Here is a 46,823-nt window from a genome sequence, read left to right as displayed (position 1 = left end):
CCGTTCGGGCATACTTCACCAATTGTCGATGTCGGCGCTGCCCCTCATCGCCCTGCCGGGCACTTCTCCCCGTATAGTGACGGGGAGAAGGACGCCGTCACCGAGGATTTCGCCAATCGGCAGCGGTGCAGGAAATCCCCTTCTCCCCGTCTCTATACGGGGAGAAGGTGCCGGCAGGCGGATGAGGGGCAGCGCAAACCTGAAACGATTGCGCTCGGAGCGCCTCCGCCTACTCGCCGTAGACGTCGAAGGCAAAGTACTTGTCGTTGATTTCCTTGTATTTGCCGTTGGCGCGCAGCGCGTCGATCGCCGCGTCGAGTTTTTCGGCCAGCTCCTTGTTGCCCTTCTGCAGCGCGATGCCGACGCCTGGGCCGTGGATGGCCGGGTCGGGGGCCAGGGTGCCGAGCAGCTTGCAGCAGGCGCCCTCGGGTTTTTTCAGCCATTCGGTCAGCAGGATGGAGCCGTCCATCACCGCGTCGAGGCGGCCGTTGACCATGTCGGTGCGGGCGTCGTCGCCGGTCGGATACGGTCTGATGGTCGAGCCTGCGTATTTCTGTTCGGCGAAATTCTGGTGGATCGTGGCGCTCTGCACGCCAAGCGCCTTGCCTTTCAGGTCCTCGGGCGAGGTGCCGGTGACGGTCGAATCCTTGGGCACCGCGATGGCCGGCGGCGTCTGATAGTATTTGTGGGTGAAGTCGACCTTCTCGGCGCGTTCCGGCGTGATGGTGATGTTGATGATGGCATCGAACTTGCCGGCCTGCAGCGCCGGGATCGAGCCGTCGAAATCCTGCACGACGAACTCGCACTCGGTCTTCATCTCGGCGCACAGCGCCTTGCCGAGGTCGATGTCGAAGCCGCCCAGCGTGCCGTCGGCATTGGCATAGTTGAACGGCGGATAGGCGCCCTCGGTGCCAAGCCTGAGTTTCTTGTCCTGGGCGGAGGCAGCGCCGGTGGCGAGCGCCAGGGCGACGGCAGCGGCAGCCAAGAAACGACCGAAAAGGCGCATGATCCAGATCTCCGTTGTGGAGCAAAGTCTACGGGGTTTTGTGTGCGCGGCGAAGACGGAAACGACATTCCCTACGGCGATCACGGCGCGGCAGGGCCGATTGCAGGTCAGCCGGCTGCTCGTCTCCGCCCGGTGGCGGCCAGGTCGATCGCCGACCCGTCCGCGGAAAGGGCGACGCCAAATTTCTCGCTGGCCTGTTCGGGCGTGTAATAGCCCAAGGCGACATCCCGCAGCACCAGTTGCGGATCGCGCTGCAGGGGATCGCCATAGCCGCCGCCGCCCGGCGTGCCGACGCGCACGCGGTCGCCGGCCTTCAGCGCGATGTCCTGCTCCTTGGAGAGATGCGGCGGCACATGTTCTCTGCCGTCGCGAAAAACGGTCACCGTGTTGACCGCGCCGTCCCTGCCGCTGAGCGCGCCTTGCGGGCCGAAGCGGCCGTGGTCCATGACGAAGGAGGCGCGGGCGTCGCCGCGCAGGATCTCGACCTCATAGGCGAGCCCAAAACCGCCGCGATGCCTGCCGGCGCCGCCCGAGCCCTCGCGCAGGGCATAATGGCGGTAGAGCACCGGAAACGCCTGCTCCATGATCTCGACCGGCGGCGATTTGGAAATGCCGATGGTCGAGCAGCCATTGCTCAGGCCGTCATGACCGGCATTGCCGCCATAACCGCCGCCGGAGATCTGGTACATGACGTAATCGCGGCCGCGCGCCGGATCGTTGCCGCCGAGCGCGAAATTGCCGCTGGAGCCGGCCGGAGCCGCCGTCACCTTGTCGGGCAGCGCCTGCACCATCGCCGCGAACACCGCTTCGGCGATGCGCTGCGAAACCTCGGCGGCGCAACCGGACACCGGGCGCGGATATTTGGCGTCGAGGAAAGTCCCTTCCGGCCGATTGACGACCAGCGGCTCGAAGGCGCCGGCGCTGATCGGCACGTCGGGGAAAATGTGGCGCATGGCGAGATAGACCGAGGACAAGGTCGTCGCCAGCACGCTGTTCATCGGCCCGGCGCACGGCTTTGACGAGCCGGAAAAATCGAAGCTGAGCGTGTCGCCTTGTTTCTCGACCGCCAGCGCAATGGTCAGTGGCTGGTTGACCACTCCGTCGGAATCGACAAAGGCTTTGGAGCGATAGATGCCATCGGGAATGGCCGCTATGTTGGCGCGCATCTGCTCGGCGGCGCGGCGACGCAGTTCGGCAATTGCCTCGACAACCGTTTCATCTCCGTAACGATCCAGGATTCCGTTGAGCCGGTCCTGGCCGATCAGCAGCGCAGCCGCCTGCGCGCGGATGTCGCCGATGCGCTGGTCGGCGACCCTGATATTCGAGCAGATGATGGCGTAGATCTCGCGGTCGAGCACGCCCCGCTTGAACAGCTTTACCGGCGGCAGCCGCAAGCCTTCCTGCTCGACCGCGGTTGCCGAGGCGGAAAAGCCGCCCGGCACCGAGCCGCCGATATCGGGCCAGTGGCCGGTGTTCGACAGCCAGCAGAAGATTTTTCCGTCGCGGTAGACCGGCATGGCGAAGCGCACATCCATCAGATGGGTGCCGCCGAGATAGGGGTCGTTGACGATGTAGATATCGCCAGGCTCGGGCGGCAGGCAGCGTCCGTCGGCGATCATTTCGATCACCGTCCTGGTCGAATACTGCATCACGCCGACGAACACCGGCAGGCCTTGGCTGCCCTGTGCGATCAGCGATCCGTCGACCGCCGAATAGATGCCGTCGGAGCGGTCGTTGGCCTCGGCAATGACCGGCGAGAAGGCGGCGCGCGAAAACGTCAGGTCCATCTCGTCGCAGACCTGCTGCAGCGCCGCCTGGATGACCGAAAGCGTGATGGCGTCGAGAGTGATCATCCGCGCGGACCCCCACCCCTAACCCCTCCCCACAAGGGGGAGGGGGATTCTCGTTGGCGCTCAAAGCAGCAAATCGCTGCTTGTCGATGCCAGGAACTGGTGGCTCGACCAAATCCTCCTCCCCCTTGTGGGGAGGGGTTAGGGGTCCTCTTCGATGAAAGCCTTATCATAACTGCCCCACCTCGATGATGATGTTGCCGTCGGCGTCCGAGCGCGCCCGGTCGCCGGGCTCGAGCACGGTGGTGGCGTCCATCTGTTCGAGGATCGCCGGCCCTTCGATGACGGCGTCGAGCGGCAGCTTTTCCCTGACATAGACAGGCGTGTCGTGCCAGCGCCCGCCATACCAGACCGTGCGGATTTCGCGGCGCGCCTCATCAAGCGTTCTGGCGCGGCCAGCCGGGTCGATCAGCCGCGACAGGTCGATCGCCGGCCGCACGCCGGTGACGGAAGTGTTGAGGTTGACCAGATTGGCGCGGATTTCCGGCAGCTCGACCTTGAAGCGGGCGAAATAGGCCTTTTCGAACAGCTGCTGCAGGACGGCGCGCGTCACCGAAGACGACGGCAGCGGCACGTTGATGATGTGGGTCTGGCCGACGAACTGCATGTCGGCGGAATGGGTGACGCGGATCGTCTCCGGCTTCACCGCTTCCTTGCCGATCAGCTCTTCGCCTTCGTTTCGGTGCCGTTCCAATATCTCGTGAAGCTGGATTTCATCAAGACCGGCCACCGGTTGGTTGACGGTGTTGACGAAATCGTGCCTGAGATCGGCGACGACGCAGCCAAGCGCATTGGTGATGCCCGGCCGCGCCGGCACCAAGACTTTTGGCAGGCCGAGTTCCCGCGCCAGCGCTGTCGCATGCAGCGGCCCGGCGCCACCAAAGGCGAACAGCGCGAAATCGCGCGGGTCGTGGCCGCGCGATACCGAGACCATGCGGATGGCGCCGGCCATCTTGATGTTGCCGAGCCGCAGCACCGCACCTGCCGCCTCGACGCCGGACAGGCCGGTGGGGCGGCCGATCCTGTCTTCGAAGATGCCGGCGACGTGTTCTGATGTGACCGGGTTCTCGACCGAGAGCAGCTTTTTCGGCGCCAGCCGGCCAAGCACCAGATTGGCGTCGGTGATGGTCGGTTCAACGCCGCCGCGGCCGTAGCAGATCGGGCCGGGATTGGCGCCGGCGCTTTCCGGGCCGATCTGGATCAGGCCGGCCGCATCGACGCGGGCGATCGAGCCGCCGCCGGCGCCGACGGTGTGCACCGCCACCATCGGCACATGGATCGGCATCGCATATTCCATCTCGATCTCGTTCGACACCGCCGGCTCGGCATTGCGGATCAGCGCCACGTCGGTCGAGGTGCCGCCCATGTCGTAGGTGACCAGGTTTTCGAAGCCGGCGCGTTTTCCGGTATAGGCGGCGGCGATGACGCCGGAGGCCGGGCCGGACATCACGGTCTTGGCCGATTCACGGGTGACAAAGCGGGCCGAGATCATGCCGCCATTGCCGTTCATGATCAGGAAGTCGCGGGCGTAGCCTTTTGACGCCAATTCCTTGCGCAGCCGCTCGACATAGCGCTCGAGGATCGGCTGCACCGAGGCGTTGACCGCAGCGGTGACGCCGCGCTCGAATTCGCGCGCTTCCGACAGCAGCGCATGGCCTGTCGTGATGTAGCTGTTCGGCCAAAGCGCGGCGGCGATCTCGGCGGCGCGCCGCTCATGCGCCGGATTGGCGTAGGAATGCAGGAAATGGATGACGAGGGATTCGCAGCCGGCCGCGAGCAATTGTGAAACCGCGTCGCGCATCTCGGCTTCGTCGAGCGGAATGCGCACCGCGCCCGAGGCTTCGACGCGCTCCGACACTTCAAGCCGCAGATTGCGCGGAATGATCGGGACGAAGCTGCCGGTCATGCCATAGGCCTGCGGCCGCGTCCGCCGGCCAAGCTCGATGACGTCGCGAAAACCGCGCGTGGTGATCATGCCGGTCCTGGCCAGCCGGCGTTCGAGCACTGCGTTGGTGGTGGTGGTCGTGCCGTGCACGATGAGGTCGATGCCGCGGATGGGGAAGCCGGTGGCGTCGAGGGCCGAAACGACCCCAAAAGCCTGGTTGTCGATGGTGGTCGGGGTCTTGGCGATATGCACCTTGCCACCGTGACGGCCGTCGATCAGCAGCAGGTCGGTAAAGGTTCCGCCGACATCGATGCCGGCGACGACGCTGCCCGAGGAATCCAGCGTCTGCGCCGAAAAATTCTCTTCCATTGTCGAAACCCGAAATGTCAGGACTACAGATATGTCTCAGTTTGGAAAGGTGTTTCAGCCTGGCGTCTTGACGCAAATATCATTTGTATACTAATAAATTCCGGACACAAGAGCTTACCGCTTGGCAGTGTGCAAACGGCACGCCTGAACCTGATCGGTTCGGGCGCGCAGGAGAAAGTTTGGCGTCAGCGCCCTCGGGTTGGGCCAGAAGGTTAGGCCAGAAGGTTAGGTTTGATGAACACCACATCCGCGCTCAACACCGCCGGCGCCCGGCCGCTGCAGTTTCCGATTCCGGCCAATGTCTATGCCGAGACCGTCGTCTCGGTGAAGCACTATACCGACCGGCTGTTTTCGTTCCGCATCACCCGGCCGCAATCGCTGCGCTTCCGCTCCGGCGAGTTCGTCATGATCGGCCTGCCCAATGCCGAAAAGCCGGTGTTCCGCGCCTATTCGATCGCCAGCCCCGCATGGGACGACGAGCTCGAATTCTTCTCGATCAAGGTGCCGGACGGCCCGCTGACGTCTGAGCTGCAAAAAATCGAGATCGGCGACACCGTCATCATGCGGCAAAAATCGACCGGCACGCTGGTGGTCGACGCGCTGACCCCGGCCAAGCGCCTGTTCATGATCTCGACCGGCACCGGCATCGCGCCCTTCGCCAGCCTGCTGCGCGACCCCGATACTTTTGAGAAATTCGAGCAGGTCGTGCTGACCCACACCTGCCGCGACAATGCCGAACTGACCTACGGCCAGGAGCTGGTTGCAGAGCTGGAGAACGACCCGCTGATCGGCGAGCTGACCGGCGGCCGCGTCACGCTCTACAATTCGACGACGCGCGAAACCTCCGAGCGCATGGGCCGCATCACCGCGCTGATCGGCTCGGGAAAATTTTTTACCGATCTCGGCATCGACAAGCTCGACCCGGAGACCGACCGCATCATGATCTGCGGCTCGATGCACATGCTCAGGGATGTCAAGGAACTGGCCGAAAGCCTCGGCTTCGAGGAAGGCTCGCTGCATCATCCGGCGAGCTTCGTCGTTGAACGGGCGTTTGTCGGCTGAGACGCTCCGCTTGCTTCTGTGACGTCGGGATTGGCGAAAGCCGGATCACGGCCGATCTCCCCCCTTGCGGGGGAGATGTCCGGCAGGACAGAGGGGGGTGCTGTCCCTCCGGCGTCAAAGACGCCTGCACTGCCGCGAGAAAGTCAGGGATCCCAAGGCCCATTCTCGGATGACGAAGCGTAGAATGAAAGCAGTAGCGATCCTTCCCACCCCCCTCTGTCCTGCCGGACATCTCCCCCGCAAGGGGGGAGATTGGCAGCTTCTACGCCGCAGCGCTGTTCGGCTGATGTCACAGCTGGCTTTTTCAACTATGACCGCCTGAAGGACTCGTGAAGCGCTGCTTCACGGTCTATCTTCGACCGCAAGTCGTCGAACAAAGGGGCAGGAGATGAGCAGCACCAGCCGCGAAGCAGAGCGCGGACCTTCGAAGATCACGCCGCTGCCGGCGCGCACCGCCGCCAATGCGCCGGCGCCGCAAGCGCACGGCATTGCCCGCAATCCCGGCATGAAGCTCGATCTCGGCTTCATGGAATCGATGCGCAGCGTCAACCGCTCGGCGCTGGAACGGCGTGTCGCCAGCCTGACCAAGCGGCGCTCGATCAAGGCGGACAACCAGGCCGCCTGGCTGCTGCGCGCCGTCGCCTGCATGGACCTGACGACGCTGAACTCGAACGACACCGACGAGCGCGTGCGCCGGCTGTGCGCCAAGGCGGTCAATCCGTTCCGCCGCGACATCGTCGAAGGCCTCGGCATTACTGACGAGGAGATCCGCCCGGCGGCGGTCTGCGTCTATCACCCCTTCGTCGCCACTGCCGTCGATGCGCTGCGCGGCAGCGGCATCCATGTCGCCGCCGTTTCCACCGCCTTCCCGCACGGCCTCACGCCACTTTCGACGCGCCTGCAGGAGATCGAAGCCTCGGTGAGCGACGGTGCCGACGAGATCGACGTCGTCATACCGCGCGGCCTGGTCTTCGCAGCGAAATGGCAGGAACTCTATAACGAGATCGTTGCGATGCGCGCCGCCTGCGGCGAGGCGCATCTGAAGGTGATTCTCGGCACCGGCGACCTTGCGACGCTGCGCAACGTCATGCTGGCGTCGATGGTGGCGATGATGGCGGGCGCCGATTTCATCAAGACGTCGACCGGCAAGGAAAGCGTCAACGCGACGCTGCCGGTCGGCCTTGCCATGGTGCGCGCCATCCGCGCCTATTTCGAGGAGACCGGCTACCTCATCGGCTTCAAGCCGGCCGGCGGCATTTCGACGGCAAAGGCGTCGCTCGACTGGCTGGTGCTGATGAAGGAAGAACTCGGCCGGCGGTGGCTGGAGCCAGACCTGTTCCGCTTCGGCGCGTCCAGCCTTCTGACCGACATCGAGCGCCAGCTCGAACACCATCTGACCGGTCACTATTCGGCCAATCATCGCCACGCGATGGCGTGACTATCGGGAGCGCCCCATGAACATTCTCGAACGCTATCACGCCATGGATTATGGTCCGGCGCCGGAGGCCCGCAATGAGGCCGATGCCTGGCTTGCCGCGCGTGATTTTTCCAAGGCGCTGTTCATCGGCGGCGACTGGAAAGCGGCCGCAGGCGGCAAGACCTTCGACACCAGCGATCCGTCTTCGGGAAAATTGCTGGCCAAGGTGTCGGATGCCGGAGCTGCCGATATCGACGCGGCGGTTTCGGCCGCGGCCAAGGCGCTGCCGAAATGGAGCGCCAGCTCCGGCTACAGCCGTGCAAAGGTGCTCTATGCCATCGGCCGCGCCATGCAGCGTAATCAGCGGCTGTTTGCGGTGCTGGAATCGATCGACAACGGCAAGCCGATCCGCGAAAGCCGCGACATCGACGTGCCGTTGGCCATCCGCCATTTCATCCATCATGCCGGCTGGGCGCAGGCGCTGGACAGGGATTTTCCGGATCAGAAGGGCGTCGGCGTCGTCGGCCAGATCATCCCGTGGAACTTTCCGCTGTTGATGCTGGCCTGGAAGATCGCGCCGGCACTGGCCGCCGGCTGCACGGTGGTGCTGAAGCCGGCCGAGTTCACGCCGCTCACCGCCATCCTGTTCGCCGAGATCTGTGAGCGCGCCGGCGTGCCGAAGGGCGTCGTCAACATCGTCCAGGGCGGGCCGGAGGCAGGCGCGGCAATCGTCAACCATCCCGGCGTCCAAAAAATTGCCTTCACCGGCTCGTCCGAGGTCGGCAAGATCATCCGCAAGGCCACTGCCGGGTCGGGCAAAAAAATATCGCTGGAGCTTGGCGGCAAGTCGGCCTTCGTCGTCTTCGAGGATGCCGACCTAGACAGCGCCGTCGAGGGACTGGTCGACGGCATCTGGTTCAACCAGGGCCAGGTCTGCTGCGCCGGCTCGCGCCTTTTGGTGCAGGAAGGCATCACCGAGGCCTTCATCGCCAAGGTCAAGACACGGATGAGCCGGCTGCGCGTCGGCAGCCCGCTCGACAAGAACACCGATATCGGCCCGCTGGTCGACCTGACCCAGCTCGATCGCGTCAAGGGGCTGGTCGCCGAAGGCGCCAGGCAGGGCGCCATCTGCTGGCAACCGGACGTGGCGCTGCCGTCTTCCGGTTATTATCACCTGCCGACACTCGCCACCGGTGTTTCTCCGGCCAACATCCTGGCCCAAGAAGAAGTATTCGGCCCGGTGCTGGCGACCATGACCTTCCGCAACACCGAGGAAGCGATCGAGCTCGCCAACAACACGCGTTACGGCCTGGCCGCCTCGGTGTGGAGCGAGAACGTCAACCTTGCGCTGCACGTCGCGCCGCAATTGAAGGCCGGCGTCGTCTGGGTCAACGGCACCAACATGTTCGATGCCGCCTGCGGCTTCGGCGGTTATCGCGAGAGCGGCTTTGGCCGCGAAGGCGGGCGCGAGGGCATGCTCGAATATCTCTCGGCAAAGCTGCCGCTCGGCCCGGCCATCAAGCCGGCACCGGCTACGACAAAACCTGTCGAGCGGGCGGAAGGCGACGCCATCGACCGCACGGCAAAGCTGTTCATCGGCGGCAAGCAGGTCAGGCCGGACGGCAATTATTCGCTTGCCGTCGCCACCGCCAAGGGCAGGCTTGCCGGCGAGGTCGGTCTCGGCAGCCGCAAGGATATCCGCGATGCCGTCGCGGCTGCACGCGCCTGCAGGGCCTGGCCGGAGGCGACCGCCTATAACCGCAGCCAGGTGCTGTATTATCTGGCCGAGAACCTGTCCGGCCGTGCCGATGAATTTGCCGCGCGTCTAATGCAGCTTACCGGCGCTACCGCCAAAGCCGCGCGCGACGAGGTCGAGCTGTCGATCGAGCGGCTGTTCCTCTATGCCGGCCTGGCCGACAAGTTCGAGGGCAGCATTCACCAGCCGCCGGCCCGCGCCGTCACTTTGGCGCTGCATGAGCCGGTCGGCGTCGTCGGCATCGTGGCGTCCGACAATGCGCCTTTGCTCGGCCTGATCTCGCTGGTGGCGCCGGCGCTGGCGATGGGCAACACGGTGGTCGCGGTGCCGTCGGAAAAATATCCGCTGCTTGCCACCGATCTCTACCAGGTCATTGAATATTCCGACGTTCCGGCCGGCGCCATCAACATCGTCACCGGCCGCACCGCCGAGCTCGCCGGCGTGCTGGCCAGGCATGACGATGTCGACGGGCTGTGGCTGTTCGCCGATGCCGAGACCTGCGCCAGGGCCGAAGCCGACTCGGTCGGCAATCTCAAGCGCGTCTGGACCGGCAACGGCCGCAGCCTCGACTGGGCGTCGAGCGAGGCCGCCGGCGATGCGTTGCTGCGCCGCGCCGTCGAGGTCAAGAACGTCTGGGTGCCCTACGGCGACTGAGCGTGCGTCGAAGTCGGCGCCGCCCCTCATTGCCCTGCCGGGCATTTCTCCCCGTATAGTGACGGGGAGAAGGACGCTGCCTCGGCGCCGGGCTTGACGGGCTAAAACATGTTCTTTACCGAGAAAAAACATTTGCCGCCCCTAGGCGAATAACACCCGGGCGGCGACAGAGGGAGGAAAAAGCATGGCGGATCTGGCAGGCAAGATCGTTGTCGTCACGGCGGCGGCGCAAGGCATCGGCCGGGCGAGTGCGCTGGCTTTTGCCAGGGCAGGCGCTGTCGTCCACGCCACCGACATCAACGAAGTGCTGCTCGCCGAACTCGGCAAGACGGCAGATATCAAGACCCGCAAGCTCGACGTGCTGAACGACGAGGCGGTCGAGAACGCCTTCGCCAAGATCGGCGCCGTCGATGTGCTGTTCAACTGCGCCGGCTTCGTCCACTCCGGCTCGATCCTCGAGATGAAGGACGCCGATCTCGATTTTGCCTATGATCTCAACGTCCGCTCGATGATCCGCACCATCCGCGCCGTGCTGCCCGGCATGCTGGAGCGCGGCGACGGCTCGATCATCAACATGGCGTCGCTGGCCGGCTCGACCAAGGGCGTGCCCAACCGCTTCGTCTATGGGCTGACCAAGGCGGCCGTCATCGGCCTGACCAAATCGGTCGCCGCCGACTATGTCGGCAAGGGCATACGCTGCAACGCCATTTGCCCGGGCACGGTCGAAAGCCCGTCGCTGGAGGACCGCATGCATGCGCAGGGCGACTACGAGGCGGCCCGCGCCGCCTTCATCGCCCGCCAGCCGATGGGCCGCCTCGGCACAGCAGAGGAAATCGCCGATCTCGCCGTCTATCTGGCCGGCGCTACCTATACGTCGGGACAAGCTTATAATATCGACGGTGGCTGGTCGATCTAAGAGGCCTCCGGCCGCAACCAGGAGAAAAAGAATGAAACTGCTGCGCTATGGCGAAGCGGGGAGCGAACGCCCCGGCCTGCTCGATGCGGATGGAACGATCCGCGACCTCTCCGCCCATGTCACCGACATTGCCGGCAAGGCGCTCGACCCGGCATCGCTCGAGACATTGTCGAAGCTCGATCCGAAATCGCTGCCGGCGGTCTCCGGCAATCCCCGCATCGGCGCCTGCGTCGCCGGCACCGGCAAATTCATCTGCATCGGCCTCAACTATTCCGACCACGCCGCCGAGACCGGCGCCACCGTGCCGCCGGAGCCGATCATCTTCATGAAGGCAAGCTCGGCCATCGTCGGGCCTGACGACGACGTGCTGATCCCGCGCGGCTCGGTCAAGACCGACTGGGAAGTCGAGCTTGGCGTGGTCATCGGCAGAAAAGCCAAATATGTCACCGAGGCCGAGGCGCTGGATTATGTCGCCGGCTACTGCGTCGCGCACGACGTGTCCGAGCGCGCCTTCCAGGCCGAGCGCCAGGGCCAGTGGACCAAGGGCAAGTCCTGCGACACGTTTGGGCCGATCGGCCCGTGGCTGGTGACCAAGGACGAGGTCCAGGACCCGCAGAACATCCCGATGTGGCTGAAGGTCAACGGCAAGACGATGCAGAACGGCTCGACCAAGACCATGGTCTATGGCGTCGCCTATCTGGTGTCCTATCTCAGCCAGTTCATGTCGCTGCATCCCGGCGACATCATCTCGACCGGCACGCCGCCGGGCGTCGGGCTGGGCATGAAGCCGCCGGTGTTCCTAAAACCCGGCGACGTCGTCGAGCTCGGCATCGAAGGGCTGGGCATGCAGAAGCAGACGTTCAAGGCGGACGAGTAGGATTCTTCCTTCTCCCCTTGTGGGAGAAGGTGGATCGGCGCGGAGCGCCGAGACGGAAGAGGGGTGTTGGACGGAGTGCTGTCGGAGCCAAGCTGGAGCACCCCTCATCCGACCGAGCTTCGCTCGGCCACCTTCTCCCACAGGGGGAGAAGGAAAAAGGGGCGCGCTATTTCAGCACCTTGCCATCGTTCCCGAACCGATAAGTCTTCGCCGGATCCGGCGTCGCGTAGAGCGTTGCGCCCGGCTCGGCGTTGTAGACGCCAAAAATGCGCACGGTGATCAGCCCGGCCTTTTCGCAGTCGAGATAGAGGTTGGTGTCGGCGCCGAGGTGCTCGGCATGGACGACCGTGCCTTTCCAGGCGCCGGATTTCGCATCGACGGTCAGGTGCTCTGGGCGGACGCCGATGGTCTTGGCCGTCTCGCCAAGCCTGGCGCCGTCGACGAAATTCATCTTCGGCGAGCCGATGAATCCGGCGACAAACTCATTTGCCGGCGCATTGTAGAGCTCCATCGGTCCGCCGATCTGCTCGATCTTGCCCGCATTGAGCACGACGATCTTATCGGCCAGCGTCATCGCCTCGACCTGGTCATGGGTGACGTAGATCATCGTCGCCTTCAGCCGGCGATGCAGTTGCGCGATCTCCAGCCTGGTGTTGACGCGCAGTGCGGCATCGAGGTTGGACAAAGGCTCGTCGAACAGGAAAAGCTTGGGCTCACGCACCACGGCGCGGCCGATGGCGACGCGCTGGCGCTGGCCGCCGGACAGCTCGGCCGGGCGCCTGGCGAGATAAGGCTCCAGCGACAGCATAGAGGAGGCGATGCCGATGCGGCGGTCGATCTCGGCCGCCGGCGTGCCTGCCTGCTTGAGGCCGAGGCCCATATTGTTCTTCACCGTCAGATGCGGGTAGAGCGCGTAGGTCTGGAACACCATGGCGATGCCGCGCTTGGCCGGCGGGGTCGCGGAGACGTCCGCGCCGTCGATGACAACACGGCCCGAGGTCGAATCCTCCAGCCCGGCGATGACCCTGAGCAGCGTCGACTTTCCGCAGCCGGAGGGGCCGACGAAGACGACGAATTCGCCATCGGTCACTTCGAGGTTGATGCCCTTCAGCACCTCGACCGGCCCAAACGCCTTTTTCACATTCTCGATGTTCAACGAGCCCACGGCGTTCCTCCGGATTGGAATGTGGGCGCCAAGGCACCCCCCTCTGGCCTGCCCTCTTTGCCAAAACTTGGCATCTCCCCCGCAAGGGGGGAGATCGGCAGCGTTTGCGTCGATGCCTGTTCTGCCGCGTCAAAAGTTGGCGAAACCGGTCGTGACATCCAGTCTCCCCCCTTGCGGGGGAGATGGCCGGCAGGCCAGAGGGGGGTAGCGCCAAGCGCGTTCCCTGACAGCGATCCGTATATCAAAGTCGCACCGCCTTCCCGCTGCGGACGCTCTCGTCGGCGGCAAGGCAGACGGCGAGCGACTTCACCGCGTCGTCCATGTGGCGGGTGAGATCAATATCCTCGCGGATCGCCTTGAGCAGAAAAGCCTGTTCGCGGTCGCAGAGACCCTGATGGCCGGGTTCGCCTTCCATCGACAGCATCTCATCCGGCTTGGCGAATTTTCCGTCCGCGCCGGTCGCCGCACTGTGCAGGCGGATGGTCGAGGTCCTGGTGTGGGTGTCGATGTCGTCGGATCTGACGCCCTCCTTCATGACGATCGACACGCAGCCATTGGGCGAGATCACGTCCTTCACGAAGAAGGCGGTTTCCGAGATCATCGGCCCCCAACCGGCCTCGTACCAGCCGACCGAACCATCGTCGAACAGCACCTGCAGGTGCCCGTAATTGTACATTTTTGGCGCAATCTCGTCGGTCAGCCTCAGCCCCATGCCGCGCACCTCGACCGGCCTGGCGTCGGTGATCTGCAGCATCACGTCGAGATAATGCACGCCGCAATCGACGATCGGCGACGTCGTCTGCATCAATTGCTTGTGCGTCTGCCAGCTATGGCCGGAGGATTGCTGGTTGAGGTTCATGCGGAACACGTAAGGGCCGCCGAGCTTGCGCGCCTCGGCGATCAGCCTGATCCAGGACGGGTGATGGCGCAGGATGTAGCCGATCACCAGTTTTCTGCCGTTGGCCTTGGCTGCGGCGACGACGCGTTTGGCATCCGCCACCGTCGTCGCCAGCGGCTTTTCGACAAAGACATGGCAGCCGGCCTCGAACGCCTTGACCGCATAGTCTGCGTGGCTGTCGGAATAGGTGGCGATGCAGGCGATTTCGGGCCTTTCGTCGCGCAGCGCCTCGTCGAAGGAGCGCCTGATGCCATAGAAGGAAAGCCCGGCCGGCAGCGGCACGTCCGAGCGGTTGACAAGTGCGGCGATCTGGAAGCCGGGGTTGGTATGATAGGCCAGCGCATGGCTGCGGCCCATGTTGCCGAGGCCGGCGACGACGACGCGAAGAGGTTTTTCCGAGCTCACTTGACCGCTCCCGAGGTGATGCCGCGGATCAGCTGCCGCGAGAAGATGACGTAGAGGATCAGCACCGGCATGATCGCCAGCGACAGTGCGGCCAGGATGGCGTTCCAGTTGGTGACGAACTGGCCGAGGAACAGCTGCGCGCCGAGCGTCACCGTCTTGGTCTCCTCCGACGGCGCCAGGATCAGCGGAAACCACAGATCGTTCCAGATCGGGATCATGGTGAAGACGGCGACAGTCGCCATCGACGGCCGCACCAGCGGCAGCACCAGCCGGAAGAAGATGGTGTATTCGGACAGGCCGTCGATGCGTCCGGCATTCTTCAGATCGTCGGAGACCTGCTTCATGAATTCCGACAGGATGAAGACGGCGAGCGGCAGGCCTTGCGCCGTATAAACCAGGATCAGCGCCGTCAGCGTGTTGACCAGCCCGCTCGCCACCATCAATTGCAGGATGGCGACGGTGCCGAGGCGGATCGGGATCATGATGCCGAGGGCGAGATAAAGCCCCATCAGCGAATTGCCGCGAAAACGGTATTCCGACAGCGCAAAGGCGGCCATCGCGCCGAACAGCAGCACGAAGAACAGCGAGGCGACGGTGACGACAAGGCTGTTCTGGAAATAGTGGATGAAATCGCCCTGGCCGATGACGGTGGTGTAGCCGATCAGGTCGAAGGTTTTCGGGGTCGGCGGCGTCAACGGCGCACCGAAGATGCCGGCGCGGGATTTAAACGAATTCATGATGACGATGATCACCGGAAACAACGCGATCACCGTGTAGGTCGACAGCACCGCATGGGCGCCGATGGTGCGGGGCAGGGAGTGGGTCGCCGTGCTCATCTTACGCCTCAGAACTGATAGCGACGCAGGCGCGTCTGGACGAGGAACAGGTAGACGCAGACGCCGCCAAGGATGATCAGGAACATCATCGTGGCGATCGCCGCGCCCATGTTGGGATCGCCGACCTGCAGCTGGAAACCGAAGAAGGCGCGGTAGAGGAAAGTGCCGAGAATATCGGTCGAATAGTTCGGCCCGGCCAGCGCGCCTTGCGCGGTGTAGATCAGGTCGAAGGCGTTGAAATTGCCGACGAAGGTGAGGATCGAGATGATGCCGATCGACGGCAGGATCAGCGGCAGCTTGATCTTCCAGAATTGCGCCATGCCGGTAATGCCGTCGCATTCGGCCGCTTCGATCACCTCCTCTGGGATCGACAGCAATGCCGCATAGATCAGCATCATCGGGATGCCGACGAACTGCCACACCGAGATCAGGCTGAGCGTGGTCAGCGCATATTGTTCTTTGCCGAGCCACGGCGTGAACAGGCTTTTGAGGCCGACAAGATCCATCAGGTTCGGCGCCACGCCCCACAGCGGCGACAGGATCAGCTTCCAGGCGAAGCCGACGATGACGAAGGACAGGATCGTCGGGACGAAGATCGCCGTGCGGTAGAAGGCGGAGAATCTCAGCCGCGGGCTGGACAGCAGTGCGGCCAAAAGCACCCCGATCGGATTTTGCACGATCATGTGGATGATGAAGAACCAGACGTTGTTGCGCAGCGCGTTCCAGAAATTGACCGACCAGTTGGGATCGCCGAACAGCCTGCGGAAGTTTTCCAACCCGACGAAGACCTGGGCCTGGTCGATGTTGCGGAACAGCGAGAGCTGCAGCGTGCCGGCCAGCGGCAGGATCATGATCGCCGTATAGACCAGCACCGCCGGCGCCAGGAAGACGACGATATGCCAGCGGAACGGTCGTTTCGGTGCTGCGGCCATGCGTTCGGTCCCCGCCGATCAGGTTCTTGCATTTGCCGCCAAAGGGTGCGGCGCCTCCCTCCCCCTCGAGGGGAGGGTGCCTCGCGAAGCGAGGCGGGTGGGGTCGGCCAAGGCAGTGCGCCATCGCGACTTCGACCGTGCCTTTCAGCAAAGATGAAGCCGCAGCCTGCCTCGACCGACCCCCTCTGTCGCCTTCGGCGACATCTCCCCCTCGAGGGGGAGATTAGCGCGCGCTCTTATTTCGCCGGCTTGTACCAGCTGTCGAGGCCGTCCTGCAGCTTCTTGGCGGCAGCTTCCGGCGTGACGGTGCCGTTGATGACGTTGGCCGATTCAACCCACGTCTCGTTCTCGAGGTTCGGCGTGCCGCGCGACAGGATCTGGTAGGTCGAGCGGATCGTCGACTTGCACTTGTCGCGCCAGGAGACGAATTCCTGGGCCAGCGGGTCTTCCATCTTCACCGGGGTGTTGTTCAGGCTGAAGAAGCCCGGCAACGCGTTGGCGTAGATGGTGGCGAAATCCGGCGACGCCACCCAGGTCAGGAAGGTTTTCGCCGCATCCGCATTCTTCGACGCCGCATTGAGGCCCATGCCGATGTCGGTGTGGTCGGAGATGTAGCAGGTGTCGCCGGCCTTCTGCACCGGCGGTGGGAACGCGCCCATCTTGAACTGCGCCTGGGTGTTGAACAGGCCGATCTCCCACGAGCCGGCCGGGTAGATGGCGGCGCGGCCGAGGGTGAACAGGTTCTGGCTGTCCGGATAAGTCTGCGCCTCGAAGCCGTCGCCGAGATACGGCTTCCACTTGGCCAATTCCTTGAAAGGCTCGACCCACTGCGGATCGGTCAGCTTCTGCTCACCCTTGATCAGCGCCAGACGGCCTTCTTCGCCCTTCCAGTAGTTGGGGCCGATGTTCTGGTAGCCCATGGTCGCGGCTTCCCAGAGATCCTTGGTGCCCATCGCCATCGGGATGTAGGTGCCGTCGGCCTTGATCTTGTCGAGAGCGGCATAAAACTCCTCATTGGTCGTCGGCACCTTGATGCCGAGCTGGTCGAAGGCGTCCTTGTTATAGATGAAGCCATGGATGACGGAAGCCATCGGCACGCAGAAGCTCGACTTGCCGTCGTCGGTCTGCCAGGCGGCCTTGGCGACGTCGGAAAAATTCTCCATGCCGGGCAGCGTCGAGATATCGGCGAGATTGCCCTTCTTGAACAGCTCCAGCGACTTGTCGAACGGGCGGCAGGTGATCAGGTCGCCCGCCGAGCCGGCGGCGAGCTTGGCGCCCATCGCGGCGTCATATTCGGTCGGCGCCGACGGCGCGAACACCACCTTGATGCCCGGGTTCTTGGCCTCAAAAGCCGGGATCAGCTTGTCCTTCCAGATGGCAAGGTCGTCGCCGCGCCAGCTTTCGATGTTGAGCGTTACGTCCTGGGCACAGGCCATTCCGGCCGAGCCGAGAATGCTGGTGCCGAGAAGCAGTGCCGTCAGTAGTTTGGTTGTCATGCTCAGTCTCCCTGTTGACCTTTTTCAGGTTCGGTTTTGAGAACAGAGGCTTTCTGCCTCATGCTCCCCTCGATCGCGGAAAGCGCCGGGCGCAGCTTCTGGCCGGTCCCTTCCAGCATCTTCTGCGCCGCATCGGCGCTGGCGGCGCCGGCGGCGAGCAGAATGGCGGTCTTGACGGCGCCGCCGCTGATCTCGAGCAGGCGCGCCGCATCGTCCCTGTCGCGTCCGCTGATGGCGGCGACGATGCGGGCAGCGCGGTCGCGCAGCTTGATGTTGTCGGCCATGAGATTGACCATATAGCCGTCATGGACATGGCCAAGATGGATGGCGGCCAGCGTCGACAGCATGTTGAGCGCGATCTTCTGGGCGGTGCCGGCGCCCATGCGGGTCGAGCCGGCGATCAGCTCCGGCGGCGTTTCGAGCAGGATGGCAATGTCGGCCAGCCGAAGCAGCGGCGCATCCTTGTTGTTGGCGATGGCGATGGTCGCCGCGCCGCGGCGCCTGGCGTCCTCGAGCGCCCTGACCGCATAGGGCGTCGAGCCGCTGGCCGAGACCGCGATCAGGCAGTCGCCCTCGCCGATGCCGGCAGCAGCAACCGCTGCCGAGGCTTCGTCGGTGTCGTCCTCCGGCCCGCCGGCCAGTGTCTTGAAGGCATCGTCGCCGCCGGCGATCAGGATGGCGATACGGTCGCGCTGAATGCCGAAGGTGCCCGGCAGCTCCAGCGCATCGGCCAGCGCCATCAGGCCCGAGCTGCCGGCTGCCGCGTAAGCGAGCTTGCCGCCGCTGTTCAGCCGGCTGGCGATGATCTCGGCGGCTTTGGCGATGGCCGGAATGGCGCCGCGCACCGCCTTGGCGGCCTCGATCTGCGCGTTGGCCAACGAGGAAAGGATGGCGTCCGGAGCCTGGATGTCCAGCCCCTCGGTATTCTGGTGAAGCGCTTCGGTGCGCGTTTCGGCCATCCGCTTTCCCTCCAATCCGCAAAACAATACCAAAAAAATACCACTTGTCCACACGCATTAGCGATTTCCCTGCCTCGGAACTGGCCTTTCGTCAAAATGCCTAGGTTTTTCAATACAATACGCCTTAATCTTTTTGAAACGGAAATTAATCCTTGGCTATTGGTATTTTATTGGTATTATCCGCGAAGAGGAGAAATCGTGTGAAATTCGTGCTTGGCATCGATGGCGGCGGCACCAGCTGCAGGGCGGCTCTTGCAACGGTGGACGGGACTGTCGTCGGCCGCGCCAAGAGCGGTGCGGCCAACATCCGCACCGATCTCACCGGCGCCAGGGCCAACATCGTCGAGGCGGCAAGGCAGGCCTTTGTCGCCGCCGGGCAGGACCCCGAACTGATCCCACAGACCCCGGCCATCCTCGGCCTCGCCGGCGCCAATGTCGGCACCTACAGGCAGCAGCTCGAAGCGATCCTGCCGTTCAGCCAAAACCGTGTCGAGACCGACGCCGAGATCGCGCTGGAAGGCGCGGTCGGCTCCGGTGACGGCGCCATGGCTATCCTCGGCACCGGCACCGCCTATATGGCGCGCAAAAACGGCAAGTCGCGCGCCATCGGCGGCTGGGGATTCCAGGTCGGCGACCAGGGCAGCGGCGCCCGCATCGGCCGCGACCTGCTCGAGCAGACGCTGCTCGCCTATGACGGCATCCGCCAGGGATCGCCGCTGACGCAGGCCATGCTCGCCGTCTTCCGCGACAATCCCGAGGATTTGGTCGAGTTCACCACCAACGCAAAACCCGGCGATTTCGGCGGCTTCGCGCCCAAAGTTTTCGAGCATGCCGAAAAGGGCGACATCGTCGCCAACTGGATCCTCGACAAGGCAATCGCCGATGTCGAGGCAGCACTTGGCGTGCTCGATCTCGGCGACGACGATCCGCTCTGCCTGCTTGGCGGGCTGGCGCCGCTCTATGCGCCGCGCCTGTCGGCGCGCTACCGGGCGCTGCTGAAGCCGCCGCTCGACGATGCGCTGGGCGGCGCCGTGCAGATGGCGGTGCGCGTTTTCTCGGGTGCGACGGAGGCGGCGCGATGAGCGAGGCCGCCGACCAGATATTCGCCACGCTGAAACAGTCGGCGCAAAGCGGCGCGCCGCTCTATCTGCAGCTCAGGAAGAGCATCGAGGACGCGGTCAATCGCGGCCTGATCGGGCCGGGCGACGCGCTGCCGTCCGAGCGCGACATCGCCAGCAAGGCCGACATTTCGCGGGTCACCGTGCGCAAGGCGGTGCAGGATCTGGTCAAGGGCGGCATCCTCGTCCAACGCCACGGCTCCGGCACCTTCGTCGCGCCGCGGATGGAGCGCGTCGAGCAGTCGCTGTCGCGGCTGACGTCCTTCACCGAGGACATGGCGCGGCGCGGCATGGCGGTGCGTTCGGCCTGGCTCGACCGCGGCCTCTATGCGCCCTCGCCGGACGAGATGATGGTGCTCGGCCTGTCATCGAACGAACTGGTGGCGCGGGTGGCGCGCCTGCGCATTGCCAACGATACGCCGCTGGCGATCGAGCGCGCGGCACTGTCTGCCAGCGTGCTGCCCGACCCGGCGGCGATCGGTTCGTCGCTCTACGCGGCGCTTGAAACGACCGGCCATCGGCCGGTGCGGGCGGTGCAGCGCATCTCCGCCGCCAATCTCGGCGACGACGACGCGCGCCTGCTCGAAGTGCCGCCTGGCATTGCCGGCCTGCACATCGAGCGTATTTCCTATCTGGCGAGCGGCAAGGTGATCGAATTCACCCGCTCGATCTACAGGGGCGACGCCTATGATTTCGTCGCCGAGCTCCGGCTGAGCGGGCCGGGCGAAGAGGGCCGGCCATGAGCACAGTAAACACCCAAATGGGGATTACCCATATGCGGCGCGAGATCGAGGAGATCCCGGAGGCCACCGCGCGCCTGCTCGACGGCTCGGCAGCGGTGCTGACCGAGGCCGGGCGCGGCATTCGCGAGCGCGATCCAAACTTCGTCGTCACCGTAGCGCGCGGCTCCTCCGATCATGCCGCCACGTTCATGAAGTATGCGGTGGAACTGACCGCCGGCCTTGCCGTCGCGTCGGTCGGCCCGTCGATCGCTTCGATCTATGGCGCCAGGCTCAAGCTGGCCGGCTCGGCCTGCCTGGCGATCTCGCAGTCGGGCAAGAGCCCGGACATCGTCGCCATGGCGCAAGCCGCGAGAGCCGGCGGTTCGCTGACCGTCGCCATCACCAACACCGCCGATTCGCCGCTGGCGCGGGCCTGCGACTACGCCATCGACATCCTGGCCGGCCCGGAGCGCAGCGTCGCGGCGACGAAGACCTTCGTCAATTCAGCCGTCGCCGGCCTCGCCTTGATGGCGCATAGCACCGGTGACGACAAGTTGCTGGCAGCACTTGCCCGTTTGCCGGAACATTTCCGCAAGGCGATCGCCTGCGACTGGATGGCGCTGGCCAGCGCCCTTGAGACGCAGAAGTCTCTGTTCATCCTCGGTCGTGGTCCGTCCGCGGCGATCGCCAACGAGGCGGCGCTGAAATTCAAGGAAACCTGCGCCATGCACGCCGAGGCCTATAGTGCAGCCGAAGTCATGCATGGCCCGCTGGCGCTGGTCGGGCCTGACTTTCCGGTGCTGGCGCTCGCCGCCCGCGATGCTTCCGAGCCGTCGGTCGCAGAGGCCGCCGACAGCCTGGCGGGCAAGGGCGCGGCCGTTTTCGTGACTTCGGACAAGGCGACAAGCGCTCAGCACCTGCCGCATGTCGCCACCGGCCATCCGTTGACCGACCCGCTGGCGCTGATCGTGTCGTTCTATGGCTTCGTCGAGGCCTTTGCCCGCCATCGCGGTCTCGATCCGGACACGCCGCCCAATCTTCGCAAGGTGACGGAAACCATATGAGCGACCGTTTTGCCCTGACTGGCGCCCGGATTTTTGACGGCGACGACTGGCACGACAACGCTGCCCTTGTCGTGCGAGACGGCCTCGTTGAGGCCATCGTTGCCACCGGAGCCGTTCCGTCCGGCGTCGAGCGTATCGAAACCGGCGGCGGCATGCTTGCACCGGGCTTTGTCGACCTGCAGGTCAATGGCGGCGGCGGCATCATGCTCAACGACCATCCCGATGTTGCTTCGATCGAAACCATCTGCCGGGCGCACGCGCCGTTCGGCACGACGGCGCTGCTGCCGACGCTGATCACCGACACGCCTGAGATCACCGCGTCGGCGGTTGCCGCCGGGGCCGAGGCCGCACGGCAAAAGGTGCCGGGCTTTTTGGGCCTGCATCTCGAAGGCCCGCATCTGTCGATCGCCCGCAAGGGCGCGCATGACCCGGCGCTGATCCGGCCGATGCTGGATGCCGACCAGGCGATGCTGATTGCGGCGCGGAAAAACCTGCCGGTGCTGCTGACGACTGTAGCGCCGGAATCGGTCGACACCGTTCGCGTTTCGGCGCTGGTCGAGGCCGGCATCGTCGTCAGCCTCGGCCATTCCGACACCTTCTATGCCAAGGCGCGCGCGTTCGCCGATGCCGGCGCAACAATGGTCACCCATCTGTTCAACGCCATGAGCCAGATCGGCAACCGCGAGCCGGGGTTGGCGGGTGCCGCCATCGATACAGGCACATTGTTTGCCGGGATCATCGCCGACGGCATCCATGTCGATCCCGCCACCATGGCCATCGCGTTGCGCGCCAAGCAGGGCCCGGCAAAAATTTTCCTGGTCACCGACGCGATGGCGACGATCGGCACCGACATGACCTCATTCACGCTGAACGGCCGCGCCGTCTACCGCAGGGACGGCAGCCTGCGGCTTGCCGACGGGACGCTGGCCGGCGCCGACCTCGACATGATCTCCGCCGTGCGCTTCGTCCACCGTGTCGTCGGACTGGACCTGTCGGAAGCGCTGCGTATGGCTTCGCTCTATCCGGCGCAGGCGATCGGCCAATCACACCGGCTCGGGCGGTTCGCCAACGGCACCGCCGCCGACATCGTTGCGCTGTCGGACGAATTGGACGTCAAGGGCGTCTGGATAGAAGGCAAGAGGGTTTTCGAGGTCGGTGTAGCAAAGGGCGCCTAAGGTATCAGCCGTTCGGCCCGCAGCCTGAAGCGGGTGGTTGTTCAAGTGTCCCTCTTGTCCCCAATCACCTGGGCTGGCGCCGGAAGCCGCGACGCGGCCGGTCTCGCCGGTTTCGGCAGCAGGCGGCGCACGGCCGGCGCGGCCGCCACATCGTTCCTGGCGGCGAACAGCTCGTGGTTCTTCTCGATGTCGTCGAGCTTGTAGCGATAATTGACCATCAGGCCATGCGCCTGACGCAAGGCGCGGGGCGACAGATCGCCGAAAAGGTCGATGCGCTCCAGCCGCGCGCCATTGCCGAGATGGAACCGGGCGACCGGGTCGATCACCTTGCCGGAGGCGGTGCGGGATTCGAGGAAATACTGTGCCGCAAGAGGAAGCAGCGCCGGGCCGACGCGGTCGCGAGCGGCAGCGTCCGCATGCCAACCCTCGTCGGCGACGAGGTCCAACACTTCGGCGGCCGAGGGGATGGTTTCGGCCTGCTCGGCCAGCCAGCGGGCAAAGCCCGGCACTGGCGACAGCGTGACGAAATCGGTCAGGCCGGGAAGGTCGCGGCGCAGATCCTCGACCACCTGCTTGATCAGAAAATTGCCGAAGGAGATGCCGCGCAAGCCCTCCTGGCAGTTGGAGATGGAATAGAACACCGCTGTCGTAGCCTGCCGTGGCGGCACCGGCGGCCGCTCGTCGGCGAGCAGCTCGGCGATCGTCGTCGGCATCGCCCGGGTCAACGCGACCTCGACGAAGATCAGCGGCTCGTCGCCGAGCTGCGGATGAAAAAACGCATAGCAGAGCCGGTCGTCGGGTTCGATCCGGCGGCGCAGATCGTCCCAGGTGTGGATGGCGTGCACCGCCTCGTAGCGGATGATTTTTTCCAGGATGTTGGCCGGCGTCGACCAGTCGATCCGACGCAGCACCAGGAAGCCGCGGTTGAACCAAGACGACAGCAGGTGGGTGAAGTCGGCATCGACGATGGCGAGATCGGGCGATGTAGGCAGCCGGGCAAGCAGATCCTGGCGCATGCGCACGAGCGTCTCGATGCCGCCGGGCGCCAGGTTCAAACGGCGCAGGAGCTCCTGCCTGGCCGGCTCGGCGGCGTCGTGCAGGGCAAGTGCCGAGCGATCGTCGGGCTCGGCGCGATAGGCATCCACCGCGGCGGCAAGCCTGGCGTGATCGGTGCCGAAACGATCGCGCAGCACATGCAGGAAAGCCAGCCTGCCGTCGGCGCCGAGGGTGCGCCAGCGATCGAGTATTTCTCTTGCATAGGCGACGCCCGATGCCTCGCCCTGGCTGGAAAGCAGACGGACGCACAGACGTGCCAGGCTGTCGGCCGAAACCGGCTCGTCACCGCGCACGAGGTTCAGCATCATCCGGCCGCGGTCGGCGATGGTGTTCAGCAGGTCAGCGAAGAAAGGGCTGCGGTTCATCGATCCGACCGTCGAAGAGGAGCCTGCGGGAGGGTCCGGAGAGACATGAGGGTGAGACAGAGAATATGGTTGGTAGTTTTGGATATGCCAATAAGATCGCCAAAAATGGACAAGGCCATTTTGGCTGGGGATCGCATGTCACGAGCACAAGCGCACCGGCGTCGGCCAACGAATTCCTGACTGGCTGGGAGAACAGCGCGTGCCGGTGACGGCGCGCCGGCAGCGGCAGCGTCAGCCGGCCACCTGGTCGGCCGCTGTCCTGATCGCCTCGATGTTCGCCCGATAGGCTTCGACGCTGCCGCCCTTGAAGATGGCTGCACCAGCGACCAGCACGCTGGCGCCGGCGGCGGTGACCAAAGGTGCTGTTTGCGGCGAGATACCGCCGTCGATCTCGATCCGGATCGGCCGATTGCCGATCAGCGCCTTCACCCGCTTCACCTTGTCGACGACCTCCGGAATGAAAGCCTGGCCGCCAAAACCCGGATTGACGGTCATGATCAGGATCAGATCGAGCCGGTCGAGCACATATTCGATCGCCGTTTCCGGCGTCGCCGGGTTGAGCGACACGCCGGCCTGCTTGCCGAGATCCCTGATCGTCTGCAGCGAACGGTCGAGATGCGGCCCGGCCTCGGCATGCACCGTCATGCCGTCGCAGCCGGCTTCGGCAAACGCCTGCAGATAGGGATCGGCCGGCGCGATCATCAGATGGCAGTCGAAGAAGGTTTTGGTGCGGTTGCGGATCGCCTTGATCACCGGCGGGCCGAAGCTGATGTTGGGCACGAAATGCCCGTCCATGACGTCGAGATGGATCCAGTCGGCGCCGGCCGCCACCACCGCCTCGACCTCGTCGCCCAGCTTCGAAAAATCCGACGCCAGCACAGATGGCGCGATCAGGGTCTTGTGAGCCATGTTCGCTTCCCGTTCTTGAGTCCGCCTTCGCCGTAATCGTCTCAGCGCTGCTTGTCGACAGGAATCCGGTGCCTGCGCAAAGGAGCGAGGCAGCGTCGGCCTCTCTCCCTGTTCAAGCGTCGCGATTTCAGTTCACCGGATGCAGCGGCCTGGCCGGTCGTGGCAGTAAGACCTTGCCGCTGCCTTGCCTCACTTTTTGCAGATTGGGCTTTTTCACAGGTTGCTTGGGCACGCAGTGTCCACGCACCAGTTTTTCGGTTGCCCGGCAGGCGGTGATGATCAGCGGGTTCTTGACGCATGCCTTGCCGACCAGATGATAGCCGCGCTTGCAGTCGATAACGATCGAGGGCTTGCGCACGCATCTCCCGTCGATGTGCTGTTCGTCGCGCTTGCACCTGTCGGCGATCACCGCATTGCGCACGCATTTCAGCCCCACCCGATGGTAACCGGGCAGGCAGTGGATGCTGACCCCGATGCACTTGCCGTTGACACGCTTTTCGGTGCTGCGGCAGGCAGCCACGAGCGGCTTGTCGACGCATTTGCCGCGGATCGGCCTCTGGCTCGGCAGGCATGTGCGGCCGGCATCGATGACGACCGGCGGAAGTTGCGGTTTGCCGGGATTGGGTGGCGTATCGACCGCCAGACCATCGGCATTCGGATCAAAATTGCGCTTGATGCAGGTAAAATCCTCGCTGCTGTTGTCGACGGTGGCGATCGAACCGTTCTGCTTGATCTCCTGCAGGGTGCACTGGATCGAGCGGGTTCTGACGATGCTGAACTCGTGTGCGGCGCTCGCCTTGAACACACCGCCATCATTGAAGGCGGCCGTCGTGTCGGTGAAGAATGCGCCGTTCGAGCAGCTGATGCGGTAGTGAAACGCACCCGGCGCCTCCCGCTCGACGTCGAACGCCACCTGGCCCTTGCGCGGGCAGAGTTTTTTGAAGCCAGCGCTGTCCGAGACAGTGACCTCGCCCTGCCAGTCCGAATGCGCCGGCGGGTTGTCGGGGTTGTCCTGAGGTGCGTCGGTGAAGCCGCCCCCACCCGCGCCGGTGCAATGGACGGTGATGTCCTTCCAGCCGTCGAATGGCTCGAACGGTCCGTTGCCGATGATCTCGGTCTTGTACTGGAAATAGGCGGTGGCGCCGACATCCTCCCATTTCTCATAGGTGGCGAAATAGCCATTCTTGGTCGCGTCGTATGACGCCCACGCCTGCTGCACCTCGGAGGTGATCGGCCCGTCGTTCTTCTGGCGCCAGATGCGCATCGACACGGGCCCGGCCTGGTTGGCCTGCGCCCGGCTCGTGACCTTCAACGACGGGCAGACCGTACCGGGCGTCGAGCCGGTCTGGTTCGACTGGTAGGTGGTCAGGAACAGCTTGACGTTGTCCACGTCGAATTCGCCGAAATCATTGGCGACGTCCTGAACCGGCGGCTTGATGACGGGGTCGCAGACAATTTGGACGTCGAACGTTCCATGCTCGGCATAGTGCGAGTCGTACAGCGGATGAGGCCAGCTGCCGCCCTGGGCCTCGCTGACCGCATTGTCCATGTCGAGCGCCGTGTCGGTCAGTGCCGAGAAGCTTGCATGGAAGCTGTGCGTGAACGAGTAAGACTTTGTCGGCCCATCGGGCTGGAGGTGCTGATTGCACCGGGCAATGATCTGGTCGCCGTAAGGCACGACGGCGATACCGGTGTCCGACGACAGCGGTATTATGGAGGGATCGAAGGAGAAATTTTCCTGATGATCGTAGTCGCGGCCGACAGGTGACGCGCTCCAGATCGGCGGAAACGCGCCGCACTGGCCCGGTCCACAAACGCCGAGCGCGACGCCGACATCCTGCACATAACCTGGCCACCGTGTGTTGAGCTTCATGTGGCCCCAGAACTGGACGTTGCCGCTTTTCAGCGTGTCCCACTTTTGCTTGTCGCTCGAGCCGACATGGATCGTCGTGTTGGCGCTTTCGGTGTTGAACGACATTGACTTGATGTTCGCCTGCTTGGCGAAGGCCGGTGTGGTGGCGAGCGCGGCTGCGATCAGGGCAGCGGTCGCCGCCGTGTTGCGGAAAGCATGCTTGGCTGAAGACATTTTCTCTCTCCCTGAAATGTTGCTTCACGGAGTTTGTCGCCGACTGCAGCGATTAGGTTCACGCGGCGGCTGAAACGCGTCCGACCAACACCAGAACCCCGCCGGATTGCTCAGGCGAGGTCTTGGTGTTGCGGTCCAAGGTGACGGACTGTTGCGCGCCGGGTCCCCTACTGGAGAGTCCGCGGCCTGCGCCTCGGCTGCTGCAGGATGTTCGGGTTCAGCAGCAGATTCGGATTGATCTGCAGCGTCGGCGCCCTGCGGATCGGAGTGCAGTCCGGATACTGTCCGACTGTCCCGACCGGGCAGCGCCGCCTGATGATCGGCTGGCATCGGCCGTTGATCAGCCGTGAACCAGGCGCGCACTCCAGCTGCGCCCGGCGGCATGCGCCTCTGATCACCTCGGTCCCGCGCGGGCAGAGACAGGCGCCGCGTTTGTTGTGAACCTGGCCGCGGATGGTGCACAGTTCAACCGTCGGTTGCTTGACGATCGGCAAGCAGGCCCTGCCCCTCAGTTCCGTCCGTCTCGGACAGACGCAATCGCCGCTCTTGGTGCGGATCTGGCCAGGCAACAGCTTGCACATGCGTGCCGGCGGCTCGTCGGTCGACACGCACCTGCGGTTCTCCATCTCGGTTCCGCGCGGGCAGACGCAACGCCCGTCGGAGGTACGGATCTGGCCCTTGAGCAGCACGCAGCGCTCCTTCGGTTTCGGTATGATGACCGTGCCGCCAGCCGACGAGCACTGGCCGTTGCGGAAAGTGGTGCCTTGCGGGCAGACGCAGCGGCCGGCGTCGTTCATGACGAGGCCCTGCGAGCACGCCTTCTTCCCCTCATTATTCTTGATGGTGAAGGGATGGCAGGCATAGGCCTTGCCGCGATCGCCCTGCACGCTGGTCAGGTCGCCGGAGAGCATTTTGCCCGCACCTCGCACCGGCGTGTCGGGCGACAGCACGCCGACGCAGTTCTGGCCGCTGACGGCGCCCTGCAGATCGGCCAGGCCGCCGTCGTCGGGAATGATCGCGGTCACACGGTGAACGTGGCTTTCCCCGGTGCCGAGCGTCAGATTGGCGATGCAGGACGCAGGCAAGGTCGCCGGTTCCGGCGCACAGCCGAAGGGCGGGTCGATCGAGGTGATCGCCACGCCTTCCAGCCGGCCGAGGCCTTCGACACCGATCGCATCACCAATGCGAACCGGACCGGAGAAGGCGTTTTTCCCATCATTCGCGATGGTGATCTCGAACGAGCAGGGCTGGCCGACCCGGCACTCGGCATCGCCGGTTTTCTCGACACGGATGCTCGAGGCGCCGCCGCCCTTGGCGCAGGCCCTGCCGATCGGATGGACGACGTCGTCTCCTGGCGCCGGGCCGTAGGAGCCGCGTGCGCAGTTCTCGAATACGCCATTCGCTGCAAGCGCCACGTCGAAGTGACGGCTGGTTCCGGGCGTCATGACGGCGCCGGGAATCTGGCACGACAACGCATTGGCCGGAACCGGTCCGCACGTCCATTCCGCGCCGTCGGGAGTGACGGTCTGGATCTGAACGGGCCTGCCGCCGGGCACCAGCGTCGCGGCATCGTTGACCCGAACCGGACCGGTGGGGGCACTGGTGCCGGTGCTGATGATGGTGATGCGGCAGGTGACGACCGCAGCACCGGCCAGCGCTCCCCTGCACATCTTGGTGATGCGCATGGCCGGCTTGCCGCTGTCGGGATGACGGATGCGTTGCCTGGCGCAGGCCCTGTTGTTGGTGAGGTTGTTCTCGCCGGGGATGGCTTTCACCTCGGCGCAGTTCTCGACCGTGTTTGGCCGGTAACCGGCCGGCATCATCGCCTTGACGAAGATCGGCGTCGAGGCGCCCGGCGAGAGCACGATGCCGGCATTGTCGCAACGGAACTGGCCGGGGCCGTTCGGTCCGCATGTCCATGGCGGGATCGGGCCGAAGCTCGACGATGCCGGCACGCCACCCGGATAGGTGTCGGTAACCGTCAGCGGCCCGTCGTAGCGGACGTTGCCGTTGTTGATGATATCGATCACGAAGGTGCAGACACCATCTGCCGTGCAGACCGGGGTGCGGGCACGCTTCTTCAGGATCAAATCGACCTTCTTTTCCACCGGCGGCCGGCAGTCGCGGCCCCGGTCGCCACGCCGGCAGATCGGGATCGAGGCGCAGTCGCGGTCGTTGTCGAGGCAAGGAGGCACGCCGCCGGGCCGCGGAAAATCAGGCGGATAGAAAGGCGGCAGGTAACCGCCGCCCGGTATCTGCTCATTGTAGCCGGCACGGCCTTCGCAGGGATGCCAGACTTCGACGTCGCCGACATGCCCTTCTGCCTCAGGGCCTTCTACCTCGGGGTCTTCGAAATAGCCGTCAAAGTCGACGAACCACGCGCCGAAAGGCGGCACGTTGGCCGGCTTGACCAGCGCCGTCGGCGTGATCTGCACACCGTGCACGGCGAGCGGCCCGCCGCCGGCAAGCCGTTCGGCAAGCGCGGGGTTGTCGCGCAACTTGTCTGCGGTCTTGACCAGCGTCTCGGTGCAGATGCTCGCGTCGAGATTGCCGTCGGCGTCATAGCCATATTGCAGGTCGAGGCCGCCAGCCGACTGCCGGTTGTCTTGCGGGAAGCCGACCGCATAGTCCTGCGGCATTTCCACCCAGATTGATTCCGTCGCCGGATCGTCCGGGTTTTCGCGCCCGTAGCGGAAGACCTCACCCGTGCCGGTATCGGCGAACCGGCTGTAGTCGTAGCGGTTATCCACCGGGCCGCGCTGGGCCAAGTACATGAAGCCGCTGATGTCGAAAGCGATGTCGGTGACGGCGTGGCCGTTGTCGGCCTTGACCGTCAATTCCCAGCGCGGGTCGCCAGCAAAGCTGCCGTCGCGGGCAACGCCCACCGACCAGAGCTCGGCCTTTTCAGCGACGGAATAATAGAGGCGGCCGCCGTGATAGGCGACGGACCAGACGCGACGCTCATCCTGCGTATAACCCCAGCTGTCGGGGTCCTCGCTGTCGAAGGCAGCATCCTCGATGTCCATCACCAAGCCATCGTCGGCAAGCGGGGCCAGCCCGTGCGCCGGGCGTCCGGCAACGCCATGGTCGAACCTGTCGACCGGCGTGCCGTTGGCGTCGATGCGGTGGATGAGACCGGTGTCGAGGTCGCTGGCGAAGAACTGGCGGCGGATAGTGTCGAAGGTGACGTCGCCGATGCCAGGGCCGCTGTTGGTTTCGAGGTCGGCGAATTTGCTGGCCTGGCCGGTGATGCCGTCGATCTTCCAGATCGTGCCCGGTCCGCCACCGTTCTCGGTGCCGAACTGGCCGTCCATGAAGGTGGCGCCGGCAGCACCGCGACGCTGCCGCTCGGGACGACCGTCCGCATCTTCGTCTGACGTGACGATGCGGACGCCATGCAGCGAGGTGGCGCCGGCATAGAGGTTCGCAATGCCCGAGGGAGCACCGTCGCGTACCCCGTCGTCATAGGTGATGCCGAACACCTGGCCGATCTGCCCGGCCGTCACTTCGAAGGGCGGCGGCGTGAAGACGAGTTGGCCGGAGGCCCGCCCGCCCAGCCTTGAAACGTCAAAGACGCGCAAGGTTGCGCGCGTCGTGTCGATAAAGGTCTCGTCGACCGGGTCGACGCTGGGCGGCAGGCCCTCCTCAGGATCACGAATGACGGTACCGGAAAATCCGGTCACCGCCATCGAGCCTGGATAGATGATCTGCGTTTCCTGCGCCTGCACGGCACCGCCAAGCCACAGGATGGTGGCGAGCGCCAACGCCGGAAAGCCGCTGGCTGTTTGCATCGCACGGCGCAAACCGCCAGCACGAGAGCGTACGAACGCGCCGTGGTCGCAAGACATGGAATTCCCCCCGCGGGCGACGGGAGAAACATCCGGTGTTTCCGCGCAAACCAGGGCAAGGCGCGACGTTCCGGCACGTTTTCCCTGATCGAATTTGTCTGCTTTCCTCGAAATCACGATATGCCGGCTCTTACGCATGGTCAACGGAACCAGCGGAACGCCTGGCATAGCGACCCCACCCCGAAAGCGGTGGTCGCGCTGAGACTGGATTTCCAGTCATGGCCTTTCCTTTCCAGGGCCGCACCACGCAGCGCATCTGGGTGTCAGTCGCGAACCGACGCGGAAAGGTTCATGGGCCGGAGAACCCTGGCCGGGCCGAGAAAAGGATGTGTTGGATGCCTTGCGCAGAATGCTTGCGCGCCGCGCAGCCTGTTCTTATATACGCGCCAAGCCGTTCGGCGCCGGAATGCCGGTTGCCGAAGCGGAATTTCTTGTGAACAGGGGCTTTCGTCGGAACGCCTGTACGGGTCCTGAGAGCCTGCTTAGCGGAGAGATTAGAAAAATGGCAAAAGTAATCGGTATCGATCTGGGGACCACCAACTCCTGCGTCGCCATCATGGACGGCAAGGAATCGAAGGTCATCGAGAATGCGGAAGGCGCGCGCACGACCCCATCCATCGTCGCCATCAACAGCGACGGCGAGCGCCTCGTCGGCCAGCCGGCCAAGCGCCAGGCGGTCACCAATCCTGAAAACACCATCTTCGCGGTCAAGCGCCTGATCGGCCGCCGCTATGACGATCCGGTTACGGAAAAGGACAAGAAGCTTGTCCCCTACCAGATCGTCAAGGGCGACAATGGCGACGCCTGGGTCGAGGCCGGCGGCAAGAAGCAGTCGCCCAGCCAGATCTCGGCAATGATCCTGCAGAAGATGAAGGAAACGGCGGAAGCCTATCTCGGCGAGAAGGTCGAGAAGGCGGTCATCACCGTTCCGGCCTATTTCAACGACGCCCAGCGCCAGGCAACCAAGGATGCCGGCAAGATCGCCGGCCTTGAAGTGCTGCGCATCATCAACGAGCCGACCGCGGCCGCACTTGCCTACGGCCTCGACAAGAAGGAAGGCAAGACCATTGCCGTCTATGACCTTGGCGGCGGCACGTTCGACATTTCGGTGCTCGAAATCGGCGACGGCGTGTTCGAGGTGAAGTCGACCAATGGCGACACCTTCCTCGGCGGCGAGGATTTCGACATGCGTCTGGTCGAATATCTGGCGGCCGAGTTCAAGAAGGAACAGGGCATCGACCTGCGCAGCGACAAGCTCGCGCTTCAGCGCCTCAAGGAAGCGGCCGAAAAGGCCAAGATCGAGCTGTCGTCGACGACGCAGACCGAGATCAACCTGCCCTTCATCACCGCCGATGCCACCGGCCCCAAGCACCTGACGCTGAAGCTGACGCGGGCGAAGTTCGAGAGCCTGGTCGAGGATCTCGTCCAGCGCACGATCGAACCCTGCAAGGCGGCGCTCAAGGATGCCGGCCTGAAGGCCGGCGAAATCGACGAGGTCGTCCTGGTCGGCGGCATGACCCGCATGCCCAAGATCCAGGAGATCGTGAAGCAGTTCTTCGGCAAGGAGCCGCACAAGGGCGTCAATCCGGATGAGGTCGTCGCATTGGGCGCCGCCATCCAGGCCGGCGTGCTGCAGGGCGACGTCAAGGACGTGCTGTTGCTTGACGTGACGCCGCTGTCGCTCGGCATCGAGACGCTGGGTGGTGTGTTCACGCGGCTGATCGAGCGCAACACGACGATCCCGACCAAGAAGAGCCAGGTGTTCTCGACTGCCGAGGATTCACAATCGGCCGTGACCATCCGCGTCTTCCAGGGCGAGCGTGAAATGGCCGCCGACAACAAGGCGCTCGGCCAGTTCGACCTGGTCGGCATTCCGCCGGCGCCGCGTGGCGTGCCGCAGATCGAGGTCACTTTCGACATCGACGCCAACGGCATCGTCAACGTCTCGGCCAAGGACAAGGGCACCGGCAAGGAGCACCAGATCCGCATCCAGGCGTCTGGCGGCCTTTCGGACGCCGACATCGAGAAGATGGTGAAGGACGCCGAAGCCAATGCCGAGGCCGACAAGAAGCGGCGCGCGTTGGTCGAGGCCCGCAACCAGGCCGAGGCGCTGGTGCATTCCTCGGAAAAGTCGCTGAAGGAGTATGGCGAGAAGGTTTCCGAGGCCGACCGCACGGCGATCGCCGATGCGATCGCGGCGCTTAAGACCGCTGCCGAAGGCGACGACGCGGCCGAGATCGAAGCCAAGACGCAGGCGCTCGCCGAAACCTCGATGAAGCTCGGCCAGGCCATGTACGAGGCTTCGCAGAAGGAAGCCGCGGAAGCTGACGCCAAGGCGGACGCGGCCAAGGACAGCGACGTGGTCGATGCCGACTTCGAGGAAATCAACGAGGACGACGACAAGAAGAAGTCGGCCTAAGCGGCCTGCCGGCAGGTTTAGGCGCATGACCCCGAAATCGGAATCGATTTCCGGAAAGGATCATGCGAAAAAATCAAAGTGCTATAGCGTCGTTGCGTGTCCAACAGGACGCGCAGCGACGTAGTAATGCCCGGCGCAAAGCCGGGCTTTTTTGCCACTCTGGCCGAAAAAGTGCGCGCCTGATCGAAAAAATGCGGGCAAGCCCGTGTCAACACTGGCATCTCGGCTCCATCGCACCTAAATCGGAACAGCGTGCCGGCGAACGACGCAAAGTGCTTCAAGACGTTGAATATCCGGACTGCGGGAAAAGATGAAAGCTGATTTCTACGAAACGCTGGGCGTGCAAAAGGGGGCCGACGAGAAGGAGCTCAAGAGCGCTTTTCGCAAGCTGGCCATGCAGTTCCACCCCGATCGCAATCCCGGCGATCATGCCTGCGAGCACAAATTCAAGGAAATCAACGAAGCCTACGAGACGTTGAAGGATCCGCAGAAGCGGGCGGCCTACGACCGTTTCGGCCACGCCGCCTTCGAACAGGGCGGCATGAACGGCGGCGCACACGGCTTCGGCGCCGGCGGTTTCGCCGACATCTTCGAGGATATTTTCGGCGACATGATGGGCGGGCGCCAGCGCCGCTCGTCAGGCGGACGCGAGCGCGGTGCAGACCTGCGCTACAATATGGAAATCACGCTGGAGGAGGCGTTTGCCGGCAAGACGGCGCAGATCCACGTGCCGGCCTCGATCTCCTGCATGGAATGCTCCGGCAGCGGCGCCAAGCCCGGCACCCAGCCCGTCACCTGCTCGATGTGCAACGGCCACGGCAAGGTGCGCGCCACGCAAGGCTTCTTCTCGATCGAGCGCACCTGCCCGCAATGCCAGGGACGTGGCCAGACCATCAAGGAGCCATGCGCGAAATGCGCCGGCCAGGGCCGCGTCACCGAGGAGCGCTCGCTGTCGGTCAACATCCCGGCCGGCATTGAGGACGGCACCCGCATCCGCCTCGCCAATGAGGGCGAGGCCGGCCTGCGCGGCGGCCCGTCGGGCGATCTCTATATTTTCCTGGCGGTCAAGCCGCACGAATTCTTCCAGCGCGACGGCGCCGATCTCTACTGCAAGGTGCCGATCTCAATGACGACGGCTGCCCTTGGCGGTTCCTTCGAGGTGACGACGCTGGACGGCACCCAGACGAAGGTCAAGGTGCCGGAAGGCACCCAGAACGGCCGCCAGTTCCGCCTCAAGGGCAAGGGCATGCCGGTGCTGCGCCAGCACAATGTCGGCGATCTCTACATCCAGACCGCGGTCGAGACGCCGCAGAACCTGTCCCGCCGCCAGCGCGAGCTGCTGGAGGAGTTCGAGCAGCTTTCCTCGAAGGATAATTCGCCGCAGTCGAGCGGCTTTTTCGCCCGCATGAAGGACTTTTTCGAAACCTTCGGCGAGCGCTGATGGCGACTCTCGCCGATCGGGTGTAGAATTCACCCGAGCGGAAGCTCCCCTAGCGTCATCAACACCTTATACCGGCGTCCGCCTTGCCTTGAGGCCCGTAGCTGCTAAGTAGCCACTCGGGGGACCGTTAGGAGAACTTGCATGGCACATGGTCCCGGACTGCGAAAGACGCTGGCAGAGAAGTTCGACGACGAACTGAAGTTCTTCAAGGGCTGGATCGACAAGCCGAAGGCGGTCGGTTCGATCGTGCCGACCAGTTCCATCACGGCCCGCAAGATGGCCTCCGTCATCAACCCGATGTCGGGCCTGCCGGTGCTCGAAGTCGGGCCCGGCACCGGCGTCATCACCCGAGCCATCCTCGCCCACGGCGTAAAGCCTGAAAATCTCTACGCAGTCGAATACTCCCCCGATTTCGTGCGTCATCTGCGCCAGCTCTATCCCGGCGTCAACGTCATCGAGGGCGATGCCTTCAATCTCGATGCGACGCTCGGCGACAAGAGCGGCCTGACCTTCGATTCGGTCATCTCCGGCGTGCCATTGCTCAATTTCCCGGTCGAACAGCGCGTCGCCTACGTCGAAAGCCTTCTCGACCGCATCCCGACAGGCCGCCCGGTCGTGCAGCTGACCTACGGCCCGCTGTCGCCGATCCCGCCCGGCCGCGGCGACTACACGGTCGAGCATTTCCATTTCGTCATCCGCAACATCCCGCCAACGCAGCTTTGGATCTACCGGCGCGGGGCGCATTAGCTTCTCCGCGCAAAGCCGTTCGGCGACTAGTGGAAACGCGCGTCACTTCGTCATCCACGGGAGCGTAGCGACGCAGCCCAGACCCGAGAATCCATGCCGGGACATCTGAGCACCGCAGCGGTACAGAAGTCTGCTCCGCGGCACTCCGCGGCCAAGGTCGCGGAATGGATCCCAGGGTCTCCGCGACGGAGCTTCGCTCCTGCTCCGCCCAGGGATGACGAAGTTGGCGTTGATTTGACAGATCCCTGGCTGTACCTGTCCGGGAACAAGGGGGCCGATGGCAGTGATCGCGAAAATTCTCGTCTTCGCCGGTTCGATTCGCTCTGGCGCCTACAGCGGCAGGACCGCCGATGTGGCGCAGAAGGAACTCGCCCTGCAGGGCGCCGAGGTGACCCGCATCTCGCTTGCCGACTATCCGCTGCCGATCCTCGACGAGGATCTGGAAAAGGAGAAAGGCATTCCCGAGAACGCCATCAGGCTTGCCCGGCAAATCGTCGCCCATGACGGGTTGCTGATCGCGACGCCCGAATATAACGGCTCGATCCCGCCGCTGCTCAAGAATACCATCGACTGGGTGAGCCGGGTGCGCACGGATGGCGGGCGGTCGTTCAGGCCGTTCACCGGCAAGCCCGCCGGCCTTTGTTCGTCTTCCAAAGGACATTTCGCCGGGGTACGCTGCATCAACCATCTGCGCGCCGTGCTGGTGCGCTGCCAGATGGAGGTGGTGACGCCGGAGTGCTCTGTCCCGGAGGGCGGCAACGCCTTCGACGAGGACGGGAATTTCAGGGACGAGCGACTGCACAGATCGATGGAGCACCTATGCCGCACGCTGATCGAAACCTCGCGCCTGCTGTCGACGCGGATCGAGGCGTGATCCGGGAGCGCGCCAGCACCATGCAAGACAGGCTGATCGTCGGCCTCGACGTGCCGACGCTGAAGGACGCCGAGACGGTGGTGCGCGAGCTCGACGGGGTCGTCTCCTTCTACAAGATCGGCTATCAGCTCGCCTTCGCCGGCGGCCTCGACTTCGCCCGCGAGCTCGCCAGCGGCGGCACCAGGATCTTCCTCGACATGAAGCTGCTCGACATCGACAACACGGTAGCCAAGGGCGTCGAGGCCATTGCCAGGATGGGCATGACCATGCTGACGCTGCACGCCTATCCGAAGACGATGAAGGCAGCGGTCGCGGCCGCCAGGGGCAGCGATCTCTGCCTGCTTGGCGTCACCGTGCTGACCTCGATGGACGAGCAGGACGTGATCGACGCCGGTTATGAGCATGACCCGCATACGCTGGTGCTGAGGCGCTCCGAGCAGGCGCTGCATGCCGGCATGGGCGGCATCGTCTGCTCGGCCGAGGAAGCGGAAGCGGTGCGCCGGATCGTCGGCCCCAACATGGCCGTCGTCACGCCGGGGATACGGCCCAAGGGCAGCGACCATGGCGACCAGAAACGCGTCGTCACGCCGGCGCAGGCGATCCGCAACGGCTCCAGCCATCTCGTCGTCGGCCGGCCGATCGTCAGCGCCGCCGACAGGCGAGCGGTCGCGGAAGCAATTCTTGACGAAATGCGCTCGGCCTAACAATTCGGAGAACAAGCATGCCGAAGGGATACTGGATCGCCCGCGTCGATGTGCGCGATGCGGAAGGCTACAAGGACTATGTCACTGCCGCCAAACCGGCTTTCGATCGTTTCGGCGCGGTTTTCCTGGCACGAGGCGGTGCGCATGAAAAAGCAGAAGGGCCGGGCCGCGACCGCAACGTGATCATCGAGTTTCCGTCATTGGCTGCGGCGCACGATTGCTATCACTCGCCGGAGTATCAACGCGCCGTGGCGATCCGGCAGAAAGTAGCCGACGGCGAGATCGTGCTGGTCGAAGGGGTCTAGTTCAGCGGCCACCGCCGTGGCGTGCGTGGTCTTATCCCAAGCATGAGCCCGCTCAGCACATGTGATTGCGACATTACATTCTCCCATTTGGCTGCTGAGCGCTGCCAGTAACCGGCCCAGACATTTGAAATCGGCGATTAAAGCGTGGCGGCCGGGTGAACGCTTCTGGCGACATGCGCGACCGATTGGGCTTCGGAGTTGAACACGTTGGTTGACGTGCGTTCGGCCCGCTCACGCATCGCCACAACAACCCGCCTTTTGCCAGTCTGGTGCATGGCAAGACGGCGGTCGATGCGGTCGTCCTTATGATTGGCGGGGCGAATATGCCCGCCAAAATAGGCACCATCCACTTCCACGTGGCCCGAAAGTTGGTCGCCGCGGTTCTGTTCCATGGCGATGGCTTCACGAAGCTTGTGGCTTAAAACGAAGGCCGTCTTATATTGAACGTCAAGGTCACGGCTCAATTGCAGCGCGGCATAGCCCCTTCGCGCCGTTGACGAAAATGGCGATGAGGTAATCGCGGATGGGGAGCTTGCGATTGGCGAAGATAGTGCCGGAGGTGACAGAAAACTGGGTCTGGCAAGCTTTGCACTTGAAGATGCGGCGAGCCTTGAACGTGTAGCAAATGTGGCTACCGCAGTAGGGGCAGATCGGCTTGCCGGCAGGCTCAGCCCGACGGACGCATTGAAAGGCGTTGTGTGCTTCCTCGTCGCTGGCGGCGTTTGGCTCTCGACAATGCGAGATTTTGAAAAGGGACGGCGCGTGCCTATTGGCAACAATATGAATGTCTTGCGGGGCAGCGCTGGAATCTCGCGGCGTCACTTTCACGGAAAACGGGATAACCGGGCCAGCCAAGTAGGCTAGCCCGGTTTGACGGATTCCGCAGGATTTGCTACAAACTGCGAAGCACCTTCGGTGGAGGCGGGGGGAGTCGAACCCCAGAGAGGACCCATGCAAACGAGCCTCTGGCCCGGCCTTTAGCCGCCCCCATTGAAGGCCGACCCGCGCTAATGCGGGTCGGGTTAATAGGAGCCTAGGCTGCTATTATCATGTACCACCTCCCGGACCGGCTTCACGGCCTTGCGCTTCGGGTTGATCGGACAAACCCGCTGACGGCTCCTGACCGGAACTATCGTCAGCGGGTTTTTCGTTCTCCGGCGGTACCTCGTCTCCGGAAGGTTTCAGCGTCCAGCCCATGCGCCCATGGGAGACAAAGTCGGGATGATGATACAGAAGGGCAGAAAGATTGTTCGCCGGCAAATTGCCGCCGAGCGTGACGCCTCGCCTCTCCAGCCTCTTGTAAATTTCACCTGTCTTCATGGGACCCAGCGCCGAAGACAGGATTTCACGAGCTTCATCGATTGCGGCCTGCCTCATCGGGTCGGGCGAACGCCCGCGCCGGGCAGGCCTGTCTTCGTCTTCCTTGGAGGGGCGAGATGCCGACGGGGATGCCGTGGCAGGTGCCTCGCCGTTATAAATGGCAAGGACACGGCGAAGCTCGTGCAGCTTCACAAGCCTGGGATCTGGCTGCGCCTTCAGCGAAGCCTCAAGGCCGGAAATCTCGTCTTGGAGAGCCTTCTTAAAGTCCATGGCATGGGCGCCTTTGGTTTTGATGACGCTCATATGCCAAAGTTTTGCTGAGTCCACAAGCTCCCCATCCATTAAAAAGACCCACACATGGGGAATTTTTGTGGAGGGAAGCCCCAGATTTTGCTTGACTCGCGAATCATGGGTAACGGAACGGAGCCGGAACCGAATCGAGCCCCTTCCCATCCATCAGCCAATTTTTAGGTGTAACTGCTACCTAAGACCGCATCAAACCGCATGCAGGATGTAAAGCTTGCGCGTTTTCTCATGGATGGTCCATTCGCCCTCCCAGCCAAGCGGCAGGACGAGCAATTCGCCGGGTCCGACATCTTTAGCTGCGCCACCAGGACCGTGCAGCGTCACGCGGCCGGACACGATGTGGCAAATCTCGGAATTCGTGTCACGGCGCGCGGTGAACCGGCCTTGCGAACATTCCCAGACACCGACTTCGATCTTGCCATCCTCCGAAGTCCAAAGCGTGTTGGCTGCTTCCATCTGATCGCCTTCCAGCGAGGTGGGCTTCGGCTGGGGCTCACCGAGGTCGATATGCGCCAGGTGGGCGAAGGTCTTGAAGTCGATCATTGCTAAATCCCTGAAGTGATGCGGTTCAGTGCCCGGTGATGCGATCGGCCAGGGCGGCCAGCCGCGACGTGCGCGGCAGCCCCTTTGCTTCCCGCTCGTCGGCAATTCGATAGAGCTGATACATCGAATGGACGCCAAGCCAGCGCAGCGGCTCTGGCTCCCACTTGCGCACGGTTCGATTGACCCAGGGAAGCCGCGTCAACTCGGTGTCGTTGCCCAGCAGCAGATCGCGCAGAGTGCGCCCCGAGAGGTTCGAGGTGGAAACGCCGAGGCCGACATAACCGCCGGCCCAGCCTATTCCGGTGTGCCTGTCAAAGCCCACCGTCGTGCACCAGTCGCGCGGCACGCCCAGCGTTCCACACCACGCGTGGTCGAGCTTGAGCCCCTTGGTCTGCGGCAGAAGCGTCGTCAGGATTTTATGCAGCTTGTCGATCGTCGCCTGCTGGGTGACGCCTCGAACGTCGGTCTTCGAGCCGAACCGATAGGGCACCCCGCGCCCGCCCATGGCAATGCGTCCTTCCCGGGTGCGCTGGGCGTAGCAGTAAGTGTGCGCGGCGTCGCCGAGCACCTCGTAGCCATCCCAGCCGATTTCGCTCCACAGCTTGTCGGAAAGCGGCTCGGTGACCACGATGGCGCTGTTGAGCGCCAACCACAGTCTTTCGTGGCCGGCGATTCCCGCGGTAAAACCCTCGGTCGCCCGCACGATCTTTTCGGCCCGCACCACGCCCCGGTTGGTTGCGACCTTGCCGCTCTCGATCGACAGCACGGTCGTCTGTTCGTAGATCGGGACGCCGAGCCGCTCCACTGCCCTGGCGAGCCCCTGCACCAGCTTTGCCGGCTGAATCCGCGCAACCTTCTTGATGACGAAGGCGCCGCGGGCGTTGTGTACCGCTATGCGCCGACGCATCTCGGCTGCATCGATATACCCGACGCGCTCGTCGGTCAGCGCCCAGGATCTGGCATGGGCATACATCGCCTTGGCGCGCTGCTCCTGCGCCTCGTTGGTTGCGACCAGCAGTTCGTCGGTGCGACGAATGTCGGCGTCGATGCCTTCAGCTTCCGCAACCGATATGACCTCGTTCACCGTGCCCGTCATTGCCGCCTGCATGGCGATGACTGCAGCGCGCGAGGTTGCCTCCTCATATTTTTCGCGCGACCATGAGAAGCCGCCGGACAGCCAGCCGCCATTGCGCCCCGAAGCACCGAAGCCGGCGAACTCCTTCTCGATGACGACAATATTGAGATGCGGGGCTGCCTGCTTCAGATAATAGGCGGTCCAAAGGCCGGTGTAGCCGGCCCCGACGATACAGACGTCGGCCACGATATCGCCCTGCAGCGGCGGCCGATAGCCGGGCACGCCGCCGATGTCGGCATACCAGAATGAAACGTCGCCGTTCTTCTTCACGTCCATTGTCGCGATTTTTCCCAGACAGGATTTTAGGTCAGCGTGAAATCGGCATTCTCGTCGTCGGCCAGCAGCTTCACGTCGTTGCCCGCGAATACGAGGTCGACCTCGTCGCCGATGGCGAAGGTCTCGGCCTCCAGCGTCGAGCGCACGATCGCCTTCGAGGTGTCGGCCAGCACGACCTCGTATTTGGAGCCAGATCCGAGATAGATGGCCTCGCCGATGCGCCCGGGCAGGGTGTTTCGATCTTGTCCGCCCTTTCCCCGCCTGGCGAGGCTCAGCTTCTCCGGCCGCAGCAGCATCACCGGCTTGGCGCCGTCGGCAAGGCGTTTGGCGGCGGCCACTTTCCGTCCGGCTACGTCGATGGCGGTCTCGTTGCCGGAGGTGGAGGCTGCACCACGCAGTATCGTCGAGTCGCCGACGAACTTTCCGACGAACAACGTCTCGGGCTCGTCGTAGAGTTGGCGACCGGTGCCGATCTGCTCGATGCGTCCCTGGTTGAACACGGCGATGCGGTCCGAGAGGACCAGGGCCTCCTCCTGATCGTGCGTGACGTAGACGAAGGTGGTGCCCAGTTCGCGGTGGATCCGTTTGATCTCGAGCTGCAGCCATTCACGCAGCTTCTTGTCGAGTGCGCCGAGCGGCTCGTCCATCAAGAGCAGCGGCGGGTCGAATACGATGGCACGCGCCAGCGCGACGCGCTGCTGCTGTCCGCCGGAGAGCTCGCTGGGGAAGCGGTGGCCGAAATCGGCCATCCTCACCATGTCCAGCGCCTTGCGCACCCGGGCCGCGCGATCGGGATTGGCGATGCCGCGCAGGGTCAGCGGATATGCGACGTTCCTGCTCACCGTCATATGCGGGAACAGCGCGTAGTGCTGGAAGACGACGCCGATATTGCGTTTGTGCGCCGGTACGCCGATGACGCTTTTGCCGCCGACATCAAGTGAACCCGAGCTGACCTCGGTGAAGCCGGCGATGACGTTGAGCGTGGTCGTCTTGCCCGAACCGCTGGGTCCGAGCAGCGTCATGAACTCCCCCGGCTCGATGCGCAGCGAAACCTTGTCGAGGGCGATGAAGCTGCCATAGTGCTTGCTGACGGATTTGAGGTCTATGGCTGCGCCGCGGGTCGATGGTGAGGCCATGTCAATTTTTTCCCTGTCTCGAGCCGATCAGCAGCCCGGCCCCGATCACCAGCGACGTCACGATGAAGAGCAGCGTGCCCACTGCCGCAACGGTGGGGTCGGCGTCCCGGGTGATGCTCGAGAATATCTGCACCGGCAGTGTCTTCAGATACGGGCTGGTGATGAACAGCGCGACAATGATCTCGTCGAATGAGGTCACGAACGCAAACAGCAGCCCCGACAGGATGCCCGGCGCGATCAGCGGCAAGGTCACCGTCCTGAACGCCGTCAGCCGGGTCGCGCCGAGGCTGGCCGCAGCAGTCTCCAGCCGTTTGTCGAAGACTTCCAGGCTGGCGGAGACGGCGATGATGACGAAAGGAACGGCGAGCATCGTGTGGGCCAGCACGAAGCCGGTCATGGTGCCGACCAACCGCGTATCGAGATAGACCGCGTAGATTCCGACGGCGAGCACCACCCCCGGCACGACCATTGGCGTGATCAGCAGCGCGCGCAGCACGCCGCTGACCCGACTTTTCATGCGATCGAGGCCGAATGCCGCCAGCGTGCCGATGACGGTGGCGAACAGCGCCGTGACGACGGCAACCTTGAGCGAGCCGACCAGGCTCGCCGACCATTCGGGGTTGGTGAAAAAGTTCTGGTACCACTGCCAGGAAAAGCCGGATGGCGGAAAGGCCAGCGACTTCTTGTCGTTGAACGACATCGGCACGACAACGATTGTCGGTGCGACCAGCCAGACCGCTACCAGCAGGCAGTACAGACCGAGCAGGATTCGCCCGGGCTGTTTCATCAGCGCCTCGAGCCCGTCTTGTGCGGTTGACGCGACAGCGGCGCTGCGAGCGCGAGCAGGACGAAGGTGGCGATCAACAGCACCACACCCATCGCACCGCCGCGACCCCAGTTGAGCAGGCTGAGCACCTGGTTCTGGATCAGGGTCGAGAGCATGGTCGATCGCGGACCACCGAGCAGCGCCGGGGTGATGTAGAAGCAGAGTGCAAGAATGAAGACGATGATGGCGCCCGCGTAGACGCCCGGAAGCGAGAGCGGCAGATAGACCTGGGCAAAGGCGCGCGCCGGGCTCGCGCCGAGGCTCCGTGCCGCCTGCATGAGCCGCAGGTCGATCGTCTTCATCACCGAATAGAGCGGCAGGATCATGAACGGCAACAGCACCTGCGCCATGCCGATCACCACGCCTGTCTGCGTGCGGATCAGCTTGACCGGGCTAGGGCCGACAGCCCTGATGACGGAGTTGATCACGCCGGAATCCTGCAGCAGGATGACCCATGCCAGAGTGCGCACCACGCCGCTCACCCAGAATGGCACCAGCACGCACAGAATGAGGACGAGCCGCATCCTGGGTCCGACCGCGGTCATCACATAGGCATAGGGATAGCCGGCGATGAGACATACCAATGTCACCCAGGCGGAGATCGCGAAGGTCCGCTGAAGCACCGTCAGATTGACCGGTGTGCCGAAGAACCAGGCATAGTTCTGCCATCCCCATTGCGGCTCGGAAAAGCTGCGCAAGGTCACGATGGCGAGCGGCAGGCCCAGGCAGATGACGAGCAGCAGCAGCGCCGGCGCGACGAGCCAGAAAGCCTGTCCACGAAACCTGCGCCGCCGGCCGTCTGCCGTGACAGCCGGAACAGTGTCCCGGCTGTCGATTGCTCTCGTTGCCACGGCGGCGGACCTAGTTGCCGGCCATCAACCCGTTCCACTTTTCGTTCGCCACCTCGAAGTTCTCCACCCAGAACTTGATGTTCTGCTGATAGCCAAGCTTCAGCTTGTCCGGCGTGTTGGTCATGAACGCCGCGGTGATCTCGTCCACTTCGGGCTTCGCGTCCTTGTGGATCGGGGTATACGACGTGGTTTTTGCAAGCGTCTCCTGCGCGCTCTTGCCGAGATAGGCGTTGATCAGCGCATGCGCCGCGTCGGGGTCCTTGACGCCCATCGGAATGGTCATCTGGTCCATCACCACCAGCCAGTCCTGCCACGCCGGCGTGTACTTCGCGCCGTTCTTCACCGCGGTCATGGCACGTCCGGTCCACATCGCGATCATGTCGGCTTCGCCGGATTCGGCGAGCTGCTGGGAATCGGCGCCGGTCTTCCAGAAGATCGTGTCCGGGCCGAGCGATTTCACCTTCTCGATAGCCTTGTCGATATCGGCAACCGTCATGTTTTCGACCGACCCGCCGGCGGCGAGCAGCGCCTGCTCGATCATGCCGCCGGACAGATCGCCGCTGCCGTCCAGGGCGCGCGAGCCCGGGAATTTCTCGATGTCGAAGAAATCCTTCCAGCTCTTGGGCGGGTCATCCTTGTACTTTTCGGTGTTGTACATCAGCACCACGCCATAGTTCATGGCCGGCACGCTGCATTCGCTGATCTGGCCCTCCGGAATGTTGGACGTATCGATCTTTGAGAAGTCCAGCTTCTGGAACAGCTTGCCGCAATAGACGTAGGGCGGGAAATCGCCGGTATCGACAACGTCCCAGGTGACATTGCCGGACTCGACCTGCGCCTGCAATTTCGAGATCTCGGTTGGCCCGTCGCTGAGCAGCGTCACGCCTGACTTGTCGACGAACTCTTTCAGCGCGGCGATCTGACCATCCTGATAAATGCCCCCATACGAGACGAAGGTGAGCGTCTTGCCCTTCAGCGAGCCCTCTGCCACCTCGCCCGCCACCGGCTTGCTCTGCGCAAGCGCTGCTGTGGTGATCATCAGCAGCCCGAGCGCGGCCGCCTGTCCGATCCTGGTCTTCATGTCTAATCTCCCATTTATGTGCGCCCGCATTAGTTCGGTCCGTCCGGCTGCGAGCCTTGTCCGGGCGTGTATCGATTGAGTTCCGCCGCGCCACTGGTCGGGGGCGCGATGATCCAGAGCACCTGCGCCGGCTTCTTGCCGACATTCTCTGTACGATGCGGCGTCGAGGTGGCGTATTCGATGCTGTCGCCTTCGTTCATGACGAAGCGCTCGTCTGCCAGCGTCAGCTCGACAGTGCCCTTCAGGACGACGAACATCTCGTGCTTGCCGCCATGCGTGTAAGCTTCGTCGCCGGTCGAGCCGCCGACGTCGAAGTCCCCCGAATAAACCTCGAATTCATGGATCGGCCGACGCGACAGCAGCGTCTTTCGGCAACCGTGGCTGATCGGCAGCAGGGGGCGGTGGGCTCTGGTAAGCACCTTGTGGAACCCACCTTCAGTCTGCTCGAACAGCTCGTTGATGCCGAGATCCAGGGCTGCCGCGATCCGCATCAGGGTGCTGGCACTGGCGCCGCTCAGATTGCGCTCGAGCTGGCTGATGAAGCTCGCCGTCGTGCCGACCATGTCAGCCAGCTGGCGAAGCGAAATGCGTCGGGCCATGCGAATGGCCTTGATCCGGCCGCCGACATGCTTGGCCTTGCCGGCTTCCGTCGTCGCCAACGCGGCTACCTCCGGGAATGTCGCAGGGTCGACTTTCACCGAGTGCCTCCTTCACTTAACACCCTATTAAGTGAAATGTCGGAACGCAAGCCGTTTGTCGAGGCACGGTCCTGGCCCGTCGGCGCGGCTGCGTACGCGGGCGCTGCTCATTTCGTGGGCGAGGCGAAAAAACGGCTCGCGGCGGTCGCGGCCATCGCATCGGCGAGGCCCATCTGCCATTGCGTGCGGCAATAGGCGCGGAAATCGAAGCAAGGCAGGCCCGGGCAGACCTCGAACTCGATGAGGTGGATGCTATCGTCGGTTTCGATCCGGAAATCGACGGAAAACACATCCCGCAGGCCAAGCCCGGCGATCAGGCTTTGCGCGATCCGTCGGATCCTTGCATCGGCTCGCGGCTGGCTGGCGGCAACCGGCAGCAGCACCGGCTCGGCATATGTTCCCGCCGCCCTGGCAGCCTCGCCGGTGTCGCCGTAGAGCGCCAGGCTGTCTTCCATTGTCTGGAAATCACTTCCCGACTCGACAAAGACGATGCCGAGCGCTTCGACGCCGGTGTCCGGCTTCAGACCGAGAAAACTGGCGCGCGCATTGCGCCCGGTGACGTAGGGCTGCACGACGACATCGTCGCGATAGGCAGCGAAGACGCGCCGGCTAAGCTCAAGCGCGTGGCCGAGATCTCTGCTGCGCGAATCCGGCCAGATGCCAATCTTGGCGCCGAGCCGGCTCGGCTTGACGAACCAGCCGGCTGACGAAGCCGGTGGCTCGACAAGCCAGCGTCCGTCGCGTGCCAAACCGGATTGCGGCACCGGCAGGCCGAGTGCACCGAGCACGGCGCCGGAGCGGAACTTGTCCTGGCAGAGCGCAAACAGCGCATCATCGGCGCCGAGCAGCTTCAGGCCGTTCAGCCTTGCCAGCGCCGGCGCCGCACCGCCACGGAAATAGGCGATGCCGTCGGTCAGCGTCCACACCAGCGTCGTCTTCGGATCCTCACCGGCAAGCAGATTTGCGGCATCGTCGAGCGCCACCGGCGCGAAGGACAGGCCGCGCGTCTGGCAGGCTGCGGCCAGCGCGTCGAACTCAGGGGCGATGTCGGTCGATTGCGCCAGATAGGAGGCGATTTCGGCGGCGCGCCCCGGCACGTGGCCATCAGCAACCAGCCGCTCGAAGCAGGCGTTTTCCGGCTCGTAGACTAGGATCAGCTTCGGCCTGCGGCTTGACATGGCATCAACGATTCCTGGCGATGAACGGGGCCTGGCAGCGCGACTGTCTACCATCGCATGGCGGATGTATCAGGCTTTCGCGAAATCGACGTCAGCCTAGGCAATCAGCACGCGCGGCTCGAAGCGGCCGTTGACCGGAATGTCGAGCAGAAACGTC

The 46,823-nt window shown here is 64.0% G+C and carries 38 protein-coding genes and 1 pseudogene (1 of these 39 cut by a window edge); 15 read left to right on the top strand and 24 right to left on the bottom strand.

Annotated features, from left to right (window positions below; genetic code table 11):
• Positions 1 to 229: 229 nt before the first annotated feature.
• The 3 genes from AC0L2A_RS19770 to AC0L2A_RS19760 all read right to left on the bottom strand — a co-directional run bounded on the left by AC0L2A_RS19770 (position 230) and on the right by AC0L2A_RS19760 (position 5,110).
• Positions 230 to 1,006, bottom strand: a complete 777-nt coding sequence (locus AC0L2A_RS19770; RefSeq protein ID WP_473610207.1) for an ABC transporter substrate-binding protein — start codon at positions 1,004 to 1,006, stop codon at positions 230 to 232.
• A gap of 107 nt (positions 1,007 to 1,113) precedes the next feature.
• Positions 1,114 to 2,859 (bottom strand): hydantoinase B/oxoprolinase family protein, encoded by a 1,746-nt coding sequence (locus AC0L2A_RS19765; protein ID WP_473610205.1) that lies wholly within the window; start codon positions 2,857 to 2,859, stop codon positions 1,114 to 1,116.
• 166 nt (positions 2,860 to 3,025) lie between these two features.
• The gene (locus AC0L2A_RS19760) at positions 3,026 to 5,110 is read right to left on the bottom strand and encodes a hydantoinase/oxoprolinase family protein (protein ID WP_473610204.1); all 2,085 of its coding nucleotides are present in this window, start codon (positions 5,108 to 5,110) and stop codon (positions 3,026 to 3,028) included.
• 234 nt (positions 5,111 to 5,344) lie between these two features.
• Between AC0L2A_RS19760 and AC0L2A_RS19755 the strand changes: the two genes are divergently transcribed.
• From AC0L2A_RS19755 to AC0L2A_RS19735, 5 genes are all read left to right on the top strand, one after another.
• The gene (locus tag AC0L2A_RS19755) at positions 5,345 to 6,172 is read left to right on the top strand and encodes a ferredoxin--NADP reductase (protein WP_473521940.1); all 828 of its coding nucleotides are present in this window, start codon (positions 5,345 to 5,347) and stop codon (positions 6,170 to 6,172) included.
• 388 nt (positions 6,173 to 6,560) lie between these two features.
• The gene (deoC, locus tag AC0L2A_RS19750) at positions 6,561 to 7,610 is read left to right on the top strand and encodes a deoxyribose-phosphate aldolase (protein WP_473610203.1); all 1,050 of its coding nucleotides are present in this window, start codon (positions 6,561 to 6,563) and stop codon (positions 7,608 to 7,610) included.
• Positions 7,611 to 7,626: 16 nt separating this feature from the next.
• Positions 7,627 to 9,999, top strand: a complete 2,373-nt coding sequence (locus tag AC0L2A_RS19745; protein WP_473610201.1) for an aldehyde dehydrogenase family protein — start codon at positions 7,627 to 7,629, stop codon at positions 9,997 to 9,999.
• A 184-nt stretch (positions 10,000 to 10,183) separates the two neighbouring features.
• Entirely contained in the window at positions 10,184 to 10,915 is a 732-nt protein-coding gene (locus AC0L2A_RS19740) for an SDR family oxidoreductase (RefSeq protein ID WP_473610200.1), read from the top strand.
• Positions 10,916 to 10,946: 31 nt separating this feature from the next.
• The gene (locus AC0L2A_RS19735; protein ID WP_287258962.1) at positions 10,947 to 11,792 is read left to right on the top strand and encodes a fumarylacetoacetate hydrolase family protein; all 846 of its coding nucleotides are present in this window, start codon (positions 10,947 to 10,949) and stop codon (positions 11,790 to 11,792) included.
• A gap of 166 nt (positions 11,793 to 11,958) precedes the next feature.
• Here AC0L2A_RS19735 and AC0L2A_RS19730 read toward each other — a convergent pair whose 3' ends face one another.
• From AC0L2A_RS19730 to AC0L2A_RS19705, 6 genes are all read right to left on the bottom strand, one after another.
• Entirely contained in the window at positions 11,959 to 12,957 is a 999-nt protein-coding gene (locus AC0L2A_RS19730) for an ABC transporter ATP-binding protein (RefSeq protein WP_473610198.1), read from the bottom strand.
• 241 nt (positions 12,958 to 13,198) lie between these two features.
• Entirely contained in the window at positions 13,199 to 14,260 is a 1,062-nt protein-coding gene (locus AC0L2A_RS19725) for a Gfo/Idh/MocA family protein (RefSeq protein ID WP_473610197.1), read from the bottom strand.
• Entirely contained in the window at positions 14,257 to 15,096 is an 840-nt protein-coding gene (locus AC0L2A_RS19720; RefSeq protein WP_473610195.1) for a carbohydrate ABC transporter permease, read from the bottom strand. The genes AC0L2A_RS19725 and AC0L2A_RS19720 overlap by 4 nt, the downstream gene beginning before the upstream one ends.
• 8 nt (positions 15,097 to 15,104) lie before the next feature.
• On the bottom strand, positions 15,105 to 16,028 hold the full coding sequence (locus AC0L2A_RS19715) for a carbohydrate ABC transporter permease (RefSeq protein ID WP_473610194.1): 924 nt from the start codon (positions 16,026 to 16,028) through the stop codon (positions 15,105 to 15,107).
• A gap of 236 nt (positions 16,029 to 16,264) precedes the next feature.
• Positions 16,265 to 17,524: an ABC transporter substrate-binding protein gene (locus AC0L2A_RS19710; protein ID WP_473610193.1), complete on the bottom strand. Its 1,260-nt coding sequence runs from the start codon at positions 17,522 to 17,524 to the stop codon at positions 16,265 to 16,267.
• A 2-nt stretch (positions 17,525 to 17,526) separates the two neighbouring features.
• Entirely contained in the window at positions 17,527 to 18,483 is a 957-nt protein-coding gene (locus AC0L2A_RS19705) for an N-acetylmuramic acid 6-phosphate etherase (protein WP_473610191.1), read from the bottom strand.
• Positions 18,484 to 18,683: 200 nt separating this feature from the next.
• Between AC0L2A_RS19705 and AC0L2A_RS19700 the strand changes: the two genes are divergently transcribed.
• The 4 genes from AC0L2A_RS19700 to nagA are packed head-to-tail and all read left to right on the top strand — an operon-like array spanning position 18,684 to position 22,562.
• On the top strand, positions 18,684 to 19,565 hold the full coding sequence (locus AC0L2A_RS19700) for a glucosamine kinase nucleotide-binding domain-containing protein (RefSeq protein ID WP_473610190.1): 882 nt from the start codon (positions 18,684 to 18,686) through the stop codon (positions 19,563 to 19,565).
• Positions 19,562 to 20,344 (top strand): GntR family transcriptional regulator, encoded by a 783-nt coding sequence (locus AC0L2A_RS19695; protein ID WP_128244746.1) that lies wholly within the window; start codon positions 19,562 to 19,564, stop codon positions 20,342 to 20,344. The genes AC0L2A_RS19700 and AC0L2A_RS19695 overlap by 4 nt, the downstream gene beginning before the upstream one ends.
• Before the next feature lie 32 nt (positions 20,345 to 20,376).
• Positions 20,377 to 21,387, top strand: coding sequence for an SIS domain-containing protein (locus AC0L2A_RS19690; RefSeq protein ID WP_473514599.1), 1,011 nt, complete (start codon positions 20,377 to 20,379; stop codon positions 21,385 to 21,387).
• Positions 21,384 to 22,562 (top strand): N-acetylglucosamine-6-phosphate deacetylase, encoded by a 1,179-nt coding sequence (gene nagA, locus AC0L2A_RS19685; RefSeq protein ID WP_473610188.1) that lies wholly within the window; start codon positions 21,384 to 21,386, stop codon positions 22,560 to 22,562. Before AC0L2A_RS19690 ends, nagA begins: the two co-directional genes overlap by 4 nt.
• A 41-nt stretch (positions 22,563 to 22,603) precedes the next feature.
• Here the strand turns inward: nagA and AC0L2A_RS19680 are convergent, their stop codons facing one another.
• From AC0L2A_RS19680 to AC0L2A_RS19665, 4 genes are all read right to left on the bottom strand, one after another.
• Positions 22,604 to 23,983 carry a malonyl-CoA decarboxylase gene (locus tag AC0L2A_RS19680; protein ID WP_473610187.1) on the bottom strand — a complete coding sequence of 460 codons (1,380 nt, stop codon included), beginning with the start codon at positions 23,981 to 23,983 and terminating at the stop codon, positions 22,604 to 22,606.
• A gap of 231 nt (positions 23,984 to 24,214) precedes the next feature.
• Positions 24,215 to 24,892 (bottom strand): ribulose-phosphate 3-epimerase, encoded by a 678-nt coding sequence (gene rpe, locus AC0L2A_RS19675; protein WP_473610185.1) that lies wholly within the window; start codon positions 24,890 to 24,892, stop codon positions 24,215 to 24,217.
• A 127-nt stretch (positions 24,893 to 25,019) separates the two neighbouring features.
• Complete coding sequence (locus AC0L2A_RS19670) at positions 25,020 to 26,978, bottom strand: EB domain-containing protein (protein ID WP_473610184.1); 1,959 nt, start codon at positions 26,976 to 26,978, stop codon at positions 25,020 to 25,022.
• A 167-nt stretch (positions 26,979 to 27,145) separates the two neighbouring features.
• Positions 27,146 to 30,769: a hypothetical protein gene (locus AC0L2A_RS19665; protein ID WP_473610183.1), complete on the bottom strand. Its 3,624-nt coding sequence runs from the start codon at positions 30,767 to 30,769 to the stop codon at positions 27,146 to 27,148.
• Positions 30,770 to 31,328: 559 nt separating this feature from the next.
• Here AC0L2A_RS19665 and dnaK point away from each other — a divergent pair.
• From dnaK to AC0L2A_RS19635, 6 genes are all read left to right on the top strand, one after another.
• Positions 31,329 to 33,245, top strand: a complete 1,917-nt coding sequence (dnaK, locus tag AC0L2A_RS19660; RefSeq protein WP_091591896.1) for a molecular chaperone DnaK — start codon at positions 31,329 to 31,331, stop codon at positions 33,243 to 33,245.
• Between the two features lie 310 nt (positions 33,246 to 33,555).
• Complete coding sequence (dnaJ, locus tag AC0L2A_RS19655; RefSeq protein WP_128174784.1) at positions 33,556 to 34,686, top strand: molecular chaperone DnaJ; 1,131 nt, start codon at positions 33,556 to 33,558, stop codon at positions 34,684 to 34,686.
• Positions 34,687 to 34,827: 141 nt separating this feature from the next.
• Positions 34,828 to 35,433: a phospholipid N-methyltransferase PmtA gene (gene pmtA, locus AC0L2A_RS19650; protein WP_287072014.1), complete on the top strand. Its 606-nt coding sequence runs from the start codon at positions 34,828 to 34,830 to the stop codon at positions 35,431 to 35,433.
• Between the two features lie 277 nt (positions 35,434 to 35,710).
• A complete protein-coding gene (locus tag AC0L2A_RS19645; protein ID WP_128169335.1) occupies positions 35,711 to 36,307 on the top strand; it encodes an NADPH-dependent FMN reductase in 597 nt (198 codons plus the stop codon).
• Positions 36,308 to 36,327: 20 nt separating this feature from the next.
• Positions 36,328 to 37,011 carry an orotidine-5'-phosphate decarboxylase gene (pyrF, locus tag AC0L2A_RS19640; protein WP_091592414.1) on the top strand — a complete coding sequence of 228 codons (684 nt, stop codon included), beginning with the start codon at positions 36,328 to 36,330 and terminating at the stop codon, positions 37,009 to 37,011.
• Between the two features lie 17 nt (positions 37,012 to 37,028).
• The gene (locus AC0L2A_RS19635) at positions 37,029 to 37,316 is read left to right on the top strand and encodes a DUF1330 domain-containing protein (RefSeq protein WP_091591899.1); all 288 of its coding nucleotides are present in this window, start codon (positions 37,029 to 37,031) and stop codon (positions 37,314 to 37,316) included.
• Between the two features lie 140 nt (positions 37,317 to 37,456).
• On the opposite strand, the pseudogene AC0L2A_RS19630 reads toward AC0L2A_RS19635, so the two are convergent.
• The 11 genes and pseudogenes from AC0L2A_RS19630 to AC0L2A_RS19580 form a co-directional block, all read right to left on the bottom strand.
• Positions 37,457 to 38,030 (bottom strand): annotated as a pseudogene (locus tag AC0L2A_RS19630) (IS1595 family transposase); the annotation flags it as partial.
• Between the two features lie 333 nt (positions 38,031 to 38,363).
• The gene (locus tag AC0L2A_RS19625) at positions 38,364 to 38,939 is read right to left on the bottom strand and encodes a hypothetical protein (protein ID WP_473610181.1); all 576 of its coding nucleotides are present in this window, start codon (positions 38,937 to 38,939) and stop codon (positions 38,364 to 38,366) included.
• Between the two features lie 192 nt (positions 38,940 to 39,131).
• Positions 39,132 to 39,485 carry a cupin domain-containing protein gene (locus AC0L2A_RS19620; RefSeq protein WP_473610180.1) on the bottom strand — a complete coding sequence of 118 codons (354 nt, stop codon included), beginning with the start codon at positions 39,483 to 39,485 and terminating at the stop codon, positions 39,132 to 39,134.
• 25 nt (positions 39,486 to 39,510) lie between these two features.
• Positions 39,511 to 40,896 carry an NAD(P)/FAD-dependent oxidoreductase gene (locus AC0L2A_RS19615; RefSeq protein WP_473523795.1) on the bottom strand — a complete coding sequence of 462 codons (1,386 nt, stop codon included), beginning with the start codon at positions 40,894 to 40,896 and terminating at the stop codon, positions 39,511 to 39,513.
• A gap of 26 nt (positions 40,897 to 40,922) precedes the next feature.
• A complete protein-coding gene (locus AC0L2A_RS19610; RefSeq protein ID WP_236370805.1) occupies positions 40,923 to 42,032 on the bottom strand; it encodes an ABC transporter ATP-binding protein in 1,110 nt (369 codons plus the stop codon).
• Position 42,033: 1 nt separating this feature from the next.
• Positions 42,034 to 42,819: an ABC transporter permease gene (locus AC0L2A_RS19605; protein ID WP_292404742.1), complete on the bottom strand. Its 786-nt coding sequence runs from the start codon at positions 42,817 to 42,819 to the stop codon at positions 42,034 to 42,036.
• Positions 42,819 to 43,709, bottom strand: a complete 891-nt coding sequence (locus AC0L2A_RS19600; RefSeq protein ID WP_473610179.1) for an ABC transporter permease — start codon at positions 43,707 to 43,709, stop codon at positions 42,819 to 42,821. The genes AC0L2A_RS19605 and AC0L2A_RS19600 overlap by 1 nt, the downstream gene beginning before the upstream one ends.
• A gap of 10 nt (positions 43,710 to 43,719) precedes the next feature.
• The gene (locus AC0L2A_RS19595) at positions 43,720 to 44,790 is read right to left on the bottom strand and encodes an extracellular solute-binding protein (protein WP_473610178.1); all 1,071 of its coding nucleotides are present in this window, start codon (positions 44,788 to 44,790) and stop codon (positions 43,720 to 43,722) included.
• 29 nt (positions 44,791 to 44,819) lie between these two features.
• Positions 44,820 to 45,488, bottom strand: a complete 669-nt coding sequence (locus AC0L2A_RS19590) for a helix-turn-helix domain-containing protein (protein ID WP_473610177.1) — start codon at positions 45,486 to 45,488, stop codon at positions 44,820 to 44,822.
• A gap of 107 nt (positions 45,489 to 45,595) precedes the next feature.
• Positions 45,596 to 46,666: a D-alanine--D-alanine ligase family protein gene (locus AC0L2A_RS19585; RefSeq protein WP_473610175.1), complete on the bottom strand. Its 1,071-nt coding sequence runs from the start codon at positions 46,664 to 46,666 to the stop codon at positions 45,596 to 45,598.
• Between the two features lie 96 nt (positions 46,667 to 46,762).
• A protein-coding gene (locus tag AC0L2A_RS19580; protein ID WP_473610174.1) for an SMP-30/gluconolactonase/LRE family protein crosses the window boundary here: on the bottom strand, positions 46,763 to 46,823 show its end. It continues 821 nt past the right edge of the window; only the last 61 of its 882 coding nucleotides appear in the window; its start codon lies off the right edge, out of view; its stop codon occupies positions 46,763 to 46,765.

The sequence above is a fragment of the Mesorhizobium sp. WSM4844 genome, assembly GCF_055811775.1.
This window is presented reverse-complemented; position numbering and strand designations above follow the sequence as displayed.

Coding starts and splice junctions, on each gene's coding strand:
- AC0L2A_RS19770 (WP_473610207.1), bottom strand. CDS start 1,006: ATGCGCCTTTTCGGTCGTTTCTTGGCTGCCGCTGCCGTCGCCCTGGCG.
- AC0L2A_RS19765 (WP_473610205.1), bottom strand. CDS start 2,859: ATGATCACTCTCGACGCCATCACGCTTTCGGTCATCCAGGCGGCGCTG.
- AC0L2A_RS19760 (WP_473610204.1), bottom strand. CDS start 5,110: ATGGAAGAGAATTTTTCGGCGCAGACGCTGGATTCCTCGGGCAGCGTC.
- AC0L2A_RS19755 (WP_473521940.1), top strand. CDS start 5,345: ATGAACACCACATCCGCGCTCAACACCGCCGGCGCCCGGCCGCTGCAG.
- deoC (WP_473610203.1), top strand. CDS start 6,561: ATGAGCAGCACCAGCCGCGAAGCAGAGCGCGGACCTTCGAAGATCACG.
- AC0L2A_RS19745 (WP_473610201.1), top strand. CDS start 7,627: ATGAACATTCTCGAACGCTATCACGCCATGGATTATGGTCCGGCGCCG.
- AC0L2A_RS19740 (WP_473610200.1), top strand. CDS start 10,184: ATGGCGGATCTGGCAGGCAAGATCGTTGTCGTCACGGCGGCGGCGCAA.
- AC0L2A_RS19735 (WP_287258962.1), top strand. CDS start 10,947: ATGAAACTGCTGCGCTATGGCGAAGCGGGGAGCGAACGCCCCGGCCTG.
- AC0L2A_RS19720 (WP_473610195.1), bottom strand. CDS start 15,096: ATGAGCACGGCGACCCACTCCCTGCCCCGCACCATCGGCGCCCATGCG.
- AC0L2A_RS19715 (WP_473610194.1), bottom strand. CDS start 16,028: ATGGCCGCAGCACCGAAACGACCGTTCCGCTGGCATATCGTCGTCTTC.
- AC0L2A_RS19710 (WP_473610193.1), bottom strand. CDS start 17,524: ATGACAACCAAACTACTGACGGCACTGCTTCTCGGCACCAGCATTCTC.
- AC0L2A_RS19705 (WP_473610191.1), bottom strand. CDS start 18,483: ATGGCCGAAACGCGCACCGAAGCGCTTCACCAGAATACCGAGGGGCTG.
- AC0L2A_RS19695 (WP_128244746.1), top strand. CDS start 19,562: ATGAGCGAGGCCGCCGACCAGATATTCGCCACGCTGAAACAGTCGGCG.
- AC0L2A_RS19690 (WP_473514599.1), top strand. CDS start 20,377: ATGCGGCGCGAGATCGAGGAGATCCCGGAGGCCACCGCGCGCCTGCTC.
- nagA (WP_473610188.1), top strand. CDS start 21,384: ATGAGCGACCGTTTTGCCCTGACTGGCGCCCGGATTTTTGACGGCGAC.
- AC0L2A_RS19680 (WP_473610187.1), bottom strand. CDS start 23,983: ATGAACCGCAGCCCTTTCTTCGCTGACCTGCTGAACACCATCGCCGAC.
- rpe (WP_473610185.1), bottom strand. CDS start 24,892: ATGGCTCACAAGACCCTGATCGCGCCATCTGTGCTGGCGTCGGATTTT.
- AC0L2A_RS19670 (WP_473610184.1), bottom strand. CDS start 26,978: ATGTCTTCAGCCAAGCATGCTTTCCGCAACACGGCGGCGACCGCTGCC.
- AC0L2A_RS19665 (WP_473610183.1), bottom strand. CDS start 30,769: ATGCAAACAGCCAGCGGCTTTCCGGCGTTGGCGCTCGCCACCATCCTG.
- dnaK (WP_091591896.1), top strand. CDS start 31,329: ATGGCAAAAGTAATCGGTATCGATCTGGGGACCACCAACTCCTGCGTC.
- dnaJ (WP_128174784.1), top strand. CDS start 33,556: ATGAAAGCTGATTTCTACGAAACGCTGGGCGTGCAAAAGGGGGCCGAC.
- pmtA (WP_287072014.1), top strand. CDS start 34,828: ATGGCACATGGTCCCGGACTGCGAAAGACGCTGGCAGAGAAGTTCGAC.
- AC0L2A_RS19645 (WP_128169335.1), top strand. CDS start 35,711: ATGGCAGTGATCGCGAAAATTCTCGTCTTCGCCGGTTCGATTCGCTCT.
- pyrF (WP_091592414.1), top strand. CDS start 36,328: ATGCAAGACAGGCTGATCGTCGGCCTCGACGTGCCGACGCTGAAGGAC.
- AC0L2A_RS19635 (WP_091591899.1), top strand. CDS start 37,029: ATGCCGAAGGGATACTGGATCGCCCGCGTCGATGTGCGCGATGCGGAA.
- AC0L2A_RS19625 (WP_473610181.1), bottom strand. CDS start 38,939: ATGAGCGTCATCAAAACCAAAGGCGCCCATGCCATGGACTTTAAGAAG.
- AC0L2A_RS19620 (WP_473610180.1), bottom strand. CDS start 39,485: ATGATCGACTTCAAGACCTTCGCCCACCTGGCGCATATCGACCTCGGT.
- AC0L2A_RS19615 (WP_473523795.1), bottom strand. CDS start 40,896: ATGGACGTGAAGAAGAACGGCGACGTTTCATTCTGGTATGCCGACATC.
- AC0L2A_RS19610 (WP_236370805.1), bottom strand. CDS start 42,032: ATGGCCTCACCATCGACCCGCGGCGCAGCCATAGACCTCAAATCCGTC.
- AC0L2A_RS19605 (WP_292404742.1), bottom strand. CDS start 42,819: ATGAAACAGCCCGGGCGAATCCTGCTCGGTCTGTACTGCCTGCTGGTA.
- AC0L2A_RS19595 (WP_473610178.1), bottom strand. CDS start 44,790: ATGAAGACCAGGATCGGACAGGCGGCCGCGCTCGGGCTGCTGATGATC.
- AC0L2A_RS19585 (WP_473610175.1), bottom strand. CDS start 46,666: ATGTCAAGCCGCAGGCCGAAGCTGATCCTAGTCTACGAGCCGGAAAAC.